Source organism: Salmonella sp. NW38 (genome assembly GCF_051807745.1).
GTDB lineage: Bacteria > Pseudomonadota > Gammaproteobacteria > Enterobacterales > Enterobacteriaceae > Salmonella > Salmonella enterica.
Genome location: NZ_JAMMTO010000004.1, coordinates 324130 through 381036, shown reverse-complemented (window position 1 = coordinate 381036; position 56907 = coordinate 324130). Strand labels below are relative to the sequence as shown.

General features: G+C 51.8%; 55 protein-coding genes, 1 tRNA gene and 4 pseudogenes (2 of these 60 cut by a window edge). 43 read left to right on the top strand and 17 right to left on the bottom strand.

Annotated elements, in window-relative coordinates:
* The 5 genes from NA624_RS10095 to NA624_RS10075 form a co-directional block, all read left to right on the top strand.
* Positions 1-1200 carry the 3' portion of a putative transporter gene (locus NA624_RS10095; RefSeq protein WP_001279793.1) on the top strand. 462 nt of this gene lie to the left of the window's left edge, so only the last 1200 of its 1662 coding nucleotides appear in the window; the start codon falls outside the window, past its left edge; the stop codon is at positions 1198-1200.
* Between the two features lie 6 nt (positions 1201-1206).
* A complete protein-coding gene (locus NA624_RS10090) occupies positions 1207-1524 on the top strand; it encodes a hypothetical protein (protein ID WP_162094114.1) in 318 nt (105 codons plus the stop codon).
* A gap of 119 nt (positions 1525-1643) precedes the next feature.
* On the top strand, positions 1644-1991 hold the full coding sequence (locus tag NA624_RS10085) for a YidH family protein (protein WP_000703964.1): 348 nt from the start codon (positions 1644-1646) through the stop codon (positions 1989-1991).
* Complete coding sequence (locus NA624_RS10080; RefSeq protein ID WP_001113454.1) at positions 1981-2343, top strand: DUF202 domain-containing protein; 363 nt, start codon at positions 1981-1983, stop codon at positions 2341-2343. The genes NA624_RS10085 and NA624_RS10080 overlap by 11 nt, the downstream gene beginning before the upstream one ends.
* Positions 2340-2870 carry a radical SAM protein gene (locus NA624_RS10075; protein ID WP_000147831.1) on the top strand — a complete coding sequence of 177 codons (531 nt, stop codon included), beginning with the start codon at positions 2340-2342 and terminating at the stop codon, positions 2868-2870. Before NA624_RS10080 ends, NA624_RS10075 begins: the two co-directional genes overlap by 4 nt.
* 81 nt (positions 2871-2951) lie before the next feature.
* On the opposite strand, the gene dsdA is transcribed toward NA624_RS10075, so the two are convergent.
* Positions 2952-4274 (bottom strand): D-serine ammonia-lyase, encoded by a 1323-nt coding sequence (gene dsdA, locus NA624_RS10070; protein WP_000428000.1) that lies wholly within the window; start codon positions 4272-4274, stop codon positions 2952-2954.
* Between the two features lie 17 nt (positions 4275-4291).
* Positions 4292-5629: a D-serine transporter DsdX gene (gene dsdX, locus NA624_RS10065; RefSeq protein ID WP_000543317.1), complete on the bottom strand. Its 1338-nt coding sequence runs from the start codon at positions 5627-5629 to the stop codon at positions 4292-4294.
* A 225-nt stretch (positions 5630-5854) separates the two neighbouring features.
* Between dsdX and dsdC the strand changes: the two genes are divergently transcribed.
* Positions 5855-6778 carry a DNA-binding transcriptional regulator DsdC gene (dsdC, locus tag NA624_RS10060; RefSeq protein ID WP_001522218.1) on the top strand — a complete coding sequence of 308 codons (924 nt, stop codon included), beginning with the start codon at positions 5855-5857 and terminating at the stop codon, positions 6776-6778.
* A 63-nt stretch (positions 6779-6841) separates the two neighbouring features.
* Positions 6842-7927, top strand: coding sequence for a cellulase family glycosylhydrolase (locus NA624_RS10055; RefSeq protein ID WP_000238926.1), 1086 nt, complete (start codon positions 6842-6844; stop codon positions 7925-7927).
* Here the strand turns inward: NA624_RS10055 and emrD are convergent.
* The 4 genes and pseudogenes from emrD to NA624_RS10035 form a co-directional block, all read right to left on the bottom strand.
* Positions 7854-9038, bottom strand: coding sequence for a multidrug efflux MFS transporter EmrD (gene emrD / locus NA624_RS10050; RefSeq protein WP_000828737.1), 1185 nt, complete (start codon positions 9036-9038; stop codon positions 7854-7856). The two genes, NA624_RS10055 and emrD, sit on opposite strands and share 74 nt — an antisense overlap.
* Positions 9039-9240: 202 nt before the next feature.
* Positions 9241-10101 (bottom strand): DMT family transporter, encoded by an 861-nt coding sequence (locus NA624_RS10045; protein WP_001547948.1) that lies wholly within the window; start codon positions 10099-10101, stop codon positions 9241-9243.
* A 92-nt stretch (positions 10102-10193) separates the two neighbouring features.
* Positions 10194-10283: a type I toxin-antitoxin system toxin TisB gene (gene tisB, locus NA624_RS10040; protein WP_000117642.1), complete on the bottom strand. Its 90-nt coding sequence runs from the start codon at positions 10281-10283 to the stop codon at positions 10194-10196.
* Positions 10280-10394, bottom strand: a pseudogene (locus tag NA624_RS10035) (hypothetical protein). The gene tisB and the pseudogene NA624_RS10035 overlap by 4 nt, the downstream one beginning before the upstream one ends.
* Before the next feature lie 522 nt (positions 10395-10916).
* Here NA624_RS10035 and ivbL point away from each other — a divergent pair.
* The 3 genes from ivbL to ilvN all read left to right on the top strand — a co-directional run bounded on the left by ivbL (position 10917) and on the right by ilvN (position 13125).
* Complete coding sequence (gene ivbL / locus NA624_RS10030) at positions 10917-11036, top strand: ilvB operon leader peptide IvbL (protein WP_058811726.1); 120 nt, start codon at positions 10917-10919, stop codon at positions 11034-11036.
* A 106-nt stretch (positions 11037-11142) separates the two neighbouring features.
* A complete protein-coding gene (gene ilvB / locus NA624_RS10025; protein WP_000168439.1) occupies positions 11143-12831 on the top strand; it encodes an acetolactate synthase large subunit in 1689 nt (562 codons plus the stop codon).
* Positions 12832-12834: 3 nt separating this feature from the next.
* Positions 12835-13125, top strand: coding sequence for an acetolactate synthase small subunit (ilvN, locus tag NA624_RS10020; protein ID WP_001171826.1), 291 nt, complete (start codon positions 12835-12837; stop codon positions 13123-13125).
* Position 13126: 1 nt separating this feature from the next.
* Here ilvN and NA624_RS10015 read toward each other — a convergent pair whose 3' ends face one another.
* On the bottom strand, positions 13127-13912 hold the full coding sequence (locus NA624_RS10015; RefSeq protein ID WP_000448649.1) for a DeoR family transcriptional regulator: 786 nt from the start codon (positions 13910-13912) through the stop codon (positions 13127-13129).
* Positions 13913-14236: 324 nt separating this feature from the next.
* Here NA624_RS10015 and rbsK point away from each other — a divergent pair, with 324 nt between their 5' ends.
* The 15 genes from rbsK to NA624_RS09940 all read left to right on the top strand — a co-directional run bounded on the left by rbsK (position 14237) and on the right by NA624_RS09940 (position 29277).
* Entirely contained in the window at positions 14237-15157 is a 921-nt protein-coding gene (gene rbsK / locus NA624_RS10010) for a ribokinase (RefSeq protein ID WP_000350272.1), read from the top strand.
* A 30-nt stretch (positions 15158-15187) separates the two neighbouring features.
* Positions 15188-16504: an L-fucose:H+ symporter permease gene (gene fucP, locus NA624_RS10005; protein ID WP_000998359.1), complete on the top strand. Its 1317-nt coding sequence runs from the start codon at positions 15188-15190 to the stop codon at positions 16502-16504.
* A gap of 11 nt (positions 16505-16515) precedes the next feature.
* Positions 16516-17529, top strand: a complete 1014-nt coding sequence (locus NA624_RS10000) for an aldose 1-epimerase family protein (protein WP_000213188.1) — start codon at positions 16516-16518, stop codon at positions 17527-17529.
* Between the two features lie 153 nt (positions 17530-17682).
* Positions 17683-18273, top strand: coding sequence for a transcriptional regulator UhpA (gene uhpA / locus NA624_RS09995; protein ID WP_000633672.1), 591 nt, complete (start codon positions 17683-17685; stop codon positions 18271-18273).
* On the top strand, positions 18273-19775 hold the full coding sequence (gene uhpB, locus NA624_RS09990; protein ID WP_001091248.1) for a signal transduction histidine-protein kinase/phosphatase UhpB: 1503 nt from the start codon (positions 18273-18275) through the stop codon (positions 19773-19775). Before uhpA ends, uhpB begins: the two co-directional genes overlap by 1 nt.
* Before the next feature lie 9 nt (positions 19776-19784).
* Positions 19785-21113, top strand: a complete 1329-nt coding sequence (locus NA624_RS09985) for an MFS transporter (RefSeq protein ID WP_000948165.1) — start codon at positions 19785-19787, stop codon at positions 21111-21113.
* A gap of 142 nt (positions 21114-21255) precedes the next feature.
* Positions 21256-22647, top strand: a complete 1392-nt coding sequence (gene uhpT / locus NA624_RS09980; RefSeq protein WP_000879181.1) for a hexose-6-phosphate:phosphate antiporter — start codon at positions 21256-21258, stop codon at positions 22645-22647.
* A 192-nt stretch (positions 22648-22839) separates the two neighbouring features.
* Positions 22840-23292 (top strand): DUF1198 domain-containing protein, encoded by a 453-nt coding sequence (locus NA624_RS09975; RefSeq protein ID WP_001519640.1) that lies wholly within the window; start codon positions 22840-22842, stop codon positions 23290-23292.
* A gap of 352 nt (positions 23293-23644) precedes the next feature.
* Positions 23645-24388 carry a GntR family transcriptional regulator gene (locus NA624_RS09970; protein ID WP_000854956.1) on the top strand — a complete coding sequence of 248 codons (744 nt, stop codon included), beginning with the start codon at positions 23645-23647 and terminating at the stop codon, positions 24386-24388.
* 17 nt (positions 24389-24405) lie between these two features.
* On the top strand, positions 24406-24879 hold the full coding sequence (locus tag NA624_RS09965) for a PTS sugar transporter subunit IIA (protein WP_001152232.1): 474 nt from the start codon (positions 24406-24408) through the stop codon (positions 24877-24879).
* Positions 24876-25163 carry a PTS sugar transporter subunit IIB gene (locus tag NA624_RS09960; RefSeq protein ID WP_000041396.1) on the top strand — a complete coding sequence of 96 codons (288 nt, stop codon included), beginning with the start codon at positions 24876-24878 and terminating at the stop codon, positions 25161-25163. Before NA624_RS09965 ends, NA624_RS09960 begins: the two co-directional genes overlap by 4 nt.
* Positions 25164-25239: 76 nt before the next feature.
* The gene (locus tag NA624_RS09955) at positions 25240-26598 is read left to right on the top strand and encodes a PTS galactitol transporter subunit IIC (RefSeq protein ID WP_000997827.1); all 1359 of its coding nucleotides are present in this window, start codon (positions 25240-25242) and stop codon (positions 26596-26598) included.
* On the top strand, positions 26591-28075 hold the full coding sequence (locus NA624_RS09950) for an FGGY-family carbohydrate kinase (RefSeq protein ID WP_001113551.1): 1485 nt from the start codon (positions 26591-26593) through the stop codon (positions 28073-28075). The genes NA624_RS09955 and NA624_RS09950 overlap by 8 nt, the downstream gene beginning before the upstream one ends.
* A 62-nt stretch (positions 28076-28137) precedes the next feature.
* A complete protein-coding gene (locus NA624_RS09945) occupies positions 28138-28998 on the top strand; it encodes a class II aldolase (RefSeq protein ID WP_001131798.1) in 861 nt (286 codons plus the stop codon).
* Positions 28999-29007: 9 nt separating this feature from the next.
* A complete protein-coding gene (locus NA624_RS09940) occupies positions 29008-29277 on the top strand; it encodes an HPr family phosphocarrier protein (protein ID WP_000621026.1) in 270 nt (89 codons plus the stop codon).
* A gap of 90 nt (positions 29278-29367) precedes the next feature.
* On the opposite strand, the gene NA624_RS09935 is transcribed toward NA624_RS09940, so the two are convergent.
* The gene (locus NA624_RS09935; RefSeq protein ID WP_001274837.1) at positions 29368-29691 is read right to left on the bottom strand and encodes a helix-turn-helix domain-containing protein; all 324 of its coding nucleotides are present in this window, start codon (positions 29689-29691) and stop codon (positions 29368-29370) included.
* A complete protein-coding gene (locus NA624_RS09930) occupies positions 29675-30034 on the bottom strand; it encodes a type II toxin-antitoxin system RelE/ParE family toxin (RefSeq protein ID WP_001217952.1) in 360 nt (119 codons plus the stop codon). The genes NA624_RS09935 and NA624_RS09930 overlap by 17 nt, the downstream gene beginning before the upstream one ends.
* A 215-nt stretch (positions 30035-30249) precedes the next feature.
* On the opposite strand from NA624_RS09930, the gene nepI reads away from it, so the two are divergent.
* Positions 30250-31443 carry a purine ribonucleoside efflux pump NepI gene (nepI, locus tag NA624_RS09925; protein ID WP_001004800.1) on the top strand — a complete coding sequence of 398 codons (1194 nt, stop codon included), beginning with the start codon at positions 30250-30252 and terminating at the stop codon, positions 31441-31443.
* Positions 31444-31502: 59 nt separating this feature from the next.
* On the opposite strand, the gene NA624_RS09920 is transcribed toward nepI, so the two are convergent.
* Together NA624_RS09920 and NA624_RS09915 are read right to left on the bottom strand one after the other, a co-directional pair.
* Positions 31503-32885, bottom strand: a complete 1383-nt coding sequence (locus NA624_RS09920) for a glycoside hydrolase family 1 protein (RefSeq protein ID WP_001270481.1) — start codon at positions 32883-32885, stop codon at positions 31503-31505.
* 105 nt (positions 32886-32990) lie between these two features.
* The gene (locus NA624_RS09915; RefSeq protein WP_000824213.1) at positions 32991-33284 is read right to left on the bottom strand and encodes a YicS family protein; all 294 of its coding nucleotides are present in this window, start codon (positions 33282-33284) and stop codon (positions 32991-32993) included.
* A 196-nt stretch (positions 33285-33480) separates the two neighbouring features.
* Here NA624_RS09915 and dagR point away from each other — a divergent pair.
* From dagR to NA624_RS09875, 8 genes and pseudogenes are all read left to right on the top strand, one after another.
* Positions 33481-36279: pseudogene (gene dagR / locus NA624_RS09910) on the top strand (transcriptional regulator DagR).
* Positions 36280-36497: 218 nt separating this feature from the next.
* Positions 36498-36923, top strand: a complete 426-nt coding sequence (locus tag NA624_RS09905; RefSeq protein WP_000214106.1) for a PTS sugar transporter subunit IIA — start codon at positions 36498-36500, stop codon at positions 36921-36923.
* Positions 36924-36933: 10 nt separating this feature from the next.
* Positions 36934-37419 (top strand): PTS system mannose/fructose/N-acetylgalactosamine-transporter subunit IIB, encoded by a 486-nt coding sequence (locus tag NA624_RS09900; RefSeq protein WP_001284295.1) that lies wholly within the window; start codon positions 36934-36936, stop codon positions 37417-37419.
* Between the two features lie 145 nt (positions 37420-37564).
* Positions 37565-38314, top strand: a complete 750-nt coding sequence (locus tag NA624_RS09895; protein WP_000380259.1) for a PTS mannose/fructose/sorbose/N-acetylgalactosamine transporter subunit IIC — start codon at positions 37565-37567, stop codon at positions 38312-38314.
* Positions 38311-39171 carry a PTS system mannose/fructose/sorbose family transporter subunit IID gene (locus tag NA624_RS09890; protein ID WP_001526325.1) on the top strand — a complete coding sequence of 287 codons (861 nt, stop codon included), beginning with the start codon at positions 38311-38313 and terminating at the stop codon, positions 39169-39171. Before NA624_RS09895 ends, NA624_RS09890 begins: the two co-directional genes overlap by 4 nt.
* Before the next feature lie 3 nt (positions 39172-39174).
* A complete protein-coding gene (gene dgaE, locus NA624_RS09885) occupies positions 39175-40284 on the top strand; it encodes a D-glucosaminate-6-phosphate ammonia lyase (protein WP_000188471.1) in 1110 nt (369 codons plus the stop codon).
* A complete protein-coding gene (gene dagF, locus NA624_RS09880) occupies positions 40271-41014 on the top strand; it encodes a 2-dehydro-3-deoxy-phosphogluconate aldolase (protein WP_001186150.1) in 744 nt (247 codons plus the stop codon). Before dgaE ends, dagF begins: the two co-directional genes overlap by 14 nt.
* A gap of 235 nt (positions 41015-41249) precedes the next feature.
* Positions 41250-42191 carry an Rpn family recombination-promoting nuclease/putative transposase gene (locus NA624_RS09875; RefSeq protein ID WP_000749540.1) on the top strand — a complete coding sequence of 314 codons (942 nt, stop codon included), beginning with the start codon at positions 41250-41252 and terminating at the stop codon, positions 42189-42191.
* Positions 42192-42233: 42 nt separating this feature from the next.
* On the opposite strand, the gene NA624_RS09870 is transcribed toward NA624_RS09875, so the two are convergent.
* On the bottom strand, positions 42234-43136 hold the full coding sequence (locus NA624_RS09870; RefSeq protein WP_000535970.1) for an EamA family transporter: 903 nt from the start codon (positions 43134-43136) through the stop codon (positions 42234-42236).
* Between the two features lie 505 nt (positions 43137-43641).
* On the opposite strand from NA624_RS09870, the gene NA624_RS09865 reads away from it, so the two are divergent.
* The 5 genes from NA624_RS09865 (at position 43642) to cigR (ending at position 48076) form a co-directional block, all read left to right on the top strand.
* Positions 43642-44337 carry an MgtC family protein gene (locus NA624_RS09865; protein WP_000392700.1) on the top strand — a complete coding sequence of 232 codons (696 nt, stop codon included), beginning with the start codon at positions 43642-43644 and terminating at the stop codon, positions 44335-44337.
* 218 nt (positions 44338-44555) lie between these two features.
* Positions 44556-47282: a magnesium-translocating P-type ATPase gene (gene mgtA, locus NA624_RS09860; protein WP_000131296.1), complete on the top strand. Its 2727-nt coding sequence runs from the start codon at positions 44556-44558 to the stop codon at positions 47280-47282.
* A gap of 21 nt (positions 47283-47303) precedes the next feature.
* Entirely contained in the window at positions 47304-47396 is a 93-nt protein-coding gene (mgtR, locus tag NA624_RS09855) for a protein MgtR (RefSeq protein ID WP_001082118.1), read from the top strand.
* Positions 47397-47408: 12 nt separating this feature from the next.
* On the top strand, positions 47409-47495 hold the full coding sequence (gene mgtU, locus NA624_RS09850; RefSeq protein ID WP_252515021.1) for a magnesium transporter protection protein MgtU: 87 nt from the start codon (positions 47409-47411) through the stop codon (positions 47493-47495).
* A gap of 101 nt (positions 47496-47596) precedes the next feature.
* On the top strand, positions 47597-48076 hold the full coding sequence (cigR, locus tag NA624_RS09845; RefSeq protein ID WP_001065322.1) for an anti-virulence regulatory inner membrane protein CigR: 480 nt from the start codon (positions 47597-47599) through the stop codon (positions 48074-48076).
* Positions 48077-48243: 167 nt separating this feature from the next.
* On the opposite strand, the gene NA624_RS09840 is transcribed toward cigR, so the two are convergent.
* Positions 48244-48924: an isochorismatase family protein gene (locus NA624_RS09840; RefSeq protein ID WP_000106461.1), complete on the bottom strand. Its 681-nt coding sequence runs from the start codon at positions 48922-48924 to the stop codon at positions 48244-48246.
* Positions 48925-49709: 785 nt separating this feature from the next.
* Here NA624_RS09840 and NA624_RS09835 point away from each other — a divergent pair.
* Positions 49710-50567, top strand: coding sequence for a winged helix-turn-helix domain-containing protein (locus NA624_RS09835; RefSeq protein WP_001278063.1), 858 nt, complete (start codon positions 49710-49712; stop codon positions 50565-50567).
* A 10-nt stretch (positions 50568-50577) separates the two neighbouring features.
* Positions 50578-51042 (top strand): hypothetical protein, encoded by a 465-nt coding sequence (locus tag NA624_RS09830; RefSeq protein WP_023213975.1) that lies wholly within the window; start codon positions 50578-50580, stop codon positions 51040-51042.
* Positions 51043-51136: 94 nt separating this feature from the next.
* Here NA624_RS09830 and misL read toward each other — a convergent pair whose 3' ends face one another.
* The 3 genes and pseudogenes from misL to NA624_RS09815 all read right to left on the bottom strand — a co-directional run.
* On the bottom strand, positions 51137-54004 hold the full coding sequence (gene misL / locus NA624_RS09825; protein WP_001143030.1) for an intestinal colonization autotransporter adhesin MisL: 2868 nt from the start codon (positions 54002-54004) through the stop codon (positions 51137-51139).
* A gap of 74 nt (positions 54005-54078) precedes the next feature.
* On the bottom strand, positions 54079-54696 hold the full coding sequence (locus tag NA624_RS09820; RefSeq protein ID WP_000984808.1) for a transcriptional regulator: 618 nt from the start codon (positions 54694-54696) through the stop codon (positions 54079-54081).
* Positions 54697-55452: 756 nt separating this feature from the next.
* Positions 55453-55563: pseudogene (locus tag NA624_RS09815) on the bottom strand (transposase); the annotation flags it as partial.
* A gap of 408 nt (positions 55564-55971) precedes the next feature.
* Between NA624_RS09815 and NA624_RS09810 the strand changes: the two are divergent.
* Positions 55972-56332 (top strand): annotated as a pseudogene (locus NA624_RS09810) (transposase); the annotation flags it as partial.
* 14 nt (positions 56333-56346) lie between these two features.
* Here NA624_RS09810 and NA624_RS09805 read toward each other — a convergent pair.
* Positions 56347-56441, bottom strand: a tRNA-Sec gene (locus tag NA624_RS09805).
* Between the two features lie 287 nt (positions 56442-56728).
* On the opposite strand from NA624_RS09805, the gene NA624_RS09800 reads away from it, so the two are divergent.
* On the top strand, positions 56729-56907 hold the beginning of the coding sequence (locus tag NA624_RS09800; protein WP_000834259.1) for a glycoside-pentoside-hexuronide family transporter. It continues 1204 nt past the right edge of the window; 179 of the gene's 1383 nt are visible here — the first part of the coding sequence; it begins with the start codon at positions 56729-56731; the stop codon falls past the right edge of the window.

Genomic DNA, 56907 nt, shown 5'->3' with positions numbered 1-56907 from the left:
CAGATGGGGATGAGCTATGCGATGGCGTATCCGTTTGGCATCTGCGGTATTTTGCTCACCATGTGGCTGATGCGGCTGATTTTTCGCGTTAACGTCGAGGCAGAGGCGCAGAAGCACGAATCCTCTCTCGCTAACGGTCATTCATTAATTCAAACAATGAATATCCGTGTCGAGAATCCGAACCTCAATAATATGGCTATTCAGGATGTGCCGATCCTGAACAGCGATAAAATCATTTGCTCACGCCTGAAACGCGACGACACGCTGATGGTGCCGTCGCCGGGGACGATTATCCAGGCAGGCGACCTGCTGCACCTCGTCGGCCAATCTACCGACCTGCATAACGCGCAACTGGTGATCGGCAAGGAAGTGGACACCTCGTTGTCGACGCGCGGCACGGATTTACGCGTCGAGCGTGTGGTCGTCACCAACGAAAAAGTGCTCGGCAAACGTATCCGCGATTTGCACTTTAAAGAGCGTTATGACGTGGTTATCTCCCGTCTTAACCGCGCGGGCGTTGAGCTGGTCGCCAGTAGTGACGCCAGCCTGCAGTTTGGCGACATTCTCAATCTGGTGGGGCGTCCAGCCTCGATTGATGCGGTAGCCAATGTGGTCGGCAACGCGCAACAAAAACTCCAGCAGGTGCAGATGCTGCCGGTGTTTATCGGCATCGGATTAGGGGTTCTGCTTGGGTCAATCCCGTTGTTTGTGCCGGGATTCCCGGTCGCGTTAAAACTGGGGCTGGCCGGCGGGCCGCTGATCATGGCGCTCATTTTGGGGCGTATCGGCAGCATCGGTAAGCTGTACTGGTTTATGCCGCCGAGCGCCAACCTCGCGCTGCGTGAGTTAGGCATCGTTTTGTTTTTGGCGGTCGTTGGGCTGAAATCCGGCGGCGATTTTGTCGATACGCTGACGCAGGGTGAAGGATTAAGCTGGATTGGCTATGGTATTTTCATCACCGCTATTCCGCTGATTACCGTCGGTTTGCTGGCGCGGATTTTTGCCAAAATGAACTATCTGACGCTGTGCGGGATGCTGGCCGGTTCGATGACCGATCCGCCAGCGCTGGCATTTGCCAACAATCTTCATGCCACCAGCGGCGCGGCGGCGCTCTCTTACGCGACCGTCTATCCGTTAGTGATGTTCCTGCGTATTATCACGCCACAACTGCTGGCGGTGATTTTTTGGGGAATGGGTTAGCGCCTGATGGCGCGTTGCTTATCCAGCCTACGCACTGTGTTAAATCCAGGCTGGATAACGCGCGCCGCACCGGTCACACTTCTGCTCTTCTTCTTATATCCTTCCTCAATGAACGTGCTAATCAGCGTAATGGCAACGAGCATAATTCCATTTTATTTCAGTTTGTTATCAATCTTTTTCGCCTTTTTTTTCGTCGCGACGGGTGGTTTTTCAGCTTTTAATTCGGCAATAATGCCTTTCCTGGCGGTGGCGTTGAAAAAGGTCGCAACTGAAATGAAAAATAGCGGCAATGAGCGTGGTTGCGCCAAAACGCATCACCAGTGAACTACAGTTATTTTGCAATAAGATTCCCTTGCTGCGGGATAATGTGAAGCATATCAGCAACAACGTGAGTGGTATTCTGAAAACGAACGGGAATACATAAGAACGTAAAAGGAGTCGTCATGAAGATTTCCCGCCTCGGAGAAGCGCCGGATTATCGCTTCTCACTGGCAAATGAGCGCACCTTTCTGGCGTGGATTCGCACCTCGCTGGGATTTCTGGCGGCAGGCGTCGGTCTTGATCAGCTCGCCCCGGATTTTGCCACGCCGGTGATCCGTGAACTGCTGGCGCTACTGTTGTGTCTGTTTGCGGGCGGCCTGGCGATTTATGGCTATCTACGCTGGTTACGTAATGAAAAAGCGATGCGTCTGAAAGAGGATTTGCCTTATACCCATAGCCTGTTGATCATCAGCGTTATTTTGATGATTGTCGCGGTGATAGTGATGGGGCTGGTACTGTATGCCGGATAGTCGTAAAGCCCGTCGGCAGAACGATCCGGGGCTGCAACCGGAACGTACCTCGCTGGCCTGGTTTCGCACGCTGCTGGGATACGGGGCGTTAATGGCGTTAGCCGTCAGGCACCACTGGCATCAGGCGGGGTTCTTGTTCTGGGTGTCGATCAGCGTTCTGGCGATAGTGGCGGTGATTCTTTGGCGTTATACCCTGAGTCGTAATTTGATGGATGTCGCGCATAGCGATTTTTCCGAAACTCATGTCGTGCGTGACAAATTTTTGATCTCCCTCGCGGTGTTGTCGCTCGCAATCCTGTTTGCTGTTACCCATATTCGCCAACTTATTGCATTTATCGGGAACTTTATATGACAGGACGTCAGGACATTGTCGTGAGTGATGACCAGATTCAGGTCGTCGTAAATCGCCAGAATAGCCAGCGCCCTCAGCAACTGTACCGTAACTTACAACGGCTCGGCATTCGCAATGTCCATTTTATCCCATTGTTGGAGCATGACCGGAACGGAATGTTGACCGAGGATTCATTGTGTTCAGCAGACTGGGGGCGGTTTTTAAATAGCGTATTTGATATTTGGGTACGTGAAGATATTCAGCGTATCTCGGTTCGCCTTTTTGATGAGACGCTACAGCAGTGGTGCGGCGGCAGGAATGGCGCTGAAGCGCCGGACAAGGCGCCGCTAAGCGCTGAATGTCAGAAGTGCTCTTTATTACGATTTTGCGGCGGCGGATGCCCTGAGCATCGGGATAGCCAGGGGAAAAACCGGCTTTGCGAGGGCTACCAGACCTTTTTTAACTACTCCTCGCCGCATATGCGGGTGATGCGGGATTTACTGAAACAGCATCGCTCGCCGGAGGAGTTGATGGCGATGCTGCGTTAGCGTCGTAAGCCTGATAAGCGTAGCGCCATCAGGCGATGGCGTGCCGGATGGCGCTGCCGTCTTTCCGGCACTGAGCGAGTATTAGCGTCCTTTTGCCAGGTATTGTTCCATTTCATCCTCCGGCACCATGCCGCCCCCGGTTGCCCATACCAGATGCGTCGCGTTGCCGAGCTGCGTCTGATTGAATCCATGCCTTTGCTGATACTCGGTGGCGGCGCAAATGCGCTGTGGCCCGGCCATCCCCGCCAGAGCTGATGGCTCCAGTCGAATTCCTTCCTCCTGCGCCAGCCAGCCCAGCATGTCGTACATTGTTTGATCGTCTAAGGTATAGAGGCCGTCAAGCAGGCGCTCCATTGCCCGACCAACAAAGCCCGAAGCGCGACCTACCGCCAGGCCGTCCGCCGCCGTCAGGTTATCAATACCGATATCTTGTACTGAGATGGCATCGTGCAGACCGGTATAAACGCCGAGTAACATGCAGGGTGAATGGGTCGGTTCGGCAAAGAAACAGTGGACGTTGTCGCCAAACGCCAGTTTCAGGCCAAAGGCGACGCCGCCAGGGCCGCCGCCAACGCCGCACGGCAGATAAACAAACAGTGGGTGGCTGGCGTCAACGACGCGTCCCTGTTGCGCGAATTGCGCTTTCAGGCGCTGGCCCGCTACCGCATAGCCCAGAAATAGCGTGCGGGAGTTTTCATCGTCGATAAAGAAACAGTTTGGATCGGATTGCGCTGCTTTACGACCCTGCTCAACCGCCACGCCGTAATCATCTTCGTATTCTACGACCGTCACGCCGTGGCTACGCAGCTTCGCTTTTTTCCAGGCGCGGGCGTCGGCAGACATATGTACCGTCACTTTAAAACCAATGCAGGCGCTCATGATACCGATCGATAGCCCCAGATTGCCGGTTGAACCGACGGCGATACTGTATTGGCTGAAGAATTGTTTAAATTCCGGCGAAAGCAACACGCTATAGTCATCGTCGGTGGTTAACAGACCCGCCTCCAGCGCCAGTTTTTCCGCGTGCGTTAGCACCTCGTAGATGCCGCCGCGCGCTTTAATGGAACCAGAGATTGCCAGGTGACTGTCTTTTTTTAACAGCATTTCACCGTCGATCGTTTGCCCATACTCTTTTTCCAGCCGCTTTTGCATGGCCGGAATAGCGACCACGTCAGATTCGATCATGCCGCCAGCGGCAGCGGTTTGCGGAAACGCTTTCGCCAGATACGGCGCAAAGCGCGCCAGACGGTCATGGGCGGCGTTTACGTCCTGCTCCGTCAGGCCGACATACGGTAGACCTTGTGCAAGAGAGGTGGCGCCCGGGTTAAACCAGGTGGTTTCTTTGAGGGCGACTAGATCCTGGACCAAAGGATACCGGGCGATGAGCTTTTGTATGTTTTCCATAGTACGTCTCTTTACGATCAGATGATAAAGGAAAGCAGGAATGTGCCAGCCAGTGCAACGACAGATGCGATAAACGTGGCCGTCGTATAGTATTTAAACGTTTCATTCAGCGTAGCGCCGCAATACTGCTTGACCAGCCAGAACAGGGAATCGGTCACGATCGTGCAGCCAATGGCGCCGGAACCAATGGCAATCGCAATGATCTCCGGGCTGACGTCAGGATAGAGCGGCAGCATGGGCGCAACAATCGCGGTGGCGCCCATCATCGCCACCGTCGCAGAGCCGACCGCCGCGTGCAGAATCAGCGCTACCAGCCATGCCAGCAGAATCGGGTGCATATGCATATTTGAGAGGATCACCGCCAGCGTGTCCGCCAGCCCGCTACTTTTGAGAATGGCGTTGAACGCGCCGCCCGCGCCGATAATCAGCAGGATGTTCGCAATGGCGCCAAAGCCGTTTTCGGTGTGGGTAAGTAGCGCGCTCATCCCCATATGCTGGCGCAGACCGAGTATGTAATACGCCACAAAGACAGCGATAAACATCGCGGTGATCGGATTACCGATAAACTCCAGCAGCGTATACAACGTGCCGTCTTTCGCCATATTCAGTTCAGCGACGGTTTTCACCAGCATCAGGCCAATCGGCAGCAGAACGGTAAACAGCGTTGCGCCCAGCGACGGCAGGGTGTTTTCGGCGCGCACTTCAAGATCCGCAAACTCTGTCGGTACGGGCTTGAACGGCAGACGATTACCCAGAAACTTTAAGAACAGCGGGCCGCCGACCAATGAGGCCATCAGCCCGACCAGTAGACCGTAGACAATCACCGAGCCGATATCCGCCCCCAGTTTATTTGCGACAAACAGCGCAGCCGGATGCGGCGGTACCACGCAATGGACGGCCATCAGCGCGGTACACAGCGGAATGGCCAGCTTCAGCAGCGAGGTATGGGTTTTTTTAGCGATAGAAAACGCCAGTGGGATGAGCAACACGACGCCCACTTCCACGAACAACGTGATTCCGCAAATCAGCCCCACCAGTACCATGATCACGTCAGCTGAGAGCCAGCGGCAGCGCTGGAGAGTAAGCCCGATGCGTTCCGCCGCGCCGGAAACCTCCATCATTTTGCCGAGGATGGTGCCAAGACCGATAACGGCGGCCAGAAAACCGAGCGTACCGCCTATTCCGTTTTCTATCGCCGTGACCATCTCCAGCGGCCCCATGCCCATCATCGCGCCGACAAAGAAACTGGCGAGCAGTAACGCCAGGAAGGGGTGGAATTTAAACTTCACGATGGTCAATACGATTAACACGATGCTGATCAGCAGCGTGCTCACTACCCAGATTTGAGCGTGCATATCTCACCTACCCTGTGATTAATCTGTTCTTATTGGACAGAAAAACAGCACCTCCTGACAAACGATATAATTTGCCATTCACATGATGTAAATTGAATCAACTATGTGATTTCCATCTAATATTGCCTTTATTTTGCGATATGGTTCATTTTGCTTCATCTATGTGCGGATTTTTTCAGCGTGTTTTTTTACACTTCGGGAAATTAAAAGATGACTGAGGTTGCCATGGAACCCCTTCGCGATACCCGAAACCGCTTACTCAACGGCTGGCAGTTATCCAAACTCTATACTTTTGAAGTCGCGGCCAGACACCAGTCCTTTGCTCTGGCGGCAGATGAGCTGTCGTTAAGCCCAAGTGCGGTAAGCCATCGTATCAATCAACTGGAAGCCGAGTTGGGAATCCAGCTATTTGTCCGCTCTCACCGTAAAGTGGAGCTTACCCATGAAGGCAAACGGGTATTCTGGGCGCTGAAATCGTCGCTGGATACGTTGAATCAGGAAATCCTCGATATCAAAAATCAGGAACTGTCCGGCACGTTGACCGTGTATTCACGCCCCTCTATCGCCCAGTGCTGGCTGGTGCCCGCGTTGGGGGACTTTACCCGTCGCTATCCGTCAATTTCTCTCACTATGCTGACCGGCAACGATAACGTTAACCTACAGCGTGCCGGCATTGACCTGGCTATCTATTTTGACGATGCGCCGTCGGCGCAGCTCACGCACCATTTTTTAATGGATGAGGCGATTTTGCCCGTTTGCAGCCCGGATTACGCCCATCGTTTCGCCTTGCAGGACAACCTGAATAACTTGCGGCACTGTACGCTCTTGCACGACAGACAGGCGTGGAGTAACGATTCGGGCACCGATGAGTGGCACAGTTGGGCGCAGCATTTTGCGGTAAATTTGCCGGATTCATCCGGCATTGGCTTCGATCGTTCTGATTTAGCGGTGATTGCTGCGATGAACCACATTGGCGTGGCGATGGGGCGTAAACGGCTGGTGCAAAAGCGTCTCGACAGCGGCGAACTGATTGCGCCTTTTGGTGACATGAGGCTGAAATGTCATCAGCATTATTATGTCACCACTCTGCCTGGCAGGCAGTGGCCGAAAATCGAGGCATTTATTCGCTGGTTGCAGGAACAGGTGTGAAGATTTATTACGCTTTGTCGCTACACCTGCCGGGAGTGAATATGCTAAATACGTGCTATCACCGTGGTAAAAATTTTAGGGGGCGTCGTGTTTAAACCGCTTATTGCCTCTCTCATGCTGACCAGCGCGGTCGTCTATGCGAAACCGATGCCTTTGACGGCGGCGCGCTATGCGCAGCAGCTTGGCGTTGGGATGGATGTTGACTGGGCGCGAACGGAACGGGGTATCCGCGAGTTTGATCCGCTGGTCGTGCGGGATTTTAAGGCAAAAGGGTTAACGCATGTCCGTATTCGTGTGGCAGGCGCGCCGACGGAAGCGCGCCTCATCCATTTGCGTAAGCTGGTAGAGGCCTGCGAATACTATGGCGTCATACCCATTATTGCCTATCAGGCGGATGCGTATAAAACCGATCCCAGCGCCAGCCATGAAAAGGAGCTGATCAACTGGTGGAGCGTGGTCGCGCGCTATTTTGGTCAGACATCCCCGCTTTTGGGGTTCGATCTCATTTATGAGCCTGCCGACAAACTTAATCATAATATGGCGTCGCTGAATCGCGTATATGACAAAACCATCCGCCTGATTCACGCCATTGACCCACAGCGGATGATTTTCGTTGCCCCCCGCATGCGCGCCGCGCCGGAGGATTTGTCGGCGCTTAAACTGCCGGCGCAAAGCCAGAACTATGTACTGGCGGAGTGGCACATCTTCCCGTGGGGCCCCCTGAAAAGCGGCGGTAAATATCCGTGGACATCAGGCACGGCGGCGGAAAAAGCGGCGATTCGGGCACGGATCAACGCTGCGGTTCGCTGGCAGCATAAGACCGGCCATGCAAGCTGGGTGGGCGGATGGGCGCCGGGAGAGTCGATAAAAATGACGCCGGTCGCTTCACAGTTCGCGTTTGCCCGTTTTATGGCCTGCGAGCTGAAAAAAGCGCATATTCCGTATGCGATAAACGCAGACACTCAGTTTTATGACGGCGAAGAAGGAGCGTGGCGCCCGGCGCAGGAGCCCCTGCTCAATGCGATGATCGCGCCGGAATGTGAAACGCCCGGCAAAAAGCCGGGCGAGGGGAACGTTAAACCGTCTGTCCCTGATGCGATATCCGTGACGCCAGCGGCAGCCAGCACGCCAGGATCAGTAATCCCATAAGGGTCATCAGCAATCCCAGACTGCCCTGACCGGTTTGCGGCAACATTGCCGAAAGCCACGCCAGTACGCCGGAACCAATATTTTGCAGCCCGCCGACCAGCGCGCCAGCGGTGCCTGCGAGGAACGGAAACGGCTCCATCGCGCCGCTGGTGGCCAGTGGAAATAACATCCCGGCACCGAAGAAAAACAGTGCAGCGGGGATGAGTAGCGTCCAGACGTTCATCACGCCAAACCAGCCGGGAATCCACATCATAAGGCCTGCCAGCAGACAGCAAATAACTGACTGCCACATCAGGGTTGAGAAGCGTTTATTCGGGCGTCCGGCAAACCAGGCGCCGAAGAACGCCGCCGGAATCGGCAGAATAAACAGAATGCTTACCACCATACTGCTGAGACCTAATACTGCCCCCATCAGCACGCCGGAACAGGCTTCAAAGACCGCAATGCCAGCCAGCCCGCCGATTAGCATCAGCAGATAACAGTTAAATGCGCCGTTGCCAAACAGCGTTTTATAGCTGGCGATCAGCCGTGTGCGCGGCGCGCCGGCGGGGCGGGTTTCCGGCATCCAGCGCGCCATGCTGAAGGTGACGCCAGCGCAAAGCACCAGCAGGAAAGCGTAACACGCGCGCCAGTTCCACAGGGTGTCCAGCAGACCGCCAATCAGCGGCGCTAACAGCGGGCTGACCAGAATCCCCATATTTAACAGGCTATTGGCGTGACGAAGTTGCGTTCCTTCATACAGATCGCGCGGGAGCGTTCTCGCCATTACTCCGCCAACGCCGGTTCCCATCCCTTGCATGGCGCTGGCGGCAATCAACACCGTCAAACTATGCGTGGTCATGGCGAACAGAGTCGCTACCATAAAAATAGACATGCCGACGAGGATTACCGGGCGGCGCCCAACCCGGTCGGAAAGCGGGCCGTAAAACAGTTGCGAGACGCCGTAGGTCAGGAGGTAAGCAGCCATTACGCTCTGGACGGCGCCTTCCCGGACGTTTAGCGCTTGTGCCATATCGGCGATGGCGGGAATATAAATGGTTTGCGCCATCTGCCCTACGGCCACTAGTAACACCAACATCAACAACAAATTGACGTTTCTCTGCCTTTTCATTTCGCTGATTACTTTTCAAAAAAAGAAAAAATAAGAATAACTTGCTGCGCATTCCCATAAATGCGAGAGGAATCTATCACACCAGAAAAAGAAGGCCAGACAGCGACCAGCAATGGCAGACGAAGGAACGGCAGGATATGTAAACAAAAGCGGCAACAAATGTTGCCGAGAATGTGTTACGTCTGCGGCTGTTATTGGGCAATTATGACAGACGGAGTAAAATCGCCCCGAGGGCAATCCCGCCTGCCGCCACCAGACGTAGCCCGGCCACTTTCTCTTTAAGCAACAGCCAGGCTATCAGCGCGCCGAATAAAATCGACGTCTCACGCAGCGCGGCGACCACCGCCAGCGGCGCCTGGGTCATGGCCCATAGCGCCAGCCCATAAGATCCCATAGTGCCAATCCCGCCAAAAATGCCTTTTTTCCACTGTTGCGCCAGATAACGCGACGCTTCCCGCCGCCGCGCAATCATCGCCCAGGTTAACAGGCAGGCGCCGTTGAGAAAAAATGACCATAGCGTATAGCCCAGCGCCGTTTCGGAGAGTCTTACGCCGGTCCCGTCCACCAGCGTATATCCGGCAATAAAACAGGCGTTAGTTAATGCCAGCACGACACCACGTTGAGAGCTGGCGCGGCCATTACAGGCCATCCCAAGTATCGCCATACAGATCACTGCGATGCCGATCCAGGCCATCGACGACAGGCTGTCGCCAAGAAACAGAACGCTAATGAGCGCCACCAGCAGCGGCGCGGTGCCGCGCATAAGAGGATAGGTCTGGCTCATGTCCGAGACCTGATAGGTTTTCGCCACCAGGACGGTATACACCACCTGGAGCGCGGTAGAGGCCGCTAAAAAAGGGATACTGGCGTGAGCTGGCTGCGGCGAGAAGGGCAAAAGGATCAATGCCATGACCGCCGCGGAACCGCTGACGCCGATCGCGGCGTAGAGCTTATCGTTTCCCGCTTTGACAATGGCGTTCCAGCTGGCATGTAGCAGCGCGGCGAACAGCAAAATGCAGAAAACGGAAAGGGTCATAGCGTCAGGCGTCGTTGAGGATGTCATAAAAACGTAACATACCCGGGAAGCGAAAGACCAGCGGATAAGGTGAAAGGGGAGCGGTTGCCCGCTCCCCTTCGGTGCGGCTTGAATCTGAATTACTTAAGGTATTTCAGAACAGCATCAAGCAGTTGCAGTGCTGCAACAATGAGTTTCAGGATAAGAATGGTGATATCCACTACGCTCATACGCGTCTCCTGTGGTTAAGGAGCACTGCCAGCCGACGTACCTTTCCGCTGCCTGTTGCCAGCTGTTGCGCACGCGATCCCTTTTGCGAGGAATAGTGTGCGTGTTGACATAACACAGTGTGCTCACGAGGGGGTTAAGGCGCTGACGGCACCACCCGTTTCAGCCAGGACTTCGTTGCGCCGGTTTACGATGCGGCCCCCGCATAACACATTGTGTCAAAGACATTATAGTTAAGTACTGTATAAATTAACAGTAATTTATAGACAGAACGGAGCTTCTGATCCATACTCAAATTCATCAAAATTCGCGCCGAAATTGCGCGTTCTGCACAGAACGCGTATACTTCTGCTGTTGACATAACACAGTGTGCTTCGCGGCTACCACCCGCATTACGCTGTAAGAACCTCGCTTCGGCGAGGTTTTTTGTTTTCCGGCATTGTGAAACGCGTGATCATCAATCCCGGCGATTACCGGAAGGCGCTACGCTTATCACGCCTATACTCAAAGCGTGTAAATTCGTAGAAAAATGTGATCGCTGACGCATTTTTGTGCAGATGAAAATTTTTCCGTTGTCATGCTGAAAGCGCTGTGCTTGTATAAAACGTGTTAATAACAAACAGACAAGGCCCCTAATGAACCCTTCCATGCTGAACGCGACCCTACTAACAACTGCGCCATCTCGCGCAGTGGTCGTCGTGCGTGTGGTGGTGGTCGTCGTGCGTGTGGTGGTGGTCGTCGGCAATGCGCCGTAGGGTCCGGAACACACACGATTCCAAAACCCCGCCGGCGCAAACCGGGCGGGGTTTTTTGTTTAAGACACCTTCCCGGAACGTCGGCTCAGAATAAAAGGAATGGAGCATGGCAAGTTCGGGCACAACATCTACACCTCAGCGCTTTACGGGCGCGGAATTTATTGTTCATTTTCTGGAGCGCCAGGGGATTCGTATCGTCACCGGCATTCCCGGCGGTTCGATCCTCCCCGTTTACGACGCGTTAAGCCAAAGCACGCAAATCCGTCATATTCTGGCGCGCCACGAACAAGGCGCGGGGTTTATTGCGCAGGGGATGGCGCGGACGGAGGGTAAACCTGCTGTTTGTATGGCCTGTAGCGGGCCGGGCGCGACCAATCTGGTCACGGCCATTGCCGATGCGCGCCTGGATTCCATTCCGTTAATCTGCATTACCGGGCAGGTTCCGGCGTCCATGATCGGTACTGACGCGTTTCAGGAAGTGGATACCTACGGTATCTCTATCCCCATCACCAAGCACAACTATCTGGTCAGAAATATCAATGAGCTGCCTCAGGTGATGAGCGATGCTTTTCGTCTGGCGCAGTCGGGGCGTCCCGGCCCGGTGTGGATAGACGTTCCTAAAGATGTGCAGACGGCGACAATTGAGCTGGATGCGTTGCCGTCGCCGGCGGAAAAATCACCCCCGCCGGAGTTTAGCGCGGAGAGTATCCGCGAGGCCGCCGCAATGATTAACGCGGCGAAGCGTCCGGTGCTGTATCTGGGCGGCGGCGTGATCAATGCGCCGACACGCGTGCGCGAACTGGCGGAAAAAGCGCAACTGCCGACGACAATGACCTTAATGGCGCTGGGAATGCTGCCTAAGGCGCATCCGCTGTCGTTAGGAATGCTGGGGATGCACGGCGCGCGCAGTACCAATTTTATTCTGCAAGAGGCCGATTTACTGATTGTCCTGGGCGCGCGTTTTGATGACCGGGCGATTGGCAAAACGGAGCAGTTTTGTCCGAACGCCAAAATCATCCATGTGGATATCGATCGCGCCGAGTTAGGCAAAATTAAGCAGCCGCATGTGGCTATTCAGGCGGATGTCGATGATGTACTGGCACAGTTAATTCCCCATATCGAGGCACAGCCGCGGGAAGCATGGCATCAGTTGGTGGCGGACTTGCAGCAAGAATTCCCCTGCAGTATTCCCCAGGAAAATAACCCGCTTAGTCACTATGGGCTGATTAACGCAGTCGCCGCCTGTGTGGACGACAACGCGATTATTACCACTGACGTAGGTCAGCATCAGATGTGGACCGCGCAGGCTTATCCGCTCAACCGTCCGCGTCAGTGGCTGACTTCCGGCGGGCTGGGCACCATGGGGTTTGGTCTGCCCGCGGCGATTGGCGCGGCGCTGGCGAATCCGGGCAACAAGGTGCTGTGTTTTTCCGGCGATGGTAGTTTGATGATGAATATTCAGGAGATGGCTACCGCCAGTGAAAACCAGTTGGATGTGAAAATTATCCTGATGAATAACGACGCGCTGGGACTGGTACATCAGCAACAGAGTCTGTTCTATAAACAGGGCGTTTTTGCGGCAACCTATCCGGGAAGCATCAATTTTATGCAGATTGCCGCCGGGTTTGGTCTGGACACCTGTGATTTGAATAACGAAGCCGATCCGCAGGCGGCGTTGCAGGCTATCATTCGTCGTCCTGGACCGGCGTTGATCCACGTGCGCATTGATGCGGAAGAAAAAGTGTATCCGATGGTGCCGCCGGGCGCGGCAAATACAGAGATGGTGGGGGAATAAGCCATGCAGAAACAATCACATGATAACGTTATTCTGGAGCTGACCGTTCGCAACCATCCTGGCGTGATGACCCACGTCTGCGGGCTGTTCGCCCGACGCGCTTTCAACGTTGAGGGTATTCTCTGTTTACCGATTCAGGGTAGCGATCAGAGCCGCATCTGGCTTCTGGTCAATGACGATCAGCGGCTTGAACAGATGATCAGTCAGATCGATAAACTGGAAGACGTGGCGAAGGTGGTACGAAACCAGTCCGATCCCACCATGTTCAATAAAATTGCCGTCTTTTTTGAGTAAGTTATTCACTTTCCGAATCAGGCGTGATGACTTTGACGGAACCATTCCGACAGTGAACGGCATAATCTGTCGGTAATGGGCGATCGCTAATCAGGACATCAAAGGCAGAAAGCGGACCAATGCTGGCAGGCGCGACCTCATCAAACAGGGCGTGACGCGCCAGCAAAATTTTGCGCAGACCGCGCTCCATCGCTTTACGTTTGGCGGCAAGATCATCCGGGTTAAACCAGCTCACGCCAAAATGTTCATGTACGCCGCTGGCGGAAATAAACACTTTGCGCGGATTGAGCGAATCCAGCGCCGAAGGATTATTGGCATCATAAAAGGCATCGCTCTTGGCCCGATAGGTGCCGCCGCACAGAATCGCCGTGGCATTAGGCTTTTCATTCAGCGCGATAAATACCCGATGCGAGTAGCAAATCCCGGTAAAGGTAATATCATCCGGTATCATGCTGATAACTAATGGCATTTCCGGACCGTTATCAAAAAAAACCAGATCGTTTTCACGCACCAGGCCGGCGGCCAGGATCGCAACGGGAAGGTCGTCCCGATGATGCGTCTTTTTCGCCGGCAGCGGCATAGTGGTTGAAGACGTAGGCTTATTTACCATGACGATATAGCCGCCGAGCAGCGTCAGCGGTAAAGGGTCATCATCCTGGCTGAGATCGCGGCGAATGGTCATCACCGAAACTTCCAGCATCCGCGCGGCGTCTTTCAGATGGATTCGATCGGTCTTTTTCAGTAACTCCATCAAGCGTCGGATACGTTCTTTTTGCTTGGTCTCCATTCACCCTCTCCGCAAATCATGTTGTTATGTTCCATCAGTAACATTTATGTGTTTCTGAGAACATTACAGTGTGGCACTACTATACGTCTGGCCGTCAGGAAATAAAAGTGGGTTTATTCGCGTTTTATAACAATAAATAGTTAATTTTCAGTAAATTGTAACCCTAAAAATGATTTGATGCGCGTATGTTCCGCCAGGGATTGTTCACGCAGTAAATGGCAAAATGATCCTCTAATCGCGATCATAGTCACAAATGATACGGAAGTAACATGATAATGTTATTTTAATATCATTGTCGTGTGACGATTTCTGAGAGGGAGTAAAATGGATATCGCGGTTATTGGCTCTAACATGGTGGACCTTATCACCTACACCAACCAGATGCCCAAAGAAGGGGAAACTCTGGAAGCGCCGGCGTTTAAAATCGGCTGCGGCGGAAAAGGGGCGAACCAGGCCGTGGCGGCCGCTAAGCTCAATTCAAAAGTATTGATGTTGACCAAAGTGGGCGACGATATTTTTGCCGACAACACCATTCGTAATCTCGAATCCTGGGGGATCAATACGACGTATGTAGAAAAAGTACCGTGTACCAGCAGCGGCGTAGCGCCGATTTTCGTCAACGCCAACTCCAGCAACAGCATTCTGATCATCAAAGGCGCTAACAAGTTTCTCTCGCCGGAAGATATCGATCGCGCGGCGGAAGATTTAAAAAAATGCCAGCTTATTGTTCTGCAACTGGAAGTTCAGCTGGAAACGGTTTATCACGCAATAGAATTTGGCAAGAAACACGGGATTGAAGTGTTATTAAACCCTGCGCCAGCATTACGGGAATTAGATATGTCTTATGCCTGTAAATGCGATTTCTTTGTACCCAATGAAACCGAGCTGGAAATATTAACCGGTATGCCAGTGGATACCTATGACCATATTCGCGCAGCGGCACGTTCGCTGGTGGATAAAGGGCTGAACAATATTATCGTCACCATGGGTGAGAAAGGCGCGCTGTGGATGACGCGTGACCAGGAAGTCCATGTTCCGGCGTTTCGAGTGAACGCTGTCGATACCAGCGGCGCGGGCGATGCCTTTATCGGCTGTTTCGCGCATTACTACGTCCAGAGCGGGGATGTGGAAGCCGCCATGAAAAAAGCCGTCCTCTTTGCCGCTTTCAGCGTCACCGGGAAAGGCACCCAATCCTCTTATCCAAGCATTGAGCAATTTAATGAGTATCTTTCGTTGAACGAATAACAATCACCCTGCACTGTTAAAGGTAGCACTATGAACGATAAAAACATCGTTCAGATGCCCGACGGGTATCTGAATAAGACACCTCTGTTCCAGTTTATTTTGTTATCCTGTTTATTCCCATTATGGGGATGCGCAGCCGCGTTAAATGATATTCTGATTACGCAATTTAAAAGTGTATTTTCGCTGAGCAACTTTGCTTCGGCATTAGTACAAAGCGCCTTTTATGGCGGTTATTTTTTAATTGCTATTCCGGCCTCGCTGGTCATTAAAAAAACCAGTTATAAAGTGGCGATACTTATCGGCCTGACGCTATACATTGTCGGCTGTACGCTCTTTTTTCCGGCGTCGCACATGGCGACCTACACTATGTTCCTCGCGGCGATTTTCGCCATTGCGATTGGCCTGAGTTTCCTGGAAACGGCGGCGAACACCTACAGTTCGATGATCGGGCCGAAAGCCTACGCCACGCTGCGGCTGAATATCAGCCAGACCTTTTATCCGATCGGCGCGGCGGCAGGCATTTTATTGGGTAAATATCTGGTCTTTTCCGAAGGGGAAAGCCTGGAAAAACAGATGGCGGGCATGAATGCTGAGCAAGTCCACAACTTCAAGGTGCTGATGCTGGAAAACACTCTGGAACCCTATAAGTACATGATTATGGTTCTGGTAGTGGTGATGGTACTGTTCCTGCTGACGCGTTTCCCGACCTGTAAAGTCGCGCAAACCGCGAGTCATAAACGCCCCTCGGCGCTGGATACGTTACGCTATCTCGCCAGCAATGCCCGTTTCCGTCGCGGTATTGTGGCGCAGTTCCTGTATGTGGGAATGCAGGTGGCGGTCTGGTCGTTCACTATCCGTCTGGCGCTGGAGTTAGGCGATATCAATGAGCGCGATGCCTCAACCTTTATGGTCTACAGCTTCGCCTGCTTTTTTATCGGCAAGTTTATCGCCAACATTCTGATGACACGCTTTAACCCGGAAAAAGTCCTGATCCTTTACTCTGTGATCGGCGCGCTGTTCCTGGCCTACGTGGCGCTGGCGCCCAGCTTTAGCGCGGTATACGTGGCGGTGCTGGTCAGTGTTCTGTTTGGCCCCTGCTGGGCGACCATTTATGCCGGAACGCTCGATACCGTCGATAACGAGCATACCGAAATGGCGGGGGCGGTGATCGTGATGGCGATTGTCGGCGCGGCGGTGGTTCCTGCGATTCAGGGTTATGTGGCGGACATGTTCCACTCGCTACAGCTCTCATTCCTGGTTTCCATGCTGTGCTTTGTTTACGTTGGCGTTTACTTCTGGCGCGAAAGCAAAGTGCGCGGCAACCTGGCTGAAGTCGCCGCGTCCTGAGGAGATCAACCATGACAACACGTATTACATTATGGCGGGAGCTTTTTAACGAGCAGCCGCGTATCTTGCTGGAAAATGACGATTTTACGGTTACGGCGTTTCGTTACGCCAGCGGCGTGGAAGGATTGAAAATACAAAACAGCCGCGGTCATCTGGTGATTCTGCCCTGGATGGGGCAGATGATTTGGGACGCGCAGTTTGACGGTCATGATCTGACTATGCGCAACATGTTCCGCCAGCCGAAGCCGGCTGCGGAAGTGGTGGCAACGTATGGTTGCTTTGCTTTCCATTCCGGACTATTGGCGAATGGCTGCCCGTCGCCGGAAGATATACATCCGCTGCACGGCGAGATGCCCTGCGCTGCTATGGACGACGCCTGGCTGGAGTTAGAGGGCGACAGTCTGCGCGTGACCGGGCGCTACGAGTATGTGATGGGGTTCGGTCATCATTATCAGGCGCAACCTGCGGTGGTAATGCGTAAAGCAAGCGCGCTGTTTGATATTCAGATGACCGTGACTAACCTGGCTTCAGTCGCCATGCCGCTACAGTACATGTGCCACATGAACTATACCTATGTGCCGAACGCCACGTTCCGCCAGAATATCCCGGATACCGCGCTGAAGCTACGCGAGTCGGTGCCGGCGCATGTCAAACCCACAGCGCAGTGGCTGGCGTTTAATCAACGGCTTTTGCAGGGTGAAGCCTCGCTGGCAACGCTCAACGAGCCTGGTTTTTACGACCCGGAAATCGTGTTCTTCGCCGATGAACTGGACAGATACACGGATACCCCGGAATTCAGTATGATCGCCCCGGATGGCACCACGTTCGTGACACGTTTCGCCAGCGCGGAGCTGAATTACGTGACCCGCTGGATTCTTTATAACGGCGATCAGCAGGTTGCCGCCTTTGCCCTGCCCGCGACCTGTCGGCCTGAAGGTTTTCTCGCGGCGCAGCGAAATGGAACCTTGCTTCAACTGGAACCGCAGCAAACCCGGACGTTCACCGTCACGACAGGCATTGTCTGACCGCTCAAGGCTTGAACACCCAGGCACTTATCGTTAAGGTAAGTGCTTTTGCCGGATGGCGGCATTAATGCCTTATCCGGCCTACAACGGCACCTGCCCGTAGGCCTGATAAGCGCAGCGCCATCAGGCATGCCTTAGCGCCAGGATGAACCCATGATTACCGTTGCCCTTATCGACGACCACCTTATCGTCCGCTCCGGCTTTGCACAGCTACTGGGGCTGGAACCCGATTTGCAGGTGGTCGCCGAATTTGGTTCCGGGCGCGAAGCGTTGGCAGGCTTGCCGGGGCGCGGCGTACAGGTGTGTATCTGCGATATCTCAATGCCGGATATTTCCGGACTGGAGCTGCTAAGCCAACTGCCAAAAGGGATGGCGACGATCATGCTCTCGGTTCACGATAGCCCGGCGCTGGTGGAACAGGCGTTGAACGCCGGTGCGCGCGGTTTTCTCTCTAAACGCTGTAGTCCGGATGAACTGATCGCCGCGGTGCATACGGTGGCGACGGGCGGCTGCTATTTGACCCCCGATATTGCCGTGAAACTGGCGGCGGGTCGGCAAGATCCGCTGACCAAACGCGAGCGTCAGGTGGCGGAAAAACTCGCCCAGGGTATGGCGGTAAAAGAGATTGCCGCCGAGCTGGGGCTGTCGCCAAAAACGGTGCATGTCCATCGCGCGAATCTGCTGGAAAAATTAGGCGTCAGCAATGACGTTGAACTGGCGCATCGCATGTTTGACGGTTGGTAATGAACACCTTTTTTTCCCGTTTAATCACCGTTGCTGCCTGCTTTTTTATTTTCTCCGCCGCGTGGTTCTGCCTGTGGAGCATCAGCCTGCATCTGGTAGAACGCCCGGAGCTGGCGGCGCTGCTCTTTCCCTTCGGCCTGCGCCTGGGACTTATGCTGCAATGCCCGCGCGGCTACTGGCCAGTATTGCTGGGCGCGGAGTGGCTGCTGGTGTACTGGTTGGCGCAGGAAGTTGCACTGGCCCATCTGCCGCTTTTGATGATCGGTAGTGTGTTGACGCTACTGCCCGTGGCGCTGACTTCGCGTTACCGCCATCAGCGCGACTGGCGCACGTTATTGCTTCAGGGCGCGGCCCTCACCGCCGCGGCGCTACTGCAATCCCTGCCCTGGCTGGGGCAGGGGGAAGCGGCATGGAACGCGCTACTGCTGACCCTCACGGGTGGTCTGACGCTGGCCCCCATCTGCCTGGTTTTCTGGCACTATCTCACCAGCACTACCTGGCTGCCGCTGGGACCATCGCTGGTATCGCAGCCGGTAAACTGGCGCGGGCGGCATCTGATCTGGTATCTGCTGCTGTTTATCGTCAGTCTGTGGCTGCAACTGGGGTTACCTGCTGAACTTTCGCGCTTTACGCCGTTCTGCCTGGCGTTGCCGATTATCGCGCTCGCCTGGCATTATGGCTGGCAGGGCGCGCTCATTGCCACACTGATGAACGCTATCGCGCTGATCGCCAGCCAGACCTGGCACGATCATCCCGTCGATTTATTACTTTCGCTGTTGGCGCAAAGCCTGACCGGGCTACTGCTTGGCGCGGGCATTCAGCGTCTGCGCGAGCTGAACCAGTCGTTGCAAAAGGAGCTGGCGCGCAACCATCGGCTGGCGGAGCGTCTTCTGGAGACCGAAGAGAGCGTGCGGCGCGATGTTGCGCGTGAGCTTCACGATGACATCGGGCAGACCATCACCGCGATTCGAACCCAGGCGGGCATTGTGCAACGACTGGCGGCGGATAACGGCGGCGTGAAGCAGAGCGGGCAACTTATCGAGCAGCTTTCGCTGGGCGTGTATGACGCCGTGCGTCGCCTGCTGGGGCGCTTGCGCCCGCGCCAGCTAGACGACTTAACGCTGGCGCAGGCCATCCGTTCGCTGCTGCGCGAAATGGAGCTGGAAAGCCGCGGTATTGTCAGTCACCTCGACTGGCGAATTGACGAAACGGCGTTGAGTGAAAGTCAGCGCGTGACGCTGTTTCGCGTCTGTCAGGAAGGGCTGAATAACATCGTAAAACATGCCAATGCCAGCGCGGTGACGCTCCAGGGCTGGCAGCAGGATGAGCGGCTGATGTTGGTGATTGAGGATGACGGCAGCGGCCTGCCGCCGGGCTCTCAGCAGCAGGGCTTCGGCCTGACCGGAATGCGCGAACGCGTGTCGGCGCTCGGCGGGACGCTAACCATCTCTTGTACCCACGGTACGCGGGTGAGCGTCTCGTTGCCCCAGCGTTACGTTTAAGGAAGGATAATGCTTTCGTTTTTAAAAGCCCCGGCCAACGCGCCGCTCATCACCGATAAGCACGAGGTTGACGCCCGCTATCGCTACTGGCGGCGGCACATCCTGATCACCATTTGGTTGGGTTATGCGCTGTTCTATTTCACCCGTAAAAGCTTTAACGCCGCCGCGCCGGAAATCCTTGCCAGCGGCATTCTGACCCGCAGCGATATCGGCCTGCTGGCGACGCTGTTTTACATCACCTACGGGGTGTCGAAATTTGTCTCCGGCATCGTTAGCGATCGCTCTAACGCTCGCTATTTTATGGGTATCGGGCTGATTGCGACCGGCATAGTGAATATTCTGTTCGGCTTCTCGACCTCGCTGTGGGCCTTTGCTCTGCTATGGGCGTTGAACGCCTTTTTCCAGGGGTTTGGATCGCCGGTTTGCGCCCGTTTGCTGACCGCCTGGTACTCGCGTACCGAGCGCGGCGGCTGGTGGGCGTTATGGAATACCGCGCACAATGTCGGCGGGGCGCTGATCCCTCTCGTTATGGCCGCTGTCGCCCTGCATTATGGCTGGCGCGTCGGAATGATGGTGGCCGGATTGCTTGCCATCGGGGTGGGCATGGTCCTCTGCTGGCGGCTGCGCGACCGTCCGCAGGCGATTGGTTTACCGCCGGTAGGCGACTGGCGGCACGATGCGCTGGAGGTAGCCCAACAGCAAGAGGGCGCGGGGCTAAGCCGCAAAGAAATCCTCGCTAAATATGTGCTGTTGAATCCCTATATCTGGCTGCTTTCGCTGTGTTACGTCTTAGTGTACGTGGTGCGCGCGGCGATCAATGACTGGGGCAACCTGTATATGTCCGAGACGCTGGGCGTAGATTTGGTCACGGCCAACACGGCAGTATCGATGTTTGAGCTGGGGGGATTTATCGGCGCGCTGGTGGCGGGCTGGGGCTCGGACAAACTCTTCAACGGCAACCGCGGACCGATGAATTTAATCTTCGCCGCCGGGATTCTGCTCTCTGTGGGTTCGCTGTGGCTGATGCCGTTCGCCAGTTACGTGATGCAGGCGGCCTGTTTCTTCACCACCGGTTTCTTTGTTTTCGGCCCGCAGATGCTCATTGGCATGGCGGCGGCGGAGTGCTCGCATAAAGAGGCGGCGGGCGCGGCCACCGGTTTTGTCGGCCTGTTCGCCTATCTCGGCGCGTCGCTTTCCGGCTGGCCGTTAGCGAAAGTGCTGGAGATCTGGCACTGGACCGGTTTTTTTGCGGTCATCGCCATCGCGGCGGGGATCTCCGCGCTATTGCTGCTGCCATTTCTGAACGCCCAGGCCCCACGCGAGACCAGCGAAGCGTGATGCACCTCACCTTTTTGCGCTGAATGGGGCAAAACTAAGAAATTTTCCCGGTTTTGCCTGGACGCTGTCGCAGGCCACTTTTCCTGTGGATTTTTACAATGCCTGCCATTCGCAGGTGTAAAAATTAGCTCAGGAGTAATCCATGCTGGCCTTCTTAAACCAGGTGCGCAAGCCGACCCTGGATCTGCCGCTCGATGTGCGGCGTAAAATGTGGTTCAAGCCGTTCATGCAGTCCTATCTGGTGGTTTTTATCGGCTACCTGACCATGTACCTGATCCGCAAAAACTTTAACATCGCGCAGAACGACATGATCTCTACCTACGGGTTGAGCATGACCGAGCTGGGGATGATTGGCCTGGGCTTTTCGATCACCTACGGCGTGGGGAAAACGCTGGTTTCCTACTACGCTGACGGTAAAAATACCAAGCAGTTTCTACCGTTTATGTTGATCCTCTCCGCTATCTGTATGCTCGGCTTCAGCGCCAGTATGGGCGCGGGGTCAACCAGTCTGTTTCTGATGATCGCTTTCTATGCCCTGAGCGGTTTCTTCCAGAGTACCGGCGGATCGTGCAGCTACTCGACCATCACCAAATGGACTCCGCGTCGTAAACGCGGCACCTTTCTCGGCTTCTGGAATATCTCCCACAACCTCGGCGGCGCGGGCGCGGCAGGCGTGGCGCTGTTCGGCGCCAACTACCTGTTCGACGGTCACGTCATCGGCATGTTTATCTTCCCGTCGATTATCGCGCTGATTGTTGGCTTTATCGGTCTGCGTTTTGGCAGCGACTCCCCGGAGTCTTACGGTCTGGGTAAAGCTGAAGAACTGTTCGGCGAAGAGATCAGCGAAGAGGATAAAGAGACTGAAGAAAACGAAATGACCAAGTGGCAGATCTTTGTTGAATATGTATTGAAAAACAAAGTGATCTGGCTGCTGTGCTTCTCCAATATCTTCCTGTATGTGGTGCGTATTGGTATCGACCAGTGGTCAACCGTCTACGCCTTCCAGGAACTGAAACTTTCTAAAGAGGTGGCGATTCAGGGCTTTACCCTGTTCGAAGTGGGCGCGCTGGTCGGCACGTTGCTGTGGGGCTGGCTCTCTGACCTGGCGAACGGTCGTCGTGCGCTGGTAGCCTGTGTGGCGCTGGCGTTAATCATCGCCACCCTCGGCGTCTACCAGCACGCCAGCAACCAGTATGTCTATCTGGCCTCGCTGTTCGCGCTCGGTTTCCTGGTGTTTGGGCCGCAGCTGTTAATTGGCGTGGCGGCAGTCGGTTTCGTACCGAAAAAAGCTATCGGCGCTGCGGACGGTATCAAGGGAACCTTTGCTTATCTTATCGGCGATAGCTTTGCCAAGCTGGGTCTGGGCATGATTGCCGACGGCACCCCCGTTTTTGGTCTGACCGGCTGGGCGGGCACCTTCGCCGCGCTGGACGCCGCCGCGATCGGCTGTATCTGCCTGATGGCGATGGTCGCCGTGATGGAAGAGCGCAAAATCCGCCGTGAGAAAAAAATTCAGCAAGTCAATATCGCTTAAATGTGTGCATTTGGTAACGTTTTGCCCGGCTTAACGCCGGGCTTTTTTATGCCTTGCGTTCGTCAGACAGGATATCCGGCGTCTTGCGTAAATGAAGACAGGCGTTAATAAATCACATCCTGACAGGCCAGAACGTCGACAGTTATAAATTTACCGTTATGATGGGCCTCCTGTTTGGTGACGGATGTGCGCATGATTTGGTTGATTCTGGCCACGTTTGTGGTGGTGTTTATTGTGGGTTTTCGGGTGCTGACATCGGATACTCGCCGGGCGATTCGCCGCCTGAGCGAACGTCTGAATATTGATGTAGTGCCGATAGAATCGATGATTGATCAGATGGGTAAAACGGCGGGCGGTGAGTTTTTACAGTATCTGCATCGCCCTGATGAGTCGCATTTGCAAAATGCCGCTCAGGTGTTACTGATCTGGCAAATGGTGATTGTCGATGGCGGCGATCAGAATTTGCAGCGGTGGCATCGGTTGCTGCAAAAAGCGCGTTTAGCTGCGCCGATCACCGATACGCAGGTACGGCTGGCGCTGGGCTTTTTGCGCGAAATGGAACCCGATATGCAGGAGATCAACGCGTTTCAACTGCGCTATAACGCCTTTTTTCAGCCGGAAGAGGGTGTCCACTGGCTGCATTGATACTCTTCACTATCTCGTTAACAAAAGACGAGATGAATGAGGCTGGCAAGGGCGGCGAGCCACGATTAACGGCCTGGAGACGCGATTCATCGTTAGCCAAATAAAGCGTAGCCGCCATCGTATTTGCTAAGGGTGAACCACAGAAGTAACGCACCGAATAACCGCTAACGACGCCAAAACATCAGAGACTTATAGCTCATCATTTCCGTGACATATATCACGGAAATGTGATCTTGTTTTGAACACTAAAACTGTGACTCCTTGCCATACCTCCTGTCTCAAAATTTCTTATCATAAACTCGAAGTTGTACATGATTGTCTATAGACAACTCTAAATGTTTAGGCGCGCCCCATGAAAACATTGAGTAAAAGTTCACACATCCCACTGTATCAACAGGTTGTGGAGTGGATAAGGGAAAGTATTTATAGCGGAGAATTAGTTGAGGATGACCGGATACCTTCAGAGTTTCAAATCATGGATATGCTGGAGGTGAGTCGCGGTACCGTTAAAAAAGCGGTTGACCAACTTGTCCGGGAAGGTGTTCTTGTGCAAGTGCAGGGTAAAGGAACTTTCGTAAAGAAGGAAAATGTTGCTTACCCACTGGGTGAAGGTTTGCTCTCCTTTGCTGAAGCCTTAGCCAGCCAGAAGATAAACTTCACAACCAGCGTCATAACCTCCCGACTGGAACCCGCTAACCGCTTTGTAGCAGAGAAACTGAGTATCAAACCGGGACAAGATGTTTTATTTCTTAAACGCCTTCGTTGTATTGGCGATGAAAAAGTCATGTTGATTGAAAATCGTATCAACATTGATCTCTGCCCCGGTATTATTGATGTAGATTTTACCAGGGAGAATTTATTTTCAGCAATAGAAAGATTATCCGATAAGAAAATAAGTTTTTCTGAAAGCCGTTACGCAGCTAAATTAATTGGTAATGAGCGAGGCCATTATCTTGATATTGGTGAAGACGCACCTGTTTTGCATTTGGAACAGTTGGTATTTTTCTCTAGAGGATTGGCCATTGATTTTGGTAACGTCTGGTTAAAAGGTAATAAATATTATCTTGGCACTATTTTACAGCGCCTGGATGCCTAACTAGCAAAGAGGAATCTATGCAGGATATTCATTTTCGCCGTCATTATGTTCGCCACCTTCCTAAAGAGGTGAGTCAGAATGACATAATCAAGGCTCTTGCCAGTCCGTTAATTAACGATGGTATGGTTGTATCTGATTTTGCCGATCACGTCATTACGCGAGAACAGAATTTTCCAACGGGTCTACCGGTTGAGCCTGTAGGTGTCGCTATTCCACATACCGATCACAAGTATGTTCGCCAAAACGCCATTAGCGTTGGAATACTGGCAGAACCCGTCAATTTCGAAGATATGGGCGGGGAACCAGATCCCGTACCTGTCAGGGTGGTGTTTATGCTTGCTTTAGGTGAAAGCAATAAGCAGCTCAACGTACTGGGTTGGATTATGGATGCGATCCAGGATGAGGATTTTATGCAGCAGTTACTGGTCATGAATGATGATGAAATTTATCAGTCAATTTACACACGCATATCTGAAAGAGGTGAAGTATGAGTAAAATGATACTATTTGTTTGCGCAACGGGTGTTGCTACTTCCACGGCTGTGGCAGAAAAAGTAATGGAATATTGTAAAGACAATGGACTTGATGTTAATTATTCACAAACTAATGTAGCCTCATTGCCAAACAATACCGATGGTGCAGCTTTGGTTGTATCAACAACGAAAGTTCCTTATGAACTGGATATTCCGGTTGTTAGTGGCCTGCCAATCATTACCGGAGTAGGTGAAGATAAAGTTCTTGAAAAAATAGTTTCAATCCTTAAAGGCCAAGCCTGATTTCATAAATAAAAAAACAGATAAATTATCCAGGCGCTAACGCGAGGTCTGGTCACATCTGAATAAGAGGTCGGATATGAATGATATAGCACATACTCTCTATACCGTTGTGCAATATGTCCTGGGATTTGGCCCAACGGTTTTATTGCCGCTGGTCCTTTTTTTCCTGGCATTGTTCTTCAAAGTAAAACCCGCTAAAGCACTTCGCTCATCATTAATTGTCGGAATAGGGTTTGTCGGAATTTATGCCATCTTTGACATACTTACCAGCAATGTAGGCCCGGCTGCACAGGCAATGGTTGAGCGAACTGGTATTAGTCTGCCTGTGGTCGATTTAGGCTGGCCACCGTTGGCCGCAATTACCTGGGGCTCACCAATCGCACCCTTTGTCATTCCTCTGACGATGCTGATTAATGTCGCCATGCTGGCCCTGAATAAGACACGTACTGTTGATGTCGACATGTGGAACTACTGGCACTTTGCCCTGGCTGGAACGCTGGTTTACTACAGCACAGGGAGTTTTGTTTTGGGTCTGTCCGCAGCCGCTATTGCCGCGATCGTGGTTCTCAAACTGGCGGACTGGTCTGCGCCATTAGTGGCAAAGTACTTCGGTCTGGAAGGTATTTCACTTCCGACCCTGTCATCTGTCGTCTTCTTTCCGATTGGATTGCTGTTCGACAAAATTATCGACAAAATCCCTGGCGTTAACCGTATTCATATTGATCCGGAAAACGTTCAGAAAAAAATGGGAATCTTCGGTGAGCCTATGATGGTGGGTACTATTCTGGGGGTCTTGTTGGGCATCATTGCCGGGTATGACTTTAAACATATCCTATTGCTGGGGATCAGCATTGGCGGTGTCATGTTCATTCTTCCGCGTATGGTACGAATTTTGATGGAAGGTTTATTACCTCTGTCTGAAGCCATTAAGAAATATTTGAATGCCAAATATCCTGGCCGTGATGATCTCTTTATCGGATTGGATATCGCGGTAGCAGTAGGTAACCCAGCCATTATATCTACAGCACTGATTCTGACACCCATCTCTGTCTTTATTGCATTCCTTCTTCCTGGCAATAAAGTCCTGCCACTCGGAGACCTTGCGAACCTGGCAGTCATGGCTTCCATGATTGTACTGGCATGTCGTGGCAATATTTTCCGGGCTGTGATAACCGCAATTCCTGTTATTGTCGCCGACTTGTGGATTGCGACCAAAATTGCGCCATTTATTACCAGTATGGCTAAAGATGTCAATTTCAAAATGGCTGAGGGGTCAAGTGGTCAGGTATCAAGCTTCCTTGATGGCGGTAACCCCTTCCGTTTCTGGCTGCTTGAAATATTCAACGGAAATATTATTGCTATCGGGCTGATTCCTGTGCTTGCGCTGATTATTTATGGTGTTTTTCGCCTGACAAAAGGAACGGTCTATGCCTGATTACCACGCAGCGCTTGTCATTGACATTGGCACAACTAACTGCAAAGTCAGCTGTTATTCCTGTCATGACGTGTCAGTTCTGGAAGTCCGCAAGTTTCCGACGCCAATAATATCGTCGGACAAAGGCGAGGTAGATTTCGATATCGAAGCGCTGTGGCAGGCACTGCGACTGGTAATGGCTGAACTGGTGGCTTCAGTACCGTTTCCGGTAAAAAATATCAGTATTGCGAGTTTCGGTGAGTCTGGTGTCTTTGTGGATAAGGAGGGCGTCATTCTTACCCCGATGCTGGCCTGGTATGATCGACGTGGTGAATCTTATCTCTCGTCATTAAGCAAGGCAGAGGCTGAAGAACTGTATTCTATAACGGGATTGCCACCTCACAGTAATTACTCAGCATTTAAAATGAGATGGTTGCTTGATAACTACTCCTTGCATGAAAGAAAAGATATCTGCTGGTTACATGCACCAGAAGTGTTGTTGTGGCGAATGACAGGTGCGAAAAAGACGGAAATATCCCTGGCCAGTAGAACGTTGTGTCTGGACATTGCTCGCCGTACCTGGTCTCGTAATGCTGCCGGGATTCTCGGCATACCGTTCGGTGTACTGGCTCCGTTGATAAAGCCAGGTGAAGTGGCCGGATGGGTGACGGCAACGCTTAGAGAGGAATTGGGCTTCTCTCATGAGGTAAAAGTTACCCTGGCCGGGCACGATCATATGGTCGGTGCCCGCGCATTACAGCTGCAACCGGGCGATGTGCTGAATTCTACCGGCACGACAGAGGGTATTTTACTGCTGAATACACAACCAACGCTTGATGTGCAGGCTCGCAGGGATAAGCTGGCAAATGGTTGTTACTCCGATGGTGAATTTTTCACGCTTTTCGCTTCTCTGCCTGTCGGCGGTTATGCGCTTGAATGGGTGAAAAAAACCTTTCGTTTAACTGATAAGGAAATAAGCACAGGCCTGGAAAAAGCCATGGAGCAATACCTCAAACCTTCCTGGTCTGTCGAGCATGTGCCGGTATTTATTCCTCATTTGCGGGGCTCGGGTTCGCCAAATAAAAATCGGCACACCCGTGGCCTGCTTTTTGGTCTGACGGATTCACTTCCTCCGGAGTCTCTGCTTGAGAGTGTCTTTATCGGCCTGGCGATGGAGTTTGCACACTGTCACGGGTGCTTTAATATCCCGGCGGGCAGGACAGTAAAAGTCATTGGCCCTGCGGTGAAAAACCCATACTGGCTCCAGTTGAAGGCTGACATCCTCCAGTGTCCAATTGAGGCCATTGCTTTTGATGAAACCGTCTCCCTTGGAGCATTGTTGATAGCCTGTCCGAATGTTGTCCCCCCGACTGTTCCTGTGGCTGAGCGATATTTTCCTGACGCGGTTCGTTCTGCAAAGTTGAAAATATATCAGCAGCAATGGCTGTCATTTTACCAATTTAAACTGCGGCAAGAAGGGGCGCTTATTGGTGAATAACTGTGATAACTCAATAGTTCGATAATTTACTTACACTGCTCACATAAATATCTGGAGTTAATATGCCTTTAGTCAATGGTAGGATCCTGCTCAATTGTATTCAGGAAAAACATGTCCTTGCGGGGGCATTTAATACAACGAACCTGGAGACAACAATTTCCATTCTTAATGCAATAGAACGTTCCGGATTGCCCAATTTTATTCAAATTGCTCCTACTAATGCACAGCTTTCTGGTTACGATTACATTTATGAAATAGTTAAGCGACATGCCGATAAAATGGATATTCCTGTCAGCCTGCATCTGGATCATGGGAAAACTCTGGAAGATGTTAAGCAGGCTGTCCGGGCCGGATTTACCTCAGTAATGATTGATGGCGCGGCGCTACCGTTCGAAGAAAATATTGCATTTACCCGAGAAGCTGTCGATTTCTGTAAATCATTTGGTGTTCCCGTCGAAGCGGAATTAGGCGCTATTCTGGGTAAGGAAGATGATCATGTCAGCGAGGCTGACTGCAAAACTGAACCTGAGAAGGTTCAGCGCTTTGTTGAGGAGACAGGGTGCGACATGCTGGCAGTGTCAATTGGTAATGTACATGGTCTTGAAGATATCCCACGCATTGATATCCCGCTATTACAACGCATCGCGTCTGTCAGTCCGGTACCTTTGGTTATTCATGGAGGTTCTGGTATTGACGCGGATATTCTTCGCAGCTTTGTTAATTACAAAGTAGCCAAAGTGAATATTGCGAGTGATTTGCGCAAAGCCTTTATTACTACTGTTGGTAAGGCTTGGGTAAATAATAACAACGAGGCTAATCTGGCGCGTGTCATGGCGAACGCAAAACAGGCAGTTGAGGATGATGTTTATTCTAAAATTAAGATGATGAATAAAAATCACTCAGCATTCCGCAAAGTCTCTTAAGGAAAATATATGATTAGACAAAAAGTACGCGTTATGAACAGTACGGGGCTTCATGCGCGGCCAGCCGCTACGCTTGCGAAAATTGTCAAAAAATACCAGTCTTCATTAACGCTAGTTAATAATGACAAAGAAATTCCCATTAAAGGAATGATGAGTATTTTGGGGGCTGGCGTAAAGGGAAACACAATGATTGATTTAATTTGTGATGGACAGGATGAACTGGCTTTTATGGATGAATTAAAATCTGCATTTGCTGATGGCTTTGGTGAGTCAGTATAGTGCAATTCCCGTCAAACAGCGCAGGAAGTTGTAGAGGCTTCCTGCACTCATTATCGTATGAATAGCCTTAACAGACCATCGGTAAAACCCTCATACCAGCACCTTTAGCCCGTGTTTTTGGACAACATTAAGTAGTTTCAGTGACATCCCGCTGGGACGCTTGGCGCCGCTTTCCCACTTTTGAACCGTTGATACGCTGGTATTCAGGTACCGAGCGAAAACCGGCTGGCTAACGTTGAGTTTTTCGCGTAACGCTTTTATTTCAAGTGGCTGCAGGTCTTTGATGCTGCTTAAGCAGGCCGTGTCAAAACTGCGCATTGTCTCCTGGGGAATGGCATCCACGCTAAATAATCCAGCTGCCGCGCTATGAATCGCTTCAAAGGCAGGGCTTTTGAATTTAGTTTTTGCTGACATGGCGCACCTCTACCAGTTCTTTGTTATTAATGAGTGCCGTTATCTGATCTTCGGTCAGGCAAGCATAGTGTTTTGCTAACTCACGGAAACCCGCGAGTTCGCGATAGCTAATGTTGGCCATATCCTGTTTGGCATACAGGAAGGTGTAAAACCAATGTTCGTCTCCCTTTGCCAACACGATTGCGCGATCGCGATTTTGATTGAGACGTTTTTTATAAACTCCGCCGCCAAGATTATCTGCTTTTCCTTGCAGTACGGCGTTGATGGCCTCGCTTAACTCGTCGTCTTTTATCGTGTGGGACTTCGCTTCTCTGTTAAACCACCTGGTTTTGAAGATTCGCATCAGGTTGACATCCTGTAATCTAAAGTATAGCACCAGGTGATACACTATGTCTTACCTTTTGGTTTTGCACGCAGCGAGAGAAGATAATTCTCAACGCTCGACCAGCCTCGCAAAATGCAGCGCAACAATGTCAGTTGCTAAAACGTTAATCAGATCACATTTTGTAATGTTACACTGCGTGGATTTTCCGCACTAAAACGACTCAGGTAACCACAATGAATGAAAATATCGCAGAAAAATTCCGCGCTGATGGGGTTGCCAGGCCTAATTGGTCAGCCGTTTTTGCCGTAGCGTTTTGTGTCGCCTGCCTGATTACCGTTGAGTTTTTGCCCGTTAGTCTGTTGACGCCGATGGCGCAGGATCTGGGGATCTCCGAGGGCGTCGCCGGTCAGTCGGTCACCGTTACGGCATTTGTCGCGATGTTTTCCAGCCTGTTCATTACCCAGATTATTCAGGCGACCGACAGGCGTTATATCGTTATTCTGTTCGCCGTTTTGCTGACGGCTTCTTGTCTGATGGTCTCCTTTGCCAACAGCTTTACGCTGCTATTGCTGGGCCGCGCCTGTCTTGGGTTGGCGCTGGGCGGATTCTGGGCGATGTCGGCGTCGCTGACCATGCGACTGGTTCCCGCGCGTACCGTGCCGAAAGCGCTGTCGGTGATTTTTGGCGCGGTTTCCATCGCGTTAGTGATCGCCGCGCCGCTGGGCAGTTTTTTGGGCGGTATTATTGGCTGGCGTAATGTCTTTAACGCCGCTGCGGTGATGGGCGTACTGTGCGTCATCTGGGTGGTGAAATCACTGCCGTCGCTGCCGGGCGAACCTTCTCACCAGAAACAGAATATGTTTAGCCTGTTGCAACGCCCTGGCGTGATGGCCGGGATGATCGCCATCTTTATGTCTTTTGCCGGGCAGTTCGCTTTCTTTACCTATATTCGCCCGGTCTATATGAATCTGGCGGGCTTTGACGTTGATGGTCTGACGCTGGTGTTGCTAAGTTTTGGTATTGCCAGCTTCGTTGGTACTTCTTTCTCATCTTATGTCCTGAAACGTTCGGTAAAACTGGCGCTGGCCGGTGCGCCGCTGCTACTGGCGCTGAGCGCGCTGACGCTCATTGTGTGGGGAAGCGACAAAACCGTGGCGGCGGTCATAGCGATTATCTGGGGACTGGCGTTTGCGCTGGTGCCGGTGGGATGGTCAACGTGGATCACTCGTTCCCTTGCCGATCAGGCGGAAAAAGCCGGTTCCATCCAGGTCGCGGTGATTCAACTGGCAAATACCTGTGGCGCGGCAGTGGGCGGTTATGCGCTCGACAATTTCGGGCTGCTTTCGCCGCTGGCGCTTTCCGGCGGACTGATGCTGTTGACGGCATTAGTCGTGGCGGCGAAAGTCCGTATTACGCCAATGAGTTGATATTGCTGCCATTTGTAGGCCGGATACGACGTTAGTCGTCATCCGGCAATAATAAACGCTTAATCAAAACCGTTATGCTCTGCGGTGGCGGCAAACCATTCTCCGCTTTTTTTCACCGTGCGCGTTTGGGTGGCTAAATCCAGTTGTACAAAACCATAGCGATTTTTATAGCCGTTCAGCCATGACCAGTTATCGATAAAGGTCCACATGTGGTAGCCAAGACAGTGACAGCCCTCGCTAATGCCTTTATGCAGCCATTTAAGATGCTCAGAGATAAAGTCAATCCGGTAATCATCGTGAATCTGTCCCGCTTGCACAAAACGCTGCTCGTTCTCAACGCCCATCCCGTTTTCGGAGATAAAACAGCGCGGATTGCCGTAATTATCCCGCAGGTTGGTGATGATGTCGTAAATTCCTGGCGCGTAAATTTCCCAGCCGCGGTAAGGGTTCATCTTGCGCCCCGGCATGTCGTAATAGTCAAATAACCACTCCGGCATAAACGGCGCTTGCGGATTCACCGCCGTATCACGGCATTTCACGCGGCGCGGCTGATAATAGTTAATCCCCAGTAAATCGATTTTGCCGTCGGTAATAAGCTGACGATCGCCTGGCTGACAGGCAGGCAACTGATCATAGGTTTTCAGCAGCGCCACCAAGTCCGCCGGGTATTCTCCCTTTAATACCGGGTCAAGAAAACTGCGGTTGAATAACAGATCCGCATGATGCGCGGCTTGCACATCGGCGGGATGCTGCGAGCGTGGGTAGGACGGCGTCAGATTCAGCACTACGCCGATTTCACCGTCGTAGCGCCCGGCGCGCCAGGCGCGCACGGCGGTCGAGTGCGCCAGCACGGTATGGTACGCCACGGTGGCTGCACGTTTAAAATCCACCACATTGGGATAGTGGAAGTCGTACAAATAGCCGCCTTCCACCGGCACAATCGGCTCGTTAAAGGTAAACCAGTGCTTCACGCGGTCGCCAAACAAGGTAAAACACGTTTGCGCGTACCGACCAAACGCCTCTACGACGTCGCGATTTTCCCAGCCGCCTTTCTCCTGCATGACCATCGGCATATCAAAATGGAACAGCGTAATAAACGGCGTGATGCCCTGCGCCAGTAGCTCGTCGATGACGTGATTGTAGAAGCTCACCGCTTGTGGATTCACCTCGCCTACGCCGTCTGGAATGAGCCGCGCCCAGCTTAGCGAGGTGCGAAAACTGTTGTGTTTTAACTGTTTCAGTAGCGCGATGTCTTGCTTCCAGTGGCGATAGAACGTTGAGGTTTCTGCTGGACCGATGCCCTGATGAAAACGACCCGGCTGGCGCTCGAACCACACATCCCACGTGGTCTGGCTTTTACCGCCATTCAGACTATCCCCTTCGGTTTGCAACGCTGAGCAGGCGCTGCCCCACCAGAAGTTATCGGGAAAACGGTATCGCATTGTCGTGCTCCTTGATCGCGTAAATTCGCTCCAGAATACGCGGTTTTGGCGAACAGAAACCGGTTACAGTCCGCATTTTCGCGACCAAAAAACGGAAAAGGTGTGCTACATCTCCGGGCATTCCACCTTGCCGAGAGCCTGCCAGTAGTTATGCTGATTGTTGCGCTCTATCGCGATCATCGCCTCCCGAATATGCTGCTGGTTCCCCTCGCTCGCCATGATTTTTTTCTCCCAGGCTTCATCGGTTAGCGCGCCTTTGGGCGTACACATTTTGCGCAAATCCTTTAAAATCGTGGTTTTTTCATGCGCCGACTGGAGTGAGCTAAACGGAGAGTCGGCATACGTGACGCCCGGTAGCGCGACAAGCGCGGCAATAAGCAGAAGCGTTTTTCGTTTCATAAACGGTATCCTTATCGGTTTGCACTTTTTCAAGAGTAAGTGTAGACCGTGCGACGTTCACTCATCGGGGCGTGCTATCCGTTGGCGTTGAAGTCAGGCAAAAGTGGGAAGGCGGTTTCTCGCTGCGCCTTCACTTTCTTGCGTGGCAGAATAGTGTATGTTCTGACTACTCTTTTATTTTGTAAGCGGTAGTGTAATGAGACGTATTGAGATCGTACTGGGAGAGCTGGAACGGCTGACGCGCGGGCTATGTCTTGCCGATTTGGCGCAGGAGACGGCGTTTACGGCGGAGGCGATAGGTTTCAATCTTGGGCTGGCGCGTAACTCCGTCAGCAAAGATCTCAATCAGTTATGGAATGACGGCCTGGCAATCAAAAGCCGTGGCCGCCCGGTCTATTTTTTGCATCGCCAGGCGCTGGAAACGTTGCTGGGACGTCAGCTGGAAGAGTCTGAACGCGAGGTGCGGTCGGTGGCGGATGTGCTGCCGCATGAAGAGCATTACGCGCCTGACGATCCGTTTACCAGCCTGATTGGTTACGATCGCAGCCTGCGCGATGCGGTAGAAAAAGGCCGTGCGGCGGTGCTCTATCCGCACGGTTTACACGTTCTGCTTACCGGACCGTCCGGCGTCGGTAAAACCTTTTTTGCGGAACTGATGCACCGTTTCGCCTGTGAACAGGCGAGCGGCGCTATCCCGCCGCTGGTCTACTTTAACTGCGCGGAATACGCCCATAACCCGGAACTGCTCTCCTCGCATCTGTTTGGTCATCGGCAGGGGGCGTTTACCGGCGCGAATGAACATAAAACAGGCCTCGTGGAGCAGGCGGACGGTGGTTATCTGTTGCTGGACGAGGTGCACCGTCTGTCTTATGAAGGGCAGGAAAAGCTGTTCTCTATTCTGGATAAAGGCGAGTACCGTCCGCTCGGCGTGAGCAGCCAGCCGCGATCAATTTCGGTACGCCTGATTTGCGCCACTACCGAGCCGGTCGGGTCGGCGCTGTTACGTACTTTCCAGCGGCGTATTCAGGTATGCATTGATTTGCCGGGCATTCGCCAGCGCTCCGTTGAAGAACAGATCGAACTGATCGTGGGGTTCTTACAGCGGGAAAGCCGCAAAATAGAACGCACGGTCAGCATTGATAAACCGTTGTTGCTCTGGTTGCTGAATAAACCCCTGGAAGGCAATATCGGTCAGCTAAAAAGCGATATTCAGTTTCTTTGCGCTCAGGCGTGGGCATCGGGAATGACCGAGCATAACGACACGCTACAGCTGGATAAGCGGCTGGCGGAGATGTCGGTTAACCCGACGCCGGAACAGCGTCTATTGGTGGATACTCTGTTTGACGGTAAAGCGCGGCTAAATATAGACGCGCGCACGCTGCCCGCATTGAAGACGTCGCTGGCGACCGGGGCGGAAATTGAAGAGAGCGACCTCTTTTACAGCTTCCTGACGCGCGAATATGTTAATTTGCGCAACAGTAACGTCCCCCCGGCGGAGACGCTGGCGATCCTGAAAAATAAACTCAGCTCGATTTTTGAATACGGTCTCTACAGCCGCGACAGCGTGGCGCATCCGCCGCGCTATGGCGACCAGATTGAAGAGCGCGTGACGCTGCTGATTGGCTGCGTAGAGCAGGTGTTGGGCTTTTCGCTGCCGGAAAATCTGGTTAACCCACTGCGTAAACACTTCCTGGCGCTGATAGGCTACGTGCAGCGCGGCCTGATCCCGCAGCTTTACTCTTCCAGTTTGATCCTGGATCGCTGCAAAGACGAATATGACAACGCCGCGCTGCTGTGTCGGAAAATCAACGAACTGCTGCATATTCAGTGTCCGGCGACGGAAGTGGTCTGGCTATGCTTGTTCCTGAAAGAGTGCCGCCATTATCGTCAGCGCATCGATGCCAGTCCCGACTGCGGGGTCATTTTGATCGCCCACGGCGCGACCACCGCCACCAGTCAGGCGCAATATGTCAACCGTGTGCTGGAGCGCGAGCTGTTCAGCGCCATCGACATGCCGTTTGAACAGTCGGTGCATGACACGCTGGAAACGCTGACCCAAATGATTCAAACCCGCTAATATCGGCGGCTTATCCTGTTGGTGGACATCGGTTCATTGATCCATTTTGGCAGTACGATCAGTAAGTTATTCCAGATAGATGTTTTGCTCATGCCGAACATCACGCTGACCAGTCTGCTGGAAGTCGGGCTGGATTTAAGCTATGAAACCAGCGATTTACCACAGCTGACGGCGCTCCTGCAGAGTAAAAATATCCCCTGCCAGCTTTGTACGCCGCAGCAGGAGAACGGCGGCAAAGTGCTGGTCGTCTCCTGTATTACCGGCATGGGAACGGCGGAAAAAATCAAAAAGGTGCTGGAGGAGAGCTTTGGCGAACTGATGTCGCAAGATACCAGGATGGTGATCCTTGATTATAACGAGGTACGTAGTCTGGAGCGCGTTCAGCAGGCATTGAATGCCAGCGAGCGGCTGGCGGGGATTGTCGGCACTTTCCAGCCGGGGCTGCCGGATATTCCGTTTATTTCGCTGGAAGAGCTTTTCTCCGAACAAGGGCCGGAACTGGTGTTGAGCCTGTTAACGCCCGATCTGTCCAACGCTGAACGCCGTCTGGAGATGGAGCGCAGCGCGATGCGCTTTATCAGCGCGCTAACGATGGAGAGCATCATCAACCATATTTCCGTGCTTAACCCGCAGCGTATTCTGAAAGAGATGGAGGGCGTTTTTAACCATCTGACGTCTTCGCTTCCCCTGAAACCAAGCCGCCAGGTGACACTGCGCTTCCTGATCCACTGCTGCTGTATGGTAGAGCGTATTGTGATTAACCGAAAACCGTTACAGATGGCGTTGGAAAGTCAGCCGAATCTGGACGCGCGCGCGTTTAGTGTCATCAAATCCGCTTTTCTGCCGATCGAAGATGCCTACGCCATCCGTTTATCAGATGCGGAATATTTTTATATCTACGAACTGCTCTATAGCTAATCCTTTTACTGGCGGGGCTTCGCGCCTCGCCAGACCTTTCTTCTTCCTCGCGTGACACAAATTCTGGCACAACCTTTGCTCTTCTGATGATGCGTTATGCCGGATAGCGGCGTAAACGCCTTATCCGGCCTACCGGGAGTGTCCTGTAGGCCCGGTAAGCGCAGTGCCACCGGGCAATATATGCCGGTGTCCTCATGTAATTGCGCCAGGAGGCCATTTTGACTACCACACAACCGTTGCCCCACATCCTGCTGCTGACGCATGGCGGCTGGGGACAACCGCTTTGCAACAGCCTGCGTATGGTCACGGGCGAAATTAAAGGCGTGACGGAAATCGCGCTAATGCCTGTCGATACGCTGGGCGAGTTTTATCAACGCGTCGAGGCCGTGGTGAAAACGCTGCCGGAAGGCTCGCTGATCCTGACAGATTTTGTCGGCGGCACGACGTCCAACGTCGCGGCACGGCTAAGCGCCGATTATCCGGTGGCGGTGATTGCCGGACTGAATGCGTCGCTACTGCTGGAGGCGCTGGACAGGCGCGAACAAGGGATGCTAACCGCCTGCGTGGATGAGTTAGTTGAGGCCGGGCGCAGTAGCTGCCTGGATGTGGTCGCCCATGTACGTCAGCTACAACAATCACTCTAAGGAAAACATCATGGCCAATATCGTTTTATGCCGCATCGACAGCCGTCTCATTCATGGGCAGGTTGTCACGAAGTGGGTCGGACAATCTCAGGCGAACCGGATAGCCGTTGTGAGTGATGAACTGGATGCCGATCCGTTTATGAAAAATATCTACCTGATGGCCGCGCCGCCAAATATCAAAGTGGATTGCTTCGGCAACCAGAGTTTTGCCGCTGCATGGAAAGAAAATCAGCTTGGCGACGGTAACGTGCTGGTGCTTTTTCCCTCACTGGCGGCGGTGCAGGACGCCATACAACTAGGCTTTGACGTTACCCGCATTCAGGTTGGCGGTCTCGGCGGCGGGCCAAACCGCAAGGCGGTTTTTCAGAATATTACGCTGGATGAAAAAGACGTCGGCATTCTTAACGACCTGAAAAACCGTGGCGTTCAGGTATTTTTCCAGACCATCCCGGAAGATAAGCCGCAGCCGCTCGACGATATCCTGAAAAAATTCTAACCCTTTAATAGACACAAAATCATTCTGGATGCATCGAGGCGGCAACTGAGTGAATCCCCTGGAGCTTACTAAAGTAAGTGACTGGGGTGAGCGAAGGCAGCCAACAAAGAGGCAGCCTGAAGGATGAAGTGTATAGGATAACACTATGGATACCTTACTCTTTGCAAGCCTGATGGGGTTGTATTACTGGTTTGCCCGTTTACGCCTCGGCTACACCTTCTCCGCGATGCTGTTACAACCGGTGGTGATCGCGGTATTTGTCGGGCTTTTGCTTGGCAATATGCAGACTGCGATGATCATCGGCGCAGGGATGCAGCTCGTTTATTTGGGCGTGACCTCAACGCCGGGCGGCAACGTGCCGTCGGACCCGGCGCTGGCGGCCTGTATCTCCATTCCTATCGCGGTGAAGGCCGGTATGGACCCAAACCTGGCGATCGCGCTGGCAATCCCGTTTGGCGTGATTGGCGTGTTTCTCGATCAGCTGAGGCGCACGCTGAACGCCGCCTGGGTGCATATGGCGGATAAACACGCGGAAACGGCAAACATGGCGGGCATCATGCGTTGCGCCTTTCTTTACCCGGCATTGCTGGGGCTGGTGCTGCGCTTCCCGGTGGTCTTTGCCGCTAACTACTTTGGCCAGGATGTGGTGGAAAGTTTCCTTAAACTGATGCCGCACTGGTTAACCCACTCCTTTGAAATCATGGGCGGCATTCTGCCGGCGCTGGGCTTTGCCATCACCATTATGGTGATCGGTAAAAAGAGCCTGTTGCCGTGGTTTATCGGCGGGTTCTTCGCGGTGTTGTACCTCAAGGTCGACATCATGGCGATGGCCATCTTCGGCACCTGTGTCGCCTTCCTGATTAAAGGCCTGGCGAAAAATGAAGGAGCAGCATGATGAGCAGTGACGTAATGCAGCATGAACTGGTTGAGCGCGCGCGGGAAAGCGGGGCGCTGACCAAAGCAGATATCACCAAAGCCTGGTTTATCTACTGGCTGGGCGCCGAGGTTTCCAGCTCCTATGAGCGCTTACAAAGCCTGATTTTCTGCGCCTCGATGACGCCGATCATCAAAAAACTCTACCCGCAAAAAGAGGAGCAGGTAGAAGCGCTAAAACGCCACCTTAACTTCTTTAACTCCGAGCAGACCTTCGGCGCGGTGATTCAGGGCATCTCTATTGCCATGGAAGAACAAAAAACGCGCGGCGAGCCGATTAACGACTCGTCTATCACCGGCATTAAAACTGGCCTGATGGGGCCGCTTGCCGGGATGGGCGACTCGATTATCTGGGCGGCGGTGATGCCGCTGTTGATAGCGATCTTTATTCCGTTCGCGGCAAATGGCAGCGCGATGGGCGGTATTATCCCGCTGATTCTCTACCCGGCGATCACCCTGGCGATCAGCTACGGTATGGTCCACAAGGGATATACGCTGGGGCGTGATTCGATTATCGGCCTGCTGCAAGGGGGGCGAATCAAAGAACTGATCTACGGGGCCAACGTGCTGGGTTTGATCATGATGGGCGCGCTTTCCGCCAGCTACGTCAAAATCACCACGCCGTTAAAAATTAGCGCTTTGAAAGGATCTGAAGTGGTGGTTCAGCAGATCCTCGACTCTATCGCGCCGGGCTTACTGCCACTGGCGGCGGTATTCGCCATCTACTTCTATCTGGTAAAAAAAGGGCCGCGCTACACCACCATTTTACTGTCGATTGTCGCACTGAGCATAGTCTGTTCGTTGTTGGGAGTGCTGTAAATCATGACGCCGAATATCTATCAACAACTGGGGTTGAAAAAGGTCATTAACGCCTGCGGCAAAATGACCATTCTGGGCGTCTCAAGCGTCGCGCCGGAGGTCATGCAGGCCACCGCGCGCGCGGCTTCCGCTTTCGTCGAGATTGACGCGCTGGTGGAAAAAACCGGCGAACTGGTATCGCGCTATACGGGTGCTGAAGATAGCTATATCACCTCGTGCGCCTCGGCGGGTATTGCCATTGCCGTCGCTGCCGCTATCACCCACGGCGATCGGGCGCGCGTCGCCCTGATGCCGGACAGTACCGGTATGGCCAATGAGGTGGTGATGCTGCGCGGGCATAATGTGGACTACGGCGCGCCAGTCACCAGCGCCATTCGTCTTGGCGGCGGGCGCATAGTGGAAGTGGGGTCGAGCAATCTGGCGGCCCGCTGGCAACTGGAAAGCGCCATTAACGAAAAGACCGCCGCGCTACTGTATGTGAAATCACACCATTGCGTACAGAAAGGCATGTTGAGCATTGACGATTTTGTACAGGTGGCGCAGGCCAACCAACTGCCGTTGATTGTCGATGCCGCGGCGGAAGAGGATTTGCGCGGCTGGGTGGCGAGCGGCGCGGATATGGTTATCTATAGCGGCGCGAAAGCCTTTAATGCGCCAACCTCTGGCTTTATCACTGGTAGGAAAACGTGGATTGCCGCCTGCAAAGCGCAGCACCAGGGGATTGCCAGGGCGATGAAAATTGGCAAGGAAAACATGGTTGGGCTGGTGTATGCGCTGGAGAATTACCACCAGGACCAGACGACCGTGACCGCAGCACAGTTACAGCCGGTCGCGGAAGCGATTTCCGCCATCCATGGTCTTTATGCCGATATCGAACAGGATGAAGCCGGGCGTGCAATCTGGCGTATTCGTGTGCGGGTGAACGCATCTGAATTGGGGCTGAATGCGCAGGACGTCGAAGCGCAGTTGCGCGGCGGTGAGATAGCGATTTACGCCCGCAAATATCAGCTTCATCAGGGGGTTTTTAGCCTCGATCCACGCACGGTAGCCGAAGGGGAAATGGCATTGATTGTGGCGCGACTCAGGGAGATTGCAGAACATGCAGCAGATTAATTTTTATCGTCAGCGGGTAGCGATTAACGTGCTGGCAAAGGATATCGCCAACGCGAAGGCTATCTATGAAGCCGCCGAAGGCCATGCGGTCATTGGCGTACTTTCCGCGCAGTTCGCTACGGTAGAAGAGGGCGTGCCGGAGGTGAAACGCTGGATGGCGGAGGTGCCGTCAATCTCAGTGGGTCTGGGCGCAGGCGACCCGGCGCAGTACTACAAAGCGGCGATGATTGCCGCCCATACTCACCCGGCCCACGTCAACCAGACTTTTACCGGCAGCGGCTTCGCAGCGGGCGCACTGGCGGCGACAGGCGGCGAGCAAACACATATTAACGCCCTGGTCAGCCCGACGGGAACGCCTGGCGAGGTGGTGATTTCTACCGGCGTCAGCAGCAGCCAGGGAACGCCAGCCCGCGTTTCCTGTGAAGCGGCGGTACGCATGATGCAGGATATGGGCGCACATGCGGCGAAGTTTTTCCCGATGGGCGGCGAGAAGTCGTTACCGGAACTCTATGCGCTGGCGACAACCGCCGCCCGCCAAGGCATGACGCTCATCGAGCCGACCGGCGGTATCTCACTGGATAATTTCGGTATTATCCTGCAAACCTGCCTGGAGGCAGGCGTGCCGCGCGTCATGCCGCATGTTTACAGCTCGATTATCGATCCGCAAACCGGCAATACGCGCCCCGAAGACGTCATTCGGTTGATGGAGATAGTTAAAGCGCTGGTGTGAGATTTATCGCCGAAGAGCGCTGCGTTTACCTGGCCTACAGATGACGTGTATTTGTAGGCCCGGTTAGCGTTACGCTACCGGGCGATAATGCGTAGCAGGCCGGGCAAAAATGTACGTATTGCAGCCGTCAGTGATTCCCTTTCGGGCCTCCTCGCAGGGTTAAATTTTCCTGAATGCTGCCTGTATTTTTGGCGAGTACAGTGGCGTCATCTTATTCCTCAGGTGACGGATCGCCATGAAAAAAAGCCCCACGTCCACGCCCCATGATGCGGTATTCAAAACGTTTTTACGCCATCCGGATACCGCGCGGGATTTTCTCAATATTCATCTTCCCCATTCGCTAAGAATACGTTGCGATCTGACGACGTTGAAACTGGCGCCGGACAGTTTTATCGAGAAAAATTTACGCGCGTTTTATTCCGATGTCCTTTGGTCGCTAAAAACGTGTGAAGGCGACGGTTATATCTATGTCGTTATAGAGCATCAGAGTACGCCGGACGCGCATATGGCGTTCCGGTTAATGCGTTACGCGACTGCCGCGATGCAGCGCCATCTGGATGCTGGCCATAAAACGTTACCGCTGGTGATTCCCATGCTGTTTTACCATGGCGCGAAAAGCCCGTATCCCTTTTCGCTGTGCTGGCTGGATGAGTTTGACGATCCTGCACTGGCGCGTCAGCTTTATGCGACGGCATTTCCACTGGTAGACATTACGGTGGTGCCGGATAACGAGATTATGCAGCATCGACGTATCGCGATGCTGGAGCTGGTACAAAAGCATATACGTCAGCGCGACCTGATGGGATTGGTCGAGCGCTTAGCGGTACTTCTGATTACGGGAAACGCTAATGACAGTCAGCTAAAAGCGCTGTTTAATTATTTGCTAATACAGCATGGCAGCACGCCTCGTTTTGGCAAGTTTATCCGCGAGGTGGCGCGTCGTGTTCCCCAACACAAGGAGAGATTAATGACGATCGTAGACAGAATACGTGAATCGGGGCGCAGAAAAGGTAAGCGTGAAGGCGTGCAACAAGGCATACAGCAAGGTATACATCAAGGTAAGCAGGAGGAAGCCTTGCGTATTGCGCATACGATGCTGGAACAGGGGATCGAGCGAGAGATGGTGCTGATGATTACCGGGCTTTCTGACGAAGAGATTAAGGCAAAGCGCCATTAAACTTTTCCCTCTTCCGCCCGGTCATCGTGATTATCAACGGCGTTAAGCGGCCCGCGCGCGTCGACGGGAATCGAGGGAGATCAGAATCACTGACGAGAGAATGAGCAGCGTGCCCAGCCAGTCCGGCAAGGTAAAACTAATCCCCAACAGCAGCAGCGACAGCAGGGCGCTGCTTAACGGTTCCGCGCAGCTTAAAATGCTGGCCTTGGGGCCACCAATCAGTTGCGCGCCTTTCAAATACAGGCTGAACGTCAGCGACGTACCGATCACCACAAGGTAGAAAAAGGCCAGAATCAGACTGCCGCTCACCGCAAAGTGCGTTCCTTCTTTAGCGTAGAAGGGCAGCAGAATAAGGCCGCCAAAGGACATACTCCAGCCGACCACTGGCAGTGTGCCGTATTGGGCGATTAGCCTGGAAGGCCAGGTCGTATAAAAGGCGGCGGCAAATGCGGAGGCGATACCCCAGAACAGCGCGCCTGAAGAGATCGACAGCGATGTTGGATTGCCGTGAGTGACCAGTAAAAAGGTGCCGATAAGCGATGTAAGAATGGCGGTTAAGACCAGAATGCCTGGTCGTGTTCTTCGCGCTAATGCAAACCACGCTACAATAATGGTCGGCGATAAAAATTGCAGCACTGTCGCGGTGGCAGCATTGGATTTTTCAATCGTGAGCAGGAAGGTTAGCTGAACGGTGAGCGCGCCCACCACGGAGAAAATCAGCAGACTCAGTGCATCTTTGCGGTTTTTAAGAATTGAAAATATCTTATCGCCGTGCATAAAGGAGAAGGTCACCAGTATCAGCCCGGCGAATAACAAACGTATCATCGTCAGGAACTGTGACGACATACGGCTTTGCTCCATGATGTACTGCGCGCAAACGCCTGAACTCCCCCACAATACGGCGGCAATCAGGACGTTTAGCATCCCTTTTCTGGTGGAACCCATTTTTTCCTCGTCATGTTGTTTTATTTTTTTACGTGCAGGCATCATAACAGAGCTATCGCCGGCATTAAGCAGGAATTTATTGTTTAATGATTTCAGACGAGCCTGTTATTGACATAATATTGTCATTTTTTTGTCATAGAAAATATCAAACAAACTTAAACAAATCGTCACTATCCCCGCCTTTGCACTTTACAGAACATATTGACTGACTATAATAAGCGCAAATTCATGCAGGAGTAATATGTTGGACAGTCACTTTTACGTAAATCATCTGGCAAGTTAACGCACGCTATTCCTGCGCTGCTTGCCGAACCGGTGGGCAGCAATCTCCCCTTGTGACGATTGTCATCCCAATAATGTTACAACACGCGCATTGTCGCGAGGTAATCGTCATGTTCATGTTTAAACACGCTTTATTTCCTCCGCCGTTAACACGACGCTAATTGCCTCAGGGCAGAGATTTGTCGTGTGCTAAATATAGCACGTACTTATTCTTCCAGAAAAAATGGAGGAACGTATGTTAATGTTTCCTTATATTTTGAATTTACTGGCCGCTATGCTGTTGGGCGCGCTGATTGGCGCGGAAAGACAATGGCGTCAACGTATGGCGGGATTACGCACTAATGCGCTGGTGGCGACAGGCGCCGCCGTTTTTATTCTGAGCTCCATGACGACATCGCCAGACAGCCCCGGGAGAATTGCGGCGCAGATTGTCTCTGGTATTGGCTTTCTGGGGGCGGGCGTCATCATGCGCGAAGGGATGAATGTGCGCGGGCTGAACACTGCGGCAACGCTATGGTGTTCGGCGGGCATCGGCGTGTTATGCGGCTTAGGGCAGTTCAAAAATGCGCTGGCGGCGACGATCATTATTCTTTGTGCCAATATTTTACTGCGTGAAGCGGCGCAGCGTATAAATCAACTCCCGGTATCCGCCGAGGGAGAAAAACGTTATATCCTGAAAGTAACCTGTAATAAAGAAGATGAGAGCGAGGTTCGTCAGTGGTTACTGAATATCGTAAAAGAGGCCGCGATCTGTTTACAAGGGTTAGGTTCGGTCCCCGCTCAGGAACAGGGCTATAAAGAAATCCGTGCCGAGCTCGTGGGTCATGCTGATTATCGTAAAACGCGAGAACTGATTATATCCAGAATAGGTGATAACGATAATATCACCGCAATTCACTGGAGCATTGATAGTCAATAATAGTTTTTATTCAATTGCAACATTACGCCAGGCGTATAAGGAGGGAATGATGGATATTCCCGAGTCGATAAAATAAAACCCACTCAAAATAGTGAGTAAGCAATAACCTTTTTTATGCATAGATAATTCTCCCGGGGCATTCACCTTCAAATCGTGAGTTTGCTATTCCCTGGGCGTGATATGCAGGAAACACTACACCTTAATTTTGGGGATTCATCATGACTGACATGAACATTGAAAACCGGAAACTCAATCGCCCGGCGTCAGAAAATGATAAGCAGCATAAAAAAGTATTTCCGATCGAAGCGGAAGCTTTTCATAGCCCGGAGGAGACACTGGCGCGGCTGAACAGCCATCGTCAGGGCCTCACGATAGAAGAGGCCAGCGAACGGTTGAAAGTGTATGGGCGCAATGAAGTGGCGCATGAGCAAGTTCCTCCGGTGCTGGTTCAGCTTCTGCAGGCATTCAATAACCCGTTTATTTACGTTCTGATCGCACTGGCAGGGGTCAGTTTTATCACGGATTACTGGCTCCCGTTACGCCGTGGCGAAGAGACCGATCTCACCGGCGTGCTGATTATTCTGACGATGGTCAGTTTGAGCGGGTTATTGCGTTTCTGGCAGGAGTTTCGCACTAACAGAGCAGCACAGGCGCTGAAAAAGATGGTTCGCACCACCGCCACGGTGTTGCGTCGTGGGCCGGGCAATATAGGCGCGGTGCAGGAAGAGATTCCCATTGAAGAACTGGTGCCGGGCGATGTGGTTTTTCTGGCCGCAGGCGATCTGGTGCCCGCCGACGTCCGGCTGCTGGCGTCGCGCGATCTCTTTATCAGCCAGTCAATTCTTAGTGGTGAATCATTACCCGTAGAAAAATACGATGTTATGGCTGATGTGGCAGGTAAAGACAGCGAGCAATTGCCTGACAAAGATAAAAGCCTGTTAGATTTGGGCAATATCTGTCTGATGGGAACCAATGTAACCAGCGGCAGAGCGCAAGCGGTCGTGGTTGCGACGGGAAGCCGTACCTGGTTCGGCTCGCTGGCGAAATCCATTGTGGGTACGCGTACCCAGACGGCTTTCGATCGTGGAGTCAACAGCGTGAGCTGGCTGTTGATACGCTTTATGCTGATCATGGTGCCGGTTGTCCTGCTGATCAATGGGTTCAGTAAGGGAGACTGGGTAGAGGCTTCGCTGTTCGCGCTGGCGGTTGCGGTGGGGTTGACGCCGGAAATGTTGCCCATGATTGTCAGTTCCAACCTGGCAAAAGGCGCGATTGCGATGTCGCGGCGCAAAGTGATCGTCAAGCGCCTGAACGCTATTCAAAACTTCGGCGCGATGGATGTGTTGTGTACAGATAAAACCGGCACCTTAACCCAGGACAATATTTTTCTGGAGCATCATCTGGATGTGAGCGGTGTAAAAAGCAGCCGGGTATTGATGCTGGCCTGGCTGAATAGTAGCAGCCAGAGCGGCGCCCGGAATGTGATGGATCGCGCCATACTGCGTTTTGGCGAGGGTCGCATCGCGCCATCGACAAAAGCGCGCTTCGTTAAACGCGATGAACTGCCATTCGACTTTGTACGTCGCCGGGTATCGGTCCTGGTGGAGGATACGCAGCATGGAGACAGATGCCTGATCTGCAAAGGCGCTGTTGAAGAGATGATGATGGTAGCCACCCATCTTCGCGAAGGCGATCGTGTGGTGGCGCTGACGGAAACACGCCGCGAGCTGCTGCTGGCGAAAACCGAAGATTACAATGCGCAGGGATTCCGTGTATTGCTGATAGCGACACGTAAGCTGGATGGTTCCGGGAACAATCCGACATTAAGTGTGGAGGATGAGACCGAACTTACCATCGAAGGGATGCTCACTTTTCTCGATCCGCCGAAAGAGAGCGCCGGAAAAGCGATTGCCGCGTTGCGGGATAACGGCGTGGCGGTCAAAGTCCTCACCGGCGATAATCCGGTCGTGACGGCGCGTATCTGTCTGGAAGTGGGTATTGATACGCACGATATCCTGACCGGAACCCAGGTTGAGGCGATGTCAGATGCCGAACTGGCGTCTGAAGTGGAGAAACGCGCAGTATTCGCCCGGCTGACGCCGTTACAAAAAACGCGTATTTTGCAAGCGCTACAGAAAAATGGTCATACCGTTGGTTTTCTTGGGGATGGGATCAACGACGCGCCCGCGCTTCGTGATGCGGATGTGGGGATTTCCGTCGATAGCGCCGCCGATATTGCTAAAGAGTCATCAGATATTATTCTGCTGGAAAAAGATCTCATGGTGCTTGAGGAAGGCGTCATCAAAGGGCGGGAAACCTTTGGCAATATCATTAAATACCTGAATATGACCGCCAGCTCTAATTTCGGCAATGTTTTTTCGGTACTGGTAGCCAGCGCGTTTATTCCGTTTCTGCCGATGCTGGCGATTCATCTGTTGATCCAGAATTTGATGTACGATATTTCGCAGTTGTCGTTGCCGTGGGACAAAATGGATAAAGAGTTCCTGCGTAAGCCGCGGAAATGGGACGCGAAAAATATTGGTCGTTTTATGCTATGGATTGGCCCAACGTCTTCTATTTTCGATATCACAACCTTTGCGTTGATGTGGTACGTCTTTGCGGCTAATAACGTAGAGGCGCAGGCGCTCTTTCAGTCCGGCTGGTTTATTGAGGGTCTGCTCTCGCAGACACTGGTCGTGCATATGCTAAGGACGCAGAAAATACCGTTTATCCAAAGTCGGGCGACGTTGCCGGTATTATTGACGACCGGCTTGATTATGGCGATAGGCATTTATATTCCATTCTCACCTTTGGGTGCGATGGTTGGACTGGAGCCGCTGCCGCTGAGCTACTTCCCGTGGTTGGTGGCGACATTATTGAGCTACTGTCTGGTGGCGCAAGGCATGAAGCGCTTTTATATCAAACGCTTTGGCCAGTGGTTTTAATGATGTTTGAGGATCGCCCAGATGAATCGCTCACCCGATAAAATCATCGCGCTGATATTTTTACTGATTAGCCTGTTGGTGTTGTGTTTAGCCCTCTGGCAAATCGTTTTATAACGAGGTGACGCCATGCAAAAAAGAGGGTTGGACAAAATTTTTTATCAGGTTGTCCTGATAGCAATCATCCTGATTTTACTGACTATCTGGATACGATAAGCTGCTGTTGGCGAGCCCCGCTTAAAATAAGAATCGATGTAGTTGTTCTTTTTATGGCGGGGCGCTATTTTCATGGTATCCCACATCAGAAGGGCAATATCATGAATAATCGTCGTGGTTTAACCGCCGTCCTGGCGACGTTGATTACGTTTTCCCTGAGCGCTACGCCTGTGCTGGCGAATCCGGGAAATGGCAATGGCGGCGGACATGGTAATAACGCGGCTAATCAGGGTAATAACGGTAACGGACATAAAGGAAATGCCGGGCAAAAAACGGAACACCGTAAAAATGGCGGTAAACCGGATCACGTCGAGTCGGACATTAGCTATGCTGTCGCCAGGCAACTGGCAGTGAATTTAGGGCTGACGGGTTATCAGTCTTTACCTCCGGGGATTGCGAAAAATCTGGCGAGAGGAAAACCGCTGCCGCCGGGAATCGCTAAAAAAACGGTGCCGGCGTCTATGCTGGGACAATTACCTTATTATCCGGGCTATGAGTGGAAAATCATTGGGGATAATCTGGTGCTGATCGCGCTCAGTACCGCGGTGGTCACGGCGATTATTAATGGCGTATTTGATTAAGAGCCTATCCCACCAGGCGTTATTGGCGCAGCCAGTTTGGACACGGACAGCGCGCAAAAACCGGAGCGTACACGTAGTACGTGAGGATTTTGAGCACTGCCCAGGACCAAAATGGCAAGTAAAATAGCCCCATTAAATGGGGCTATTTAGCCGCTTCAGGGCGTTATTTATGCGCGCTGAGAATCCAGCAGTTCATTATTTTTTACTACTTCCTGCGCTTTGGTATAACTTTCAATCAGTAGCTGATAGGCCGGGAATATTTTGGTATATACATCCGCCCATTCTGCGGCATCTTCCCTATTCCAGGTACGTTGCAGCTCAGAGGCTACCGCCGCGGTATCCATTGGTACTACGCCCGCCTGCACCACGCGGGCCATCGTAATTTCCTGCGCCATTTTACTGTACGTACCGGAGGCATCAATTACCGCAAATACCTTGTAACCTTCCGCGACGGCGCTGATGGCTGGAAAAGCCATGCAGACACTGGTAATAGTACCGGCGATGATCAGCGTTTTACGGCCTGTCGCTTTTACCGCTTGTACAAAATCGGCATTATCCCAGGCATTAATTTCCCCTTTACGCGCGACATATTGCGCGTGTGGCGCATTCGCATGGATTTCCGGAATCAGCGGACCATTCGGTCCCTGTGGTACGGATGCGGTAGTAATGACCGGCATATTGCATAAGGTAGCGATCTTAGCCAGCGCCGCGGCGCGCGCGCGTAATTCCGGCATCGGCATGTCGCCGACGGTCTGAAACAGGCCACTTTGGTGGTCAATCAGCAGCATTACTGCGTCGTTAGCATCAATGGCAGGGCGTTGACCGTTAAAATTCGCGGGTGTAGACATAATTCATTCCTTGTTGTTGCCTTTCACTGATAATCACTATCAGTGTTAAAGTCATTAATCGCCGGGGCGATTTCCGTTTTTAAGCTGATGACAGTAATCCGTTGCCGATTTTGGATTACCCTGTTGAGTTCTTTCTGAAGGAATATTCATCGGCATCACCTTCAGTCGATTTACTTTCACGCGAATCTGTTATCACAACAATATTCATATTATGAATAAATGTTTCTATTTTACATGTCAGAGAGGATTATTGATTGAAAAAACAGGCAATATCCCTACAAATTGTTTCTGATAGATAGTTTTAAACTTATTTAGTATAAATTTGAAATAGTTCAATTTAAGGGTTAACTTATTTATATTTAAATAATATAAAGCGTAGCTTAAATATTAAGTGGGAAGCGTGCTGCTATTAAGTATGGCTACTGTAACTCTTAATAAATTGAAAACTATCCCTACATAACGAGTGCTGCTTTTTTGGATATTACAAGCCATTATAGAGAACACTTTAAATAAAACCCTGTCTTTCATATGATATAGATTGTCAGGATATATTTTCTCATGATTTATATATGAGATATTAAAGCGTAGCGGCACAGTAAATTTGGCCACCTGATTAAAGGTGATATTCTCACCTCAATACAAAACAGGTGACTTAACGAACAAGAAAACCAAACGTACTTTCACCCCTGAGTCTGCTATAATGAGAAAAGCGGTGTCTACGCTTACCTGTTAATGTCTTATGCCTCTCGCTCTTCTATATGATCGGTATGTGCAGGGGACAATCCATGTCCTGCTACGCAGCCACAGCATCAGACTATACTCAGTGGTGTCTATTAACCCTCTCCAACTACGTTATGTTTTGGCATGGTAACAATGCGATGTTATGGATAATTAACGATAATATTGAATTTAATCCAGAAATGAATCGCCTGGCGTCATTATCGAGGCCAGATCTCAACATTATTCTGACAACGCCCGCCAGCCGCTGCTTGCGCCTTCTGCTGGAAAACGCCCCCTCCGTCGTCTCACAACAAACATTCTTTCAAAAAGTGTGGGAAGAAGACGGCATGGTGGTGTCGGCAAATACGCTTTATCAGAATATCTCCATTATTCGCCGCGGATTACGTACCGTTGGCGAAAATGAAGATACGCTGATAATCACGGTTCCGCGTAGAGGCTTTCAGATTGAGCCTGGTGTGAGCCTCATGACTATCCGCAAGGACTTCGCTCAGACAATAGAAAAAAAGGGTGAGGCGCCGCCGCGTACGTCAGGGCGTTGGTTTAAACATTATGTACCTGTACTTTGGATGACCGGGACATTTGCTGTCGGTATTTTGCTTGGCACTATCAGCTGGCAAACCGTTCCTGATAAGGATTTTTATGATCGCTACACGCTGGTTGAAACAACTCAGGGCTGTCATTTTTTCTCGCGGAATGAAGATATCGAAAGCGGTAGCCGCTTTGCAAGCTATAAGTCAATGATTCTAAAAACCGGTATGGATTGTCAGAAATACCCATGGGTCTATTTCCCTTCCAGCAGTCGCACCCCAGCGGTTACGGCATTGATTTGTCAGCAACCTTATAAAACGCGCGGTGATACAGGCTGCGTGACGCTTTTTTTCCGCGGGGTGACACATGGGTAAAAAGGCACTGATGTTAGCCTGCCTGACGCTACTGTTTCTGGGAGTAGGGCTTGGGCATCTTGTTCATTTATATACGGAAAAGAACCGGGATCCAGAGAAATGTACGGCGCCTGTGATTGTGTTTTATAACAACACTCAGGCTAACCTGACGCTGGACTTTATGTATTCGCTGAAAAAACGCACTGGGGTGGTTTCCATCAGCGGAACGTATTACGTCGATAATAAAATGAGCGGCGTGATCCGCCGTGATGTTTCCTATGTATGGAGTGAAAATAAAGACAGCACCCATTTTATATCGACGGATATCAACAAAGTCACGCGTGACGAAACACTGTCCGATGCGGTTATCGAGACGGTTTTACCCGATTTTTATGTCTATCCAGGGAAAAGTATCAGTTACACCATCCTGACTCAGGGCCATCGTGGCTTTATGTTCACCATCGGGAAACGCCCGATATTTTTCTGTACACATTAAGCGGTTTTGGGAGCCGTTCATGGAACGTATCAGCCAAATGAAGGCGCTTCCGGGTAAAAGCCGCTGAAGATCAGCGGCTCTGTTGTTACCTGAATCAAAAACTGTATTTAACCCCCAGTAGGCCTTGGGTATTACTATAGCCCTGGTCACCTACCTGTTGCGCCACGTTACCCCATACGTTCAGGCGCGGGGTAATTTGCCCTTCAATGCCCACTTTCAGTTCACCAATATTTTTCGTACCACGCATATCGCTGCTGACATCGTCCATCTTCACGCTGGCAGGCTGCGTATTATGGATCCAGTTCGCTTCCACGAACGGCTGGAACTCTCGAGATTTATCGTTATCAATAGCGTTGTGGCCGTTAATATAGGCTTTTACGCCCATGCGGGTTAGCAGATTACCGGCGGTATCATCCTTCACGAGAGTACCATTGGCTTCGCGATTGTCGTCAGCCTGTACGCCCATCCATACCACCTGCGCTTTGGGCTGCAACCAGTAGCTTTGATGCGCGCTTTCACCTAACCTGAAGCTGTAACCGGCTTCAACCGAGGCGGTAATTCCTTTGGATTTATATTTCTCAGCGGCCTGATCCTGACCCATGACCTTGTTATCAAACCAGTTGTACAGCATCCAGGTATCCACATAAGCCCCAGACCGATCGATATTGTTAGCATACCAGGTGCCGTAAAGGCCGACGCTGTAACCGGTGACTTGACCACGGGAATGATAGTCACTCACGGACGACTGCGTGCGGTTCTGGCTGTTGGCATAACCTGCCATTGCACCAATATGCCAACGGTCAAGACCGTCAGTGCTCCACTGTGCCAGATCGCCTCCCACTTGTAACACATAGCTGTTGATGCGGGTTTTTAGCTGCCCGCTGCCATCGTTGAAGCGAGTATGGGCGCCGACGTTACGCATCCACAGGCTGGTGACCTTCTTCTCGCCCGTCAGCATGTCGGTGTACTGAGTTTCACCCAGACGGTCATGGAGACGCGTCATGAACAGCGTATTTGCCGCATAGTTGTTGGCAAGGTAGCTGCCCACTTCCGGACGGAACTGATGTTCTGTTATCGGCGGTGTGTCAGATTGCCCTATGTCAGGAATTGTCGGATCAGGGATGACCGGGTCTACTGGCTCAGGGTCTACTGGCTCAGGGTCCACCGGATCGGGAATAACAGGGTCAGGGATGACCGGGTCTACTGGATCAGGGTCCACCGGATCGGGAATGACAGGGTCAGGGATAACAGGGTCTACTGGATCAGGAATAATCGGTTCGTCCGGCTCAATGTAGCTGGTCAGATACCAGTTTTTACCTTTCTGCACCACGTTGTAGTCATAGGCTCCGGCAACAATACGGCTTGCTTTTTCGAAAGTACCGTTGGAATTGCCAGCAACGTTAACAATTTCAATACCTTCAATGGTTTGCGCCCCGGCTCCTCCAATATTATTTACTGCAACAAATGTGTTACCTGAAGTATTGCCGAGAACCTGCAGACTGTCCGTTTCGGAATCATCACCGTTGAGCACAGTATTAAAGACCAGCTTACCGCCGTTGCCTACATAATCTTCATTGATGGTGAGCGTTTGCCATGGCTCGCCATCTTCATGGCTGAAGTTAATGGTTGCGCCACTATTCAGCGTCAGGTCAGTGAGCGTTGAGCTGCTGGTCATATTCCAGGTCGCATCGCTCATTTGTACAGAGATAACGCCTGTGCCCGCCGTAGCGCTGGTGATGTATGATGCCCCGTCCCACCGCGAGTTGTCCGTCATATTGAGCTTAATCGTACTGTTCTGCTGCGGTAGCGTACCGCTGGCAGCGGTGGCGCCAGCAGCACGAATATCACCGTCGATGACGAAACGTCCTCCTGAAGAACCGTCAACAATGCCGCCAGTCTCCGTGCTGATGGCGTAACTTTCGCTACTGTTATCGCCCGCCATAGTAACAGCCGCACCGCCTGACAGATTAATGGCGCCTCGGGAGAGGGCGTATAAACCGGCAGGGGCTTTACTATAGGATGCAGCCTTACTGGCGCTGTTGACGCTAATAGTGGCATTATCTCCCAAATTAACGGTAGCGTTAGTTGCATATACCGCGTGTGCGCTGGCACCGTTCACCGTAATAGTAGCGTTGTTGCCAAGCTCGGTTCTGGAGGATGATGCTGCGTAAATCCCCGTTGAGGATGCGCCGGAGGTTTCGATGGTTGCATCGTCACCCAGACGAATCAACGAACCGCTTTGTCCGGTACGTAGCCCCTCCGAACTGTCGCCAGTAGTAACAATATGTGCACGATTGCCGACGACAATCGTATTTTTGGCACGTGACGCATCCCTCATGGCGTTGGCTGTAATTCCACGTCCCTGGCTACCGGTTGTTTTGATATACAGATCGTCGCCGACATAAATATTGGCCGATCCGGTCCAACCCTGGCCCAGTGAGTTATATCCGGCGTTAATACCGTCACCATCCTGACCATCCACGTAGATGCGGGTACGGTCACCGGTAATAATAAATACCGGGTTATCCGGAGTATTCGCGCCGTGAGTACGGATGCCATCGACGTCTCTACCATTATTCGCGGCATTCGCCGACTGCGTCCGAATGGTCAGGTCGTTGCCAAAAATCACGCCCGGACTTCCCGTCCCGCTGTTTTGAATAACCGTGACAGTGTGTTCAAACGCCTCCGCGCCCGGCCCATTAAGCGTGAGTCCATTGCCATAAACCGGGATGGTGCCGGTGTTCCACTGATAAACGTAGTTGGGCATGGTACCGACTTTGGTGAAACCGGTACTGGCCTGAGCGGGAATAATAGCCTGTAATTCCGGCGGCAACTGGCTGACCAGCCCACTGGATGGCAGACTATCAACGTCAACCCAGGCCGCTTGGGAGGAAAATACCATAGAGGCTAACGCTGCTGATACCGCTATGGCGATGAATGAGTAATTTGGGGGAGTTGGCATTCTGCCTCCTGCATTATGGCGTAAAGCGTCTTCCACATCGCAATAATATGGAAATAATAAAAATGGAAACGGATCTATAAAATATTTGATATTATTTTATGAATGCTATGCCCTAGCTTATTTTCAAGCCGCAGCTTATGCACATAAAGTTTCTTAATATCAATATTGTCAGTATTTACAATCTGCTGAATACTTATTCCTGATACAAAGCGCTTCAGTAATATAAATTCCGTATAGTTAAGCGTTCGTCCACGTTTACTGTTGGCGAGCCGACCGGTAAACAAGCGGTGCATCTTTTGCTGTTGCACAATATCATCGTCATCGGAATAAATAATTCCTTGTATTTTATTGCTTTTCAAAATCCAGTAATTGGCCAGCGGAGTTAAACTTCTGTCAGAAATCAGGACAATATGCATGCCACTGTCTGCCAGACTGTCAGCCCATTGCAAATCGGTAAATCGTCGAAGATTCGGGAAAGAAAAATCAACAAAGATAAAACCGCTGGATAAATGGTTGTGTCTATCAAGCAATAACTTTTCAATAAACCCTTTTTTCAGGAAAGCATTACCATCTGGCCAGATGGAAAATGCCGCATTATGACAGTATTGCACCCGTACTGCGCTGTCAGGGAATAATTGACAGGATAAATCGCAACTAATGCAATGGACAATTTGTGAAGGCTTTCTCATCATCCTGAACGACTCCCGCCGATGTTTCTATTAATATTTCATTGGTAAATAAATGTGTCAATCCAGATAATATACAGTGCTACGGCTGTCAAAAGTCGCGAATTATTGTCAGTGTCATAAACTCCTGGAAAGACCTAAAATACAGCTTTAAGGAACCATGACAGATCCGACAGTCGTAATACATCATTTCGGATTTGTATTTCACCCATTGGGATTTTTATACATAATCTCCAATATCATAAAAAATCTTAAAACAGCACTATTTGCTAAATCATGAGAGTGATAAATAACGGTTCTCAATACCATCTGTCTGCTGCCTTCGTCACTATCGGGGTGATGTGATGAAATATAAAAGTAATTCCTGTAAACCTGTAATGAATTCTTATTATTAAAACCTAATTTAAGATTTTTTCTTTTATTGCATTGTTATTCAATGACTTAATGGTGACTTTTGTGCTCTCATCAACTTCTTATATACAAATTTAAGACTATTTTATAGAGACACATGTAAACTTTAAGAGGGTGTAATGCTAATGCCATGAGAAAATCTTGTAACTTAACGCCGGGAGTTATACCTTGCCAATAAGTTGATCTAACTTAATTCTGATCGTGACGGTCTGAGCAACCGACAGACTTATCGGTCGAAGCAACTTCAGCTTCTGGCTTCTCTTTTCAATTGCTCATCTGATGAAAACTCTTTCCCGGAGCACATTAGTGAGAAACAGAATGTGGTCAAACCTAATGTCCATAGATGTCGTCAGTCACTTCACAAATATCCGCCTCCTGGCAGATATCTTTAACCGCTCGTCCAGCTTCGACCAACTTAATTACGGCGATGTTCTGATGCTCAGTGAGACGGGCTTTATGCATAGAGATTCCTTCGTCAGCAGTTCGATGACGTGATCTCTAAATGTGAATAGCACGATTATGTGGGATACGTACAAAAAATTAAACTAACTGCCAGTAATATGAGTACCTGGTATAAGAATGTATACGGATATTTTACTACTGAAATATAATAATGGGGGGGGTAAGAATAAACAGGGCGTATGGGAGAACAAGGGTATAAAGATGAAATGCTTGCAGTATCTAATAGATAACAATGAAAAATCAGGTAACTGAGAAACTATTCAGTGTTTAGGTTGATGTGTTATTAAGTCATTCAGCCGCTACAGCACATTATCAGGATAATTTTGTCTGGATAAAACGGAGGAGTGAATCGCCACAGGTTTAACAGACACCGCTGAGTCATTTAAGATGACTTAAAGAGAAGAGCCCATGAGCGGTAAATGTTATCCCGAAGCGTTTAAAATTAAAGCGGTAAAACAGATTATTGAGCGCGGCCATTCTGTTTCCAGCGTCGCAACACGTCTTGATATTACTACCCATAGTCTTTACGCCTGGATAAAGCCGCCACATTCACGACGGCATCATGTTGACCTGAATCTGACGGGGCATACAGGCAGTTCTGGCTAGAATCGGGCTGTGTTTATGGCTATCGCAAGATCTGTCTCGATCTGCGGGATATCAGGAACAATGCGGTGTAAGCAAAGTCTGGTGGTTGATGCAACGTGTGGGGATAAAGGCTCGGGTCGGATACCGAAGTCCACGGACGCGTGGCAATTCATTTTATTTAGTTCAGAAGAGGCTAATTGGCGGAAGATCACAGGAGTCGAACCTGCCCGGGACCGCTGGCGGCCCCAACTGGATTTGAAGTCCAGCCGCCTCACCGGAGACGACGATCTTCCGCGCCTCGATTGCTACATGGAGGCGCGCGCATTATAGCTACTTCCTGGCGTTTCCACATCCCCTCCCGTGCTTTTTTAACTTCCCTTTCCTTCTGCCATGATCGGTTTCATGTAAATCCCCATAAAATCCATTAGTTACATTTCATCACACTTTTTGACGCTACCCCGATCACAGAAAACAAGAATCGTAATTTGATAACTAAATAACGGAATATTCACGCTCGCAGGGAAGGTTTACAAAAACTGTAACCGGTATCAGTGAGTGTTGTGAGCGTTAAGGATGCGTAATGAAAAGTGAAATTCTCTCCGTTAAGGAGAAGATTGGCTATGGTATGGGCGATGCCGCGAGCCACATCATCTTTGATAACGTCATGTTATATATGATGTTCTTCTATACCGATATTTTCGGCATTCCTGCTGGTTTTGTCGGCACCATGTTTTTACTGGCGCGTGCGCTTGATGCCAT

Excerpts from the sequence above, each read along its gene's own strand:
- NA624_RS10090 (WP_162094114.1), top strand. The coding sequence starts at position 1,207 with ATGGCGCGTTGCTTATCCAGCCTACGCACTGTGTTAAATCCAGGCTGG.
- NA624_RS10085 (WP_000703964.1), top strand. The coding sequence starts at position 1,644 with ATGAAGATTTCCCGCCTCGGAGAAGCGCCGGATTATCGCTTCTCACTG.
- NA624_RS10080 (WP_001113454.1), top strand. The coding sequence starts at position 1,981 with ATGCCGGATAGTCGTAAAGCCCGTCGGCAGAACGATCCGGGGCTGCAA.
- NA624_RS10075 (WP_000147831.1), top strand. The coding sequence starts at position 2,340 with ATGACAGGACGTCAGGACATTGTCGTGAGTGATGACCAGATTCAGGTC.
- dsdA (WP_000428000.1), bottom strand. The coding sequence starts at position 4,274 with ATGGAAAACATACAAAAGCTCATCGCCCGGTATCCTTTGGTCCAGGAT.
- dsdX (WP_000543317.1), bottom strand. The coding sequence starts at position 5,629 with ATGCACGCTCAAATCTGGGTAGTGAGCACGCTGCTGATCAGCATCGTG.
- dsdC (WP_001522218.1), top strand. The coding sequence starts at position 5,855 with ATGGAACCCCTTCGCGATACCCGAAACCGCTTACTCAACGGCTGGCAG.
- emrD (WP_000828737.1), bottom strand. The coding sequence starts at position 9,038 with ATGAAAAGGCAGAGAAACGTCAATTTGTTGTTGATGTTGGTGTTACTA.
- NA624_RS10045 (WP_001547948.1), bottom strand. The coding sequence starts at position 10,101 with ATGACATCCTCAACGACGCCTGACGCTATGACCCTTTCCGTTTTCTGC.
- tisB (WP_000117642.1), bottom strand. The coding sequence starts at position 10,283 with ATGAGCGTAGTGGATATCACCATTCTTATCCTGAAACTCATTGTTGCA.
- ivbL (WP_058811726.1), top strand. The coding sequence starts at position 10,917 with ATGAACCCTTCCATGCTGAACGCGACCCTACTAACAACTGCGCCATCT.
- ilvB (WP_000168439.1), top strand. The coding sequence starts at position 11,143 with ATGGCAAGTTCGGGCACAACATCTACACCTCAGCGCTTTACGGGCGCG.
- ilvN (WP_001171826.1), top strand. The coding sequence starts at position 12,835 with ATGCAGAAACAATCACATGATAACGTTATTCTGGAGCTGACCGTTCGC.
- NA624_RS10015 (WP_000448649.1), bottom strand. The coding sequence starts at position 13,912 with ATGGAGACCAAGCAAAAAGAACGTATCCGACGCTTGATGGAGTTACTG.
- rbsK (WP_000350272.1), top strand. The coding sequence starts at position 14,237 with ATGGATATCGCGGTTATTGGCTCTAACATGGTGGACCTTATCACCTAC.
- fucP (WP_000998359.1), top strand. The coding sequence starts at position 15,188 with ATGAACGATAAAAACATCGTTCAGATGCCCGACGGGTATCTGAATAAG.
- NA624_RS10000 (WP_000213188.1), top strand. The coding sequence starts at position 16,516 with ATGACAACACGTATTACATTATGGCGGGAGCTTTTTAACGAGCAGCCG.
- uhpA (WP_000633672.1), top strand. The coding sequence starts at position 17,683 with ATGATTACCGTTGCCCTTATCGACGACCACCTTATCGTCCGCTCCGGC.
- uhpB (WP_001091248.1), top strand. The coding sequence starts at position 18,273 with ATGAACACCTTTTTTTCCCGTTTAATCACCGTTGCTGCCTGCTTTTTT.
- NA624_RS09985 (WP_000948165.1), top strand. The coding sequence starts at position 19,785 with ATGCTTTCGTTTTTAAAAGCCCCGGCCAACGCGCCGCTCATCACCGAT.
- uhpT (WP_000879181.1), top strand. The coding sequence starts at position 21,256 with ATGCTGGCCTTCTTAAACCAGGTGCGCAAGCCGACCCTGGATCTGCCG.
- NA624_RS09975 (WP_001519640.1), top strand. The coding sequence starts at position 22,840 with ATGATTTGGTTGATTCTGGCCACGTTTGTGGTGGTGTTTATTGTGGGT.
- NA624_RS09970 (WP_000854956.1), top strand. The coding sequence starts at position 23,645 with ATGAAAACATTGAGTAAAAGTTCACACATCCCACTGTATCAACAGGTT.
- NA624_RS09965 (WP_001152232.1), top strand. The coding sequence starts at position 24,406 with ATGCAGGATATTCATTTTCGCCGTCATTATGTTCGCCACCTTCCTAAA.
- NA624_RS09960 (WP_000041396.1), top strand. The coding sequence starts at position 24,876 with ATGAGTAAAATGATACTATTTGTTTGCGCAACGGGTGTTGCTACTTCC.
- NA624_RS09955 (WP_000997827.1), top strand. The coding sequence starts at position 25,240 with ATGAATGATATAGCACATACTCTCTATACCGTTGTGCAATATGTCCTG.
- NA624_RS09950 (WP_001113551.1), top strand. The coding sequence starts at position 26,591 with ATGCCTGATTACCACGCAGCGCTTGTCATTGACATTGGCACAACTAAC.
- NA624_RS09945 (WP_001131798.1), top strand. The coding sequence starts at position 28,138 with ATGCCTTTAGTCAATGGTAGGATCCTGCTCAATTGTATTCAGGAAAAA.
- NA624_RS09940 (WP_000621026.1), top strand. The coding sequence starts at position 29,008 with ATGATTAGACAAAAAGTACGCGTTATGAACAGTACGGGGCTTCATGCG.
- NA624_RS09935 (WP_001274837.1), bottom strand. The coding sequence starts at position 29,691 with ATGTCAGCAAAAACTAAATTCAAAAGCCCTGCCTTTGAAGCGATTCAT.
- NA624_RS09930 (WP_001217952.1), bottom strand. The coding sequence starts at position 30,034 with ATGCGAATCTTCAAAACCAGGTGGTTTAACAGAGAAGCGAAGTCCCAC.
- nepI (WP_001004800.1), top strand. The coding sequence starts at position 30,250 with ATGAATGAAAATATCGCAGAAAAATTCCGCGCTGATGGGGTTGCCAGG.
- NA624_RS09920 (WP_001270481.1), bottom strand. The coding sequence starts at position 32,885 with ATGCGATACCGTTTTCCCGATAACTTCTGGTGGGGCAGCGCCTGCTCA.
- NA624_RS09915 (WP_000824213.1), bottom strand. The coding sequence starts at position 33,284 with ATGAAACGAAAAACGCTTCTGCTTATTGCCGCGCTTGTCGCGCTACCG.
- NA624_RS09900 (WP_001284295.1), top strand. The coding sequence starts at position 36,934 with ATGGCCAATATCGTTTTATGCCGCATCGACAGCCGTCTCATTCATGGG.
- NA624_RS09895 (WP_000380259.1), top strand. The coding sequence starts at position 37,565 with ATGGATACCTTACTCTTTGCAAGCCTGATGGGGTTGTATTACTGGTTT.
- NA624_RS09890 (WP_001526325.1), top strand. The coding sequence starts at position 38,311 with ATGATGAGCAGTGACGTAATGCAGCATGAACTGGTTGAGCGCGCGCGG.
- dgaE (WP_000188471.1), top strand. The coding sequence starts at position 39,175 with ATGACGCCGAATATCTATCAACAACTGGGGTTGAAAAAGGTCATTAAC.
- dagF (WP_001186150.1), top strand. The coding sequence starts at position 40,271 with ATGCAGCAGATTAATTTTTATCGTCAGCGGGTAGCGATTAACGTGCTG.
- NA624_RS09875 (WP_000749540.1), top strand. The coding sequence starts at position 41,250 with ATGAAAAAAAGCCCCACGTCCACGCCCCATGATGCGGTATTCAAAACG.
- NA624_RS09870 (WP_000535970.1), bottom strand. The coding sequence starts at position 43,136 with ATGGGTTCCACCAGAAAAGGGATGCTAAACGTCCTGATTGCCGCCGTA.
- NA624_RS09865 (WP_000392700.1), top strand. The coding sequence starts at position 43,642 with ATGGAGGAACGTATGTTAATGTTTCCTTATATTTTGAATTTACTGGCC.
- mgtA (WP_000131296.1), top strand. The coding sequence starts at position 44,556 with ATGACTGACATGAACATTGAAAACCGGAAACTCAATCGCCCGGCGTCA.
- mgtR (WP_001082118.1), top strand. The coding sequence starts at position 47,304 with ATGAATCGCTCACCCGATAAAATCATCGCGCTGATATTTTTACTGATT.
- mgtU (WP_252515021.1), top strand. The coding sequence starts at position 47,409 with ATGCAAAAAAGAGGGTTGGACAAAATTTTTTATCAGGTTGTCCTGATA.
- cigR (WP_001065322.1), top strand. The coding sequence starts at position 47,597 with ATGAATAATCGTCGTGGTTTAACCGCCGTCCTGGCGACGTTGATTACG.
- NA624_RS09840 (WP_000106461.1), bottom strand. The coding sequence starts at position 48,924 with ATGTCTACACCCGCGAATTTTAACGGTCAACGCCCTGCCATTGATGCT.
- NA624_RS09835 (WP_001278063.1), top strand. The coding sequence starts at position 49,710 with ATGTCCTGCTACGCAGCCACAGCATCAGACTATACTCAGTGGTGTCTA.
- NA624_RS09830 (WP_023213975.1), top strand. The coding sequence starts at position 50,578 with ATGTTAGCCTGCCTGACGCTACTGTTTCTGGGAGTAGGGCTTGGGCAT.
- misL (WP_001143030.1), bottom strand. The coding sequence starts at position 54,004 with ATGCCAACTCCCCCAAATTACTCATTCATCGCCATAGCGGTATCAGCA.
- NA624_RS09820 (WP_000984808.1), bottom strand. The coding sequence starts at position 54,696 with ATGATGAGAAAGCCTTCACAAATTGTCCATTGCATTAGTTGCGATTTA.